Here is a 57,671-nt window from a genome sequence, read left to right on the forward strand (position 1 = left end):
GATTCATCAGCAAAAGGTAGGTGAATATCCTGCTGTACAAAAAAGCCTGAAAGAAGAAGGCCTCATGTAACGTGTTTGCATCATGCAGGATAAAAGCAGTAGATAAAAAAAGGGGCAACGTGAGGCCCCTTTTTTTAACAACCTAGGCAGTAGTACATGGATTATTTAAAGAAATACCCAGTTTCTGGTGAGCTTGCAGCAGCGTAAGGCTTTCTCGCCATACGTCCTGCCAGATAAGCCTCACGGCCTGCTTCCACAGCTTTTTTCATGGCAGAAGCCATCAGCACAGGCTGCTGGGCAGCGGCAATCGCAGTATTCATCAGCACCCCGGCACAACCCAGTTCCATGGCAATGGCGGCATCGCTGGCAGTACCAACACCGGCATCCACAATAATCGGTACCTGATTTTTACTTTGGGCGGCATTTTCCAGAATCAGGCGAATATTATGCGGATTAGTTAAGCCCAGACCGGAACCAATCAGGCTACCTAAAGGCATCACGGCAACACAGCCCATGTCTGCAAGTTCCTGGGCAATGATTGGGTCATCTGAGGTATACACCATCACCTCAAAACCGTCATCAATCAGGGTGCGTGCCGCCTTTAGCGTATGTACCACATTGGGATACAGGGTTTTCTGGTCACCCAGCACTTCCAGTTTGACCAGATTGTGCCCATCCAGTAATTCACGCGCCAGCATGCAGGTACGAATGGCACTATCTGCATCAAAACAGCCTGCCGTATTGGGCAAAATGGTATATTTTTCTGGTGAAATCACTGACAACAGATTTGGCTGATCCGGGTTTTGCCCAATATTCACCCGGCGAATGGCAACTGTGACAATTTCTGCACCACTGGTTTCAATTGCAGCACCGGTTTCAGCCAGATCCCTGTATTTGCCAGTACCCACCAGCAAGCGGGAATTAAACTGACGCGAACCAATAGTCAGGCTTTCGCTTATGGCAGGCCGTTCTGGCATGGTTTGATCAGAAGAAAGACCATTGTTGCTAAGCTGTGACATCATTAACCTCCACCAACAGCCTGAATAATTTCAATTTTTGCGCCATCATGTAGCACAGTTTCAGCATGTTTGCTCTTGGGCACCAGCATTTCATCCAGCTCGACAGCAAGGCGTTTATCTTGCAGGCCAAGCTCGGCAATCAGGGCTGCCAGTATTACTGATTTCACCTGTCTGGCTTCACCATTAATGTGTACGTGAATAGCGTCGTTCATGTTGTTACTCATGCTTGTACCCGAACCATAATCCATGCAAGACCCAGCCAGCCTGCGATCATGGCTAACCCGCCAATAGGGGTAATCGCGCCAAACCAGCGCGGTGCACCCAGCGCCATCAAATATAGTGAACCACAGAAAATAATAATACCCAGTTGTAGCAATACAGCCGGTAATTTAAAGGACAGTTCAGGCAGGATTTTTGTCAAAATACCCAGCGCCAGCAAGCCAAGGGCATGATAAAAAAAATACTCGGTTGCAGTATGCCACCAGCCCAGTTGTTCAACGGATGCACGGCTTTTTAAACCATGCGCACCAAATGCGCCAAGCACCACGGCAATTGCCAAATTAATGGCAGCAATAGCAATCCACATCAAGATTATTCCTCATTGTGCAGGCCGCTAGTTTACCCAAAACTAGCTTAAATAACCATGAAAGCCAGCGGTAGAGCCGCTTTATTCAAATAAAACACCCAGCTAAGCCAAAATAAAAGAGCCATAAAACATGAATTTTATGACTCTCATCTTTCAGTATTTCTAGGACTAAAAATTAGTTCAAAGGGATGATCAAAAGCAGCTTTAGCCAGCCATCATGGCAGTCTTGATTTTTTCCATGGCATTTTTTTCAAGTTGGCGAATGCGCTCGGCAGATACATTGTACTCGGCAGCAAGTTCATGCAGGGTAGACTTGTCATCATCCAGCCAGCGCCGTTGCAGGATGGTACGCGAACGGTCATCCAGCATGCCCATGGCACTATGTAGTGCATTGTTATTGTGCGCTTCCCAATCCGCATCTTCAACTTCACGAGCCGGATCATAGCGACTGTCTTCCAGATAAATAACCGGCGCTACACGGCCTTCATCGTCATCATCGGCCTGTGCCTCAAACGATGCATCATAAGCAGTCAGGCGGCCTTCCATTTCCAGAACCTGCTCAGCAGTAACATTCAAGTCCTGTGCAATAGCAGCAGCTTCGTCCAGCGTTAACTTGCGGCTGGCTTTTTTCAGGCTACGCAAATTAAAGAACAACTTACGCTGTGCCTTGGTAGTCGCTACTTTAACAATTCGCCAGTTACGGATAACAAACTCATGAATTTCTGCTTTAATCCAGTGTACGGCAAACGACACCAGACGCACGCCCATGGTCGGGTCAAAGCGCTTAACGGCTTTCATCAGGCCCAGATTACCTTCCTGAATCAGGTCAGCCTGCGGCAAACCATAACCGGCATAACTTCTTGCAATATGAACCACAAAGCGCAGGTGAGACATAACAAGCATTTTGGCCGCATCAACATCCTGATCGTAGAAATAACGATCAGCAAGTTCTTTTTCCTGCTCAGCCGTTAAAATTGGAATCTGGTTAACGGTGCTGATATAGGCGCCCAAGTTTACGCCTGGAGCGGTTAAAGACAAGGGCATCAGCTGGTTAGTGCTGTCGCTCATGAAAACTCCTTGATTAGGGCTTTTAAAGGCTGGCCCTGTTGCTTTAATTTTGAATTATAAGGGTTATAGCACAATTACTTATGCAAGATTTAAGTTTAGTTGTGTAAAGTTACAACAATCGGTGTCATCTGGTAAATGTATCACAAACTATGAATTTTTCTTGCTGATTAAAAATTCAAGACGCTGATTTTCTTGATGAATAATTTTAAAATCATGACCAGCAATTTCACAATACCGTTTAATGTCAGTCAGGCTATTTGCATCGCTAGCTATTAGATGTATGGCCTCACCCTCAGCCATACCATGCAGGGCCTGTTTAAGTTTAAGAAGGGGAAGTGGGCAGGCCAGACCTGTGGCATCAATCTTTTTTTGGGGGGCATCAGTAGAAGTCATGGCATAGCCTGCATTAAATAGCTGGTTTATTATAAAATGCTTTGCACGTTTACTGACGATAAAATAACGATAAAAAACTGTTACATGATAAAAAAGGCTAAAAATCAAACATTTTTAAGTAAATGTGACAGAAACCCCATCTTATTTACAAACATTATCTTTTCTAGCTTTGCACCTTGGAAAGTTCATGTTAAGCTCAAATGATACTGGTGTTAAGTATTACATTTAATACGGTATTGGATTTGATCTGGAATTGTTGAATGATATACAGAATGACTACGACAACAAGAAATAAGTTTTTTGATGGTCTGTGTTTCTCTGCTGTTGCAACACCGGACAGTCCTTCTTTTGTTTTATATGAGGATTGACATATGTCAGCGCGCGAGCAAGGTGTTGTAAAGTGGTTTAATGATACTAAAGGTTTTGGTTTTATTCAGCGCAATGGCGGTGACGACGTATTCGTTCACTTCCGTGCGATTCAAGGCGACGGTCACCGCACTCTGCGTGATGGTCAGCGCGTTGAATTCACTGTTGTAAAAGGCCAAAAAGGTTTTCAAGCTGAAGAAGTTCAGCCTTTAGACTAATTTTGCTGAAAAAGCACTAATGCACAGACTAGTATACGACAGCATCCTAATGTTGTGTTACTGGTCTGGCGTTAACTAGCGGATTTATTGCTTACATGTTTTCATGTCCATTAAATGCCGCTAGAATGTACGTCCCATGCATTAGTGCTGGGACGTATTTTTTTGGGTGAAAACAAGGTCATGACATGATTGACCCACTATTTTATTTTATGAAAGAAAGGTTCGTATGAGTTCAAGCTTCGACGCGGTTAATTTGCATCCTTCCTTGCGTCGTGCCATTGATGATCTTGGCTATGATCACATGACTCCGATTCAGCAAAAGATTTTACGTTATACGCTGGCAGGACATGATGCCATTGGGCGCGCCCAGACAGGGACTGGAAAAACCGCAGCCTTTTTAATTAGCGTACTGAATGATTTGCTGAATCATCCGATTGAAGAGCAGCGTTACCGTGGTGAGCCGCGTGCATTGATTATGGCACCGACCCGTGAACTGGCCCTGCAAATTGAAAGTGATGCCAAGGCACTGTGCAAGCATACCAACCTTAGTATTGTGACATTGCTGGGCGGTGTGGATTATGATCTGCAACGTAAGGGACTGGACAGAAGTTTTGTGGATATTCTGGTTGCTACACCGGGCCGCCTAATGGATTTTATGGACCAGAAGGAAGTCTGGCTAGATCGTCTGGAATTTGTAGTGATTGATGAAGCTGACCGTCTGCTGGACATGGGTTTCATTCCGTCAGTCAAGCGCATCCTGCGTCAGGCACCTCCTAAGGAAAACCGTCAGACCTTATTGTTCTCGGCCACATTTAGCTATGATGTACTCAATCTGGCACAGCAGTGGTTATTTGAACCGATTACCGTTGAAATTGAACCAGAACAAAAAACCAGCGAACGGGTAGAGCAGCGGGTTTATATTGTCGGTAATCAGGAAAAAGAACGCCTGTTAAAAGAGCTTTTGGCACAGGAACCGATTGATAAGGTCATGATTTTTGCCAATCGCCGTGATCAGGTACGCAAGCTGTATGATCGTTTAAAAAAGCAGAACTATAGTGTAGGCATCTTGTCGGGCGAAATTGCCCAGGATAAACGCATCAAGACATTAGATCAGTTCAAGCAGGGCAAAATCCAGATTCTGATTGCAACCGATGTAGCAGGCCGTGGTATCCATGTGGATGGGGTAAGCCATGTGGTCAATTATACTCTGCCTGAGCACGCCGAAGACTATGTACACCGGATTGGCCGTACAGGCCGTGCCGGTGAAAATGGCATTAGTATCAGTTTTGCCAGTGAAGATGATTCGTTTTTACTGGCTGATCTGGAAAAAGCCATTGGTCAGAAGCTTCCTTTGCAACGCCTGGATGGTTATCGCTAAACATTGGATAGCATGCTTTAGCCTGAATGCTGGTTGAGGCTAAAGCAAAAAGTCAGCTGATAAGGCTGACTTTTTTTATAGGTGTACTTTTACGACTTAATATTAAAAACAGGATTATCTTTTGCAGTAAAAGGTTAACTTGGCTTCGTAATCATCATCTCGGCTAATGGAGTTACTGCCTGAGCCACTCAATACCCCAATTACACTGGCAGCTTGTTCGATAAGGCGTCCGGTTTGTTCACTGACTACCCCGTTGTATTTAATTTCTTCATTAACCACGATTGGGGTGCTACTGCGGCAGGTTTTATTGGCGGCACTGGCTGCGTTATTCATGGCAATAGTCTTGGACTTGCCAAGGCCAGTTACTTCAAACTGGTTATTTTCGCGCTGAATGGCGGTGGTTGCATTGGGAGTGCTGGCACAACCGGAAAGAATTAGTCCTGTCAGGGCTAGTGCTGCTAGTGGGGTAAGCTGCTTGATCATTACTTGGCTCCAAGATGTATTTCAAAAGAATGTATCTTTAATTTTAGAAGAATTATGAACATACAGCGCTTGGGGGTCGATGACAGTTCGTTTGCCAAACTGTGTGCTTTGGGTTAAATCCATCCTTTTTTAGGATGCTATTTTAGGGCTTGCGGATATTTCATTTTTATTGAAAATTGGCCATGATCATTCGCCCAAAGGATGGAAATTTGCTAATCTACAGGTGCTTACCGCTCTAGTGCATCACGAGATATCACTGCATGGCATTTCATTTTCCACGTTTACCGTTTATTGAATATAGTAAGGCCGCAGTTAAACATTCGGTAGGCCGCCGCTTTTCTCGCCACCGCTATTTATTACAAAACAAAAGTACCCGACAGCAATTACTGCGAGAAGGCCTGTTTTCTGTTCATTATTATCCACCTTTGAAGGAAGACCGGGTTCAGGTGGAAGGTGATACTGTTGCTGTTGCGCAAAAACGCTATGCCATTCCAGTGCTGCTAGTGCCTCCGCTGGGTGTATATGGCTGGGTATTTGACCTGATGACTGAGCGATCGCTGGTACGCTACTTTCTGGCACATGGTTTTGCGGTCTATATGATTGACTGGGGTCGGCCCAGCAACAGTGAAAATTATTTATCGCTGGAAACCTATACCTTAAACTGGTTTCCCAAGGCAGTGGCAGCTATTCGCCAGCATAGTGGGCAGGCGCAGGTCAGTATTGTGGGCTATTGCATGGGTGGTTTGTTGTCACTCATCTATACCGCTGCTGAAGGAAAAAATCAGGTTAAAAATCTGGTCACTATTGCTTCACCGGTAAACATGCACCAGATGAGCAGTGCAATTGGCAAGGCTTACCAGCTCTTTTCAGTCCCAGCCAGCCTGCTGCGCCGCGTAACTGGTTTTGACCTCAATGACTTTGATTCCAGTCTGTTTCATGTCAATGGCAAATTGCTTTCCATTGGTTTTCAACTGACTCAGCCCACTGCCATGCTAAGCAGTTATATTGATCTGGTCCGCAATATTGGCAATCAGGATTATGTCAGCCGCTATACCACCATGAATGAATGGTTTACCAACATGCCGGATTATCCCGGTGCAACCATGCGCGAGATGATTGAAAAATTCGGCTTGGCCAACCGTATGAATCATGGGCATTTTCATATTGGTGGACGGCAGATCAGCTTTAAAAATATTAAATGCGCTTTACTGGCCATTGCAGGGGATAACGATGCCATTACCAGTATTGGTGCTGCCAGCGCTGTGATCACAGTCGTAGGTTCGCTGGATAAAAGCTTTGAAGTTGTGCCCGGTGGTCATGCTGGCCTGTTTACCGGAACTCAGGCCGTAAAAACCACTTGGGTCATTGTGACAGACTGGCTAAAGCGCCGTTCAGGTGAACCAGTATTTGCGCGGAATGCTGAAGCTAATGATGTAAAAGATACCGGTGAACAGCCCGTGAACACGATGCAAAATAAGCATGAGGAATAAACAATATGACGCAGTCCATTGCGCCAGACCAGTTACTGGCTTTTATTGAAAGCCGGCAGTCCGTTGGTCAGCTGGTTGAACCAGCGCCAACACAGGCACAGCTTGAGCAGGCATTGCAGGCTGCTTTAAGTGCGCCAGACCATCACCGTTTGCGTCCGTGGCAGTTTTTGCAGGTACGTGATAAAGGCCGGCATGCACTGGGTCGGATTTTTTTGCAATGTGTGAAGGAAGCTGGCGTAACTGAATCGGCCCAGCTTGAACGCGCACTGGCACAACCCCTGCGTGCCCCATTGATTCTGGTGGCAATTGTCGATACACAGCAACACCCTAAAGTGCCCAAGGTGGAGCAGGTACTCAGTATGGGTGCCGCCATTGAAAACTTTTTGCTTATGCTGAATGCACAAGGCTACGCGGCGATGTGGCGTACCGGCACCATGGCTGAGTCAGGCGTATTTAAGCAAAAGATGGGATTAAAAGCCGAGGATGAAGTTGCCGGATTTATTTATATCGGGACGGCGGCTCGTCAGTTGGCCCCACGGGAGCGCTTGTCAGTAAATGAGTTTTTAACTGACTGGCCGGCCAACTTATTGTAGAACGCTGGCGAGCATGTTGCAGCAGTCACATTGCAGATGCAGGTGCTGGCAACAAATATCAGTGGCGATTTGCTGGATTGAACCTTACTATCATTGAATTTGAATTAACATTGACTTAACTAGGCTCTGGACTAGTAGAACTTATTATGATGAATGACTTTAATTTTTCGGCCTTAATTACGCCACGTGAAAAACCAGCAACCCCATTACGGGTAGCGGTACTGGGTGGTGGCAGCTTTGGTACGGCCATGGCTAACCTTGCAGCACGCAATGGTTGCGAAACCTGCATGTGGATTCGTGATGAAAACGCTGCAAAAGACATGCAGCAAACCAAGCGTAACATGCGTTATTTGCCGGATTTTCAACTGGAAGACAGCCTGCAATTTAGCAGCCGGCTGGAAGATGTAGTGCCTAACCGCGATATTATTCTGGTAGCGATTCCCAGCCACTCCTATCGGGATGTGCTTAAGCAGATTGCTCCAATGATTAGCGGGCAGGCCATTGTGTCACTTACCAAAGGCATTGAGGCAGAAACCTTTTGCCTGATGAGCGACATTATTCAGCAGGAATTGCCGGAAGTGCCTTTTGGTGTATTATCCGGGCCAAATCTGGCCAAGGAAATTGTCGCCAATATGCCTGCAGGCACAGTGATTGCCAGCAGTAGCGAAGCCTTGCGTAATGCCGTGCAAACAGCGCTGCACAGTGCCCTGTTTCGGGTTTTTGCCAGTTCAGATGTACATGGGGTTGAACTGGGCGGTGCGCTGAAAAATATTTATGCAATTGCCATGGGCATGGGTGCAGCTTATAACGTGGGTGAAAACACCCGCAGTATGTTGCTCACCCGTGCGCTGGCGGAAATGAGCCGTTTTGCCGTGACTCTGGGTGCAAATCCTTTAACCTTTTTGGGTTTGTCGGGCGTAGGGGACTTATTTGCCACCTGTAGTAGCCCGCTCAGCCGTAATTACCAGATTGGCTATGCACTGGGCCAGGGTAAAAATCTTGAGGAAGCGGTGGCCGCGCTTGGACAGACCGCAGAAGGTATTAACACCATTCGTCAGGTCAGTGCCCAGTCCAAATTGCTGGATGTGTACATGCCAATTACCAATGCCTTGTATGAAGTAATTTTTGAAGGAAAACCACCTTTAGGCATTGCCCTGTCACTGATGCAAAATGGGCACCGCAGTGATGTGGAGTTTGTCCTGCCGCATGAGCAGGTTTAAGGCCGTAGATAATACCTATACTTATTAAAGTGATTTACTGGAAATAATAGGCAATGCAACTGATTTTAATGCGGCATGGCGAAGCTGAAAGCCCGATTGATAGCAGCATGCACAGTGATGCCCGTCGCCGCCTGACCTTACGCGGCCAACAGCAGGCAGCATCAACTGCCCAACAGCTTATCCAGCGCTACCAACCGGATTTATTTGTGGTAAGTCCATTATTGCGTGCCCAGCAGACCCGGCAGGCTTTTGCCAACTTGTGTCCGCAGGTTCCAGTTGTTACCTATGACCATATTAAGCCGGAAGATAAGGCTGTACCAGCACTGGCATGGTTATCGCAACTGGAAGCCCAGTGTATTGTGGTGGTGTGTCACATGAATATTGTGGCCTACATGGGCGGTTTGCTGGTGGGTGAGCCACCCCGTAGTTTTGAGCTGGCAGAAGCACGCGTATATGAGCAAACGGTAATTGCCAATGGGCTGTCGGTTGAGCAGATACGCATTGTGCCGCAATTGGTCAGGTAAACGCTGTACTGATGACTTGAGCCATAAACTTTTATGCTGGCATAGATTTATAGATCATGTTTTTATATGATGGCGGCAAGAAGTTGTCACGATGAACTGACACAACAACTGCGATATTAAAATCAGGGAAAAATAACCCATGCTGTATTTATGGATGCCAGAAGGTGATGCTGCCTGGCGCTGGCGTGTCAATGCCACTGATGTCTGGCAAACTGCAGCCAACTGGGATGAATTGCTTCAGGCAACAGCTACTGAAAATCAGAAGGAAGCTATTGTCTTTTTTCCAACCAGCAGCACGCAGATTTTACGCCAGCCCTTGACCCGCCAGCAATTGCGCCAGATTGGGCCAAGTGGTGTCCGGTACTTGCTGGAAGAATATGCGCTGTTGCCTGTAGATCAACTGGCTGTACATTATCAATTAGATAAAGGCCAGGTGGATAAAAGTCTGGTTGATGAGAGTGAACACGTTAATATCATGGCATTACCAGCCAGTCTGGTGAGCCAGTACCAGAATATTATGGCGCTGGGTGCATGGCGCATTCAGGCTTTGCTACCGGATTTTTTGCTGGTTCCAGCACCCACTATACTCAATGAAGCCCAACTGATTATTCACCAGCAGCAACGCATTTTGCGGGTGAGTGATTATGTGGCTTATTGCGCTGATGATCTGACCATTTTGCTGGATTACATGCCTGAGCTAACCCAGCTTAATATCTGGGGCCAGCCCGGCGAGCAGGATCAGCTGGCCATTGAAGGCATTGCAGGTCTGGCCGTTAGCCTCTATGCCTGGGAAAGTACACCAGCGCCATTCACAGATGCCCAGTATATTCGCCATCCGTTTAATGTTCTGCCAAAGGCCAAAGCCCAGTTATCAGGGTACTGGCCAGCCATTGCTGCCGTGCTGGTCGCAACCTTGCTGGTGCAAATGGTTTATGACGGGGTGCGGACATGGCGTTATCACAAGATTGCCGAACAAACCCATGCCATGGCAGTGCAGCAGTTCCAGAGCTGGTTTCCAGAAGAACGCCGGATTGTTAACCTGAGAAGGCAGTTTGAAGGCCACTTGCAGGGTAATAGCAATATGGATCTGACCGCATTATCGCTGATCAGCCGGGTAGGGCCATTGTTGCAGCAGGCCAACTTGCCAGCCACTCAGGTGCAATACCGGGACAACGTGCTGGAACTGACTATTATTGCCAGTGGCTTGCCTGCACTGGAATCCTTGCGTTCCCAGCTTAGTGATCAGGGCTTGAATGCCGAGCTGGGTTCGGTTAATCCTGCCAGTGGACAGGTATCAGGTTTAATTCGGGTGCAATTATGAGTTTGGCCACTAGTTTTAACCAGTATACAGCGCAGCTACAGCAACGTCTGGACCGGCTTTCACCACGTGACCGCTTTGCCCTGATTGTCATGACTATATTTTTGGTTGTGGTGACAGTGGGCTACAGCATCTGGGCACTCCACAAAGCGGCTGACAAGGCACAGGCGCAAGCCACAGAAGAACGCGAATTATTATTGTGGATGCGTTCGCAGGCGCCTAATATTCGGCAGTCACAAGGCGACCAGATGCCATTGAACATGATTATTCAGACTACAGCACAAAATCAGGGCTTAACTGTTTCACAAATGCCGGCTGGTGAGCAGGTTCAGGTCAGTGTGGTACATCAAAGCTTTGCAGTGCTGGGTACATGGTTATCACGTCTGGCCGAACAGGGTGTCAGTATCCAGCAACTGGATATTAGCCAGAATCCCTCAGGGGAATTGCAGCTTAAGGCGTCCTTGGGTCAGGGCTAAGGTATTCTTAAACTGATAACAGGATATTTGCCTGCGTGCGTAAGCTAATTGCAGGCTTGTGGTGGCAAATTCCTAAAATAGACTGGTTTTTGCCAAGTGTTTAAGAGCAACTGGTAGCAACTGGGCGGCGAGACAGCTATAATTACGCTTTATTGCATTGAGCCTGTTTTGTCCATGCTATATCAGTTTACACGTCCAGCCCTGTTTGCCTTAGATCCTGAACGTGCACATAACGCGACATTAACCTCGCTCAAGCTGGCCGGAAAAACCGGACTGCTGTCCCGACTGTATCCAAAAATTAACCAGCCTGTTACCTGCATGGGAATTACCTTTGATAATCCTGTAGGGCTTGCTGCTGGTCTGGATAAAAATGGCGACTATATTGATGGTCTGGCCGCACTGGGTTTTGGTTTTATTGAAATAGGCACCATTACCCCACGGCCGCAGTCTGGCAATGCGTATCCGCGTTTGTTCCGTTTACCACAGGCGCAGGCCATTATTAACCGTATGGGTTTTAATAATGATGGCGTGGACAAGCTGGTTGAAAATGTCAAGGCTGCAAAATATAAAGGCGTACTGGGCATTAATATTGGCAAAAATGCCGATACGCCAGTCGAAAAGGCAGTAGATGACTACCTGATTTGTCTGGACAAGGTTTATCCCTATGCTTCCTATGTCACCGTTAATATTTCTTCACCTAATACCAAGGGCTTGCGTAGCCTGCAAAGTGGGGATGCATTAACCGATCTGTTACAGCAATTAAAACAACGACAGCTTTATCTGGCTGCCCAGCACCGCCATTATGTACCACTGGTACTCAAGGTTGCACCTGATTTAAGCCCGGAAGACATTGCCTTTATCAGTGCGCAGTTAATCCGTTTTGAAATAGATGGCCTGATTACTACCAATACCACCTTATCTCGCGATGGTGTTGCTGAACTGCAACATGGAGATGAAGCAGGTGGTTTGTCAGGTGCCCCGGTTTTTGACCGCAGTACCGAATGTTTAACAGCATTTGCAGCGCATTTGCAGGGACGTATCCCCTTGATTGGGGTAGGCGGAATTTTAAATGGTGATCAGGCCAAGACCAAGATGGATGCTGGCGCATCTCTGGTGCAGTTGTATAGCGGCTTGATTTATCAAGGTCCAGACCTTATTAATGATTGTGTCAACGCAGTGCGCTAACACATTATGAATTATCTGGATATCGCCAGTGTGGTGATCATCATGTGGGCAACATGGACAGGGCTACAGCGTGGCCTGATTCGCTCCCTAACCAGCCTGATTGGATGGCTGCTGGCATTGGTGCTGGGCAGTCGTTTTGCACAGACACTGGCACCCAGTTTTTCAGTATTAACCCAAGACCCGGTAGTGCAGAAAATTGCTGCATTTGCCACCATTGCTGTGCTGGTACTGTTTGTGTCGGCCCTGATTGGTAATGTCCTGCGCCGTTTGCTTAAGGCCCTGCGTTTAGGTCTGACCGAACAGGTTGCAGGTGGACTTTTTGGAGCAGCCAAAGGTTCACTGATTTTAATGATTGCCATTCAGTTGATAGGCCCATGGGTCGCTGAATCACCCTACTGGCAAAAATCCAGAATGGTGTCGCTGTTATCACCGTATGCGCCAATGGCCGTTGAAATGTCGGAACATGTGGCAGGACATGTGTGGGATGAAGTAAAATCCCGCGAAACTGGTGATGAGCCAGAACTGTCACCTGAGCCGGTTGACCAGTATGAGCGTAGTGTAGGTAGTCGTGATGCTGCTGATACTGTGCCCAATCCGTTTTCCTGATGTATATCTTGTTTATTTAACTGGGTTATTCAACCAGTTTATTTACCTAGCCTGTCTGCGAGGTCGCTATGTGTGGAGTCGTTGGTGTTGCTGGTTTAGCGCCTGTCAACCAAACGTTATATGATGCCTTAACCATGTTACAGCATCGCGGACAGGATGCCGCTGGAATTGTTACCTGTCAGGACGGCCGCCTGTTTTTGCGCAAGGAAAACGGCATGGTGCGTGATGTATTCCATACACGCCACATGATGCGTCTGGCAGGTAACTTTGGTATTGGCCATGTGCGTTACCCAACTGCCGGTTCGTCCAGCAGTGCAGAGGCGCAGCCATTTTATGTCAACTCTCCTTATGGCATTACACTGGCGCACAATGGCAACCTGACCAATGCCATTGATATCAGCCGTGACCTGTTCAAGACAGATTTACGCCACATTAATACTGACTCCGATTCCGAAGTATTGCTGAATGTATTTGCTCATGAGCTACAGGCTCTTGGCAAGGAAATTCCGGGCGAAAATGATATTTTTGAAGCGGTCTCCCGGGTGCATCAGCGCTGTGAAGGGGCTTATGCTGTCGTAGCGATGATTACCGGGCATGGCCTGCTGGGTTTTCGTGACCCTAACGGCATTCGTCCATTAACCTACGGCATGCGCTTAAATGAAGCTGGCGGTGTGGAATACATGATTGCCTCTGAATCAGTGGCGCTAACCTCGCTTGGCTTTAAGGTCATTCGTGATGTGGCGCCGGGCGAGGCGATTTTCATTAATTCGGACAACCAGATTTTTACCAAGCAATGTGCAAAAGAATCCCGTTACGCGCCGTGTATTTTTGAGTTTGTATACTTTGCCCGTCCGGATTCCATTATTGATGGTATTTCTGTTTATAAGTCACGTTTGCGCATGGGTGAAAAACTGGCCCAGAAAATTCTGCGTGAATGGGGTGAAAACCATGACATTGATGTGGTCATTCCAATTCCTGATACCAGCCGTACAGCGGCACTGGAACTGGCAAATCATCTGGGTGTGAAGTTCCGTGAAGGCTTTATGAAAAACCGCTACATTGGCCGAACGTTTATTATGCCCGGCCAGCAGCAGCGCAAAAAATCAGTACGCCAGAAGTTAAATCCGGTTGACCTTGAGTTTAAGGGCAAGAATGTATTGCTGGTGGATGATTCCATTGTACGTGGCACCACCTGCCATGAAATTATCCAGATGGCCCGTGAATCCGGTGCTACCAAAGTATTCTTTGCATCTGCCGCGCCGCCGGTTAAGTTTCCCAACGTTTATGGCATTGATATGCCTGCCAAGAGCGAGCTGATTGCATCAGGCCATAGTGTTGAAGAAGTGCGCACTATTATTGGTGCAGACCGCCTGATTTTTCAGGATCTGGAAGACCTGATTGAAGCCACCAAGAGCCGCAAGTCACCAGTACAGGAATTTGACTGTTCGGTATTTAACGGTGTATATGTGACCAAGGGCATTGATGAAGGTTACTTAAATCGCCTTGAGGCACGCCGTAATGACAAGGCCAAGATTGCAGTGAAAAGTGCCGTGATTGATGTGTCTTCTGAAAATACCCCAGTGGACATGACCGGCATTAAAGAAGAAGTGTGATTTAAAGTAACGCGTAAACGTGTGATTGAAAAGCGCAGGGGCAAGCTTTGCTCAACAGATTAAAATGTTGCCAAAGCCTGATAAAGCCCCTGCGCTTTTTTATGCTTGCTTTTTGGCTGGGCTGCTCAGTCTTCATAGGGTTTTTAACTGAATAAGGATTAAAACTGGCCAATGCGTGGATTATATTTAATTACCAATGACGATGCGTTTGATGTGCTGTATCAAAAACTGCATGTGGCACTGCAAAGTGGCCCTATATCTTTAATCCAGTACCGTAGAAAAAAAGTGACTCCTGTGCAGCAGCTTGAGGAAATTGAAAGGCTACTTTCACTGTGCCAGCAATATCAGGTGCCTCTAATCATTAATGATAATCTGGCACTGGCCCAGCAGTTTGGTTGCGGCTTGCATTTAGGACAAGGCGACGGATCACTCATTCAGGCAAGAAAACAACTGGGGCCACAGGCCATTATTGGCCGAACCTGCCATAACTCACTGGAACTTGCCAGTCAGGCCGCAGCAGAAGGCGTTAGTTATCTGGCATTTGGTGCGGTATTTCCTTCTGCAACCAAGCCCAATGCCCAGCGCGTTAGTTTAGTGACCTTGCAGCAGGCCAAAGCGCAGTTTGAATTGCCTATCTGTGTAATTGGTGGTTTGACGGTTGAAAACAGTCAGCCACTGGTAGAACTGGGCATCGATTTATTTGCCGTGGTCGGCGATATATTAAATCTCGAAATTGCGCACGTAGCACAACGTTGCAAAGCTTGGCAAGTATTATTAAGAAATTAACGGCTTGGTTACATTGTTTAACAGAAACCTACACAAAAAAAGAAATCTGTGAACAGGCGTTATTGGGTAGGCTGAGTAGCTTGTTGATGTAATGAGTGGTTAATGGATATGAAGAAGCAGTGGACTGCGGCTTTAGTCTTTCTGGCTTTTATGGTCTGGCAGATTATAAATCCTTACTACACGGTTTATCAGATAAAACAAGCGGTTGAGCAAAAAAGTAGCCATGAGCTGGCACAGCATATTGATTTTGCCCTGCTAAAGCGAAACCTTAAAGCCCAGCTTCAGGATAAACTGGAGCAAAAACTGTCCGTGCGTCAAAATGGCAGTTTCTTTGGTAGCCTAACGTACAATATTGCCAGTCAGGCGATTGATGGTATGCTTAATCGCGCAGTGACACCAAGCTCCATTATTATGCTGGTTAGCAATATTCGCAGCTTTGAAAATGACCTTAAGCGCATTGAAGGCTGGACCGGTACTGAAGACAGCATGAGCGGTGACCATAGTACAAATTATCAAACCGTTCAGGCTACCAACAAACCTGTTTCAGGTTCCAGAGAAATGGCAACTTATCCAGTTAATACCCTGCAACCTTTGCAAACCCTGCATTCACATGCACAATGGCAATACCATTTTGACAGCATTAACCAGTTTAGTATTGTCCAGCAGCACCCGGAACGCCAGCCTGTGCGTTATGTATTGACCCGATCAGGATTGGGCTGGAAACTTAGTAATATCATCTTGCCCTAGTTTTATTCCTCCCTGATTTTATGTTGCGTTAACTTTATTCAATTAAATATTTCACAACGCTTGCGTCATGTTTTCACGTTAAACTGACGCTTTCGTATCGCACATCTTATAAGCATTCATTTTATAGGTCATCGCATTTTAAAAAGCCTGACCATGGATCTGATGTGCGTATTTTTTTGGTGACTTGCCTTGTGGTGAATGTATGACCCAGCCTTTATCAACGACTTCTAATGCTGAACTTTTTGCAGCAGCAAACCAGCATATTCCTGGCGGTGTAAACTCGCCCGTGCGTGCATTTAAAGGTGTAGGGGGTACGCCAGTTTTTATTACCAAGGCCCAAGGTGCTTATTTGTGGGATGCGGAAGGAAAGCAGTATATTGATTATGTCGGGTCTTGGGGGCCAATGATTCTGGGCCACGCGCATCCGGATATCGTCACTGCCGTACAGCAGGCCGCAGCGGATGGCTTGAGTTTTGGTGCGCCCACGCCCACAGAAACCACTGTGGCTGATTTAATTTGTGACATCATGCCTTCTATCGAAATGGTACGTATGACCAGCTCAGGCACCGAAGCCTGCATGAGTGCCATTCGGCTAGCGCGCGGTTATACCGGACGCGACAAGATCGTTAAATTTGAAGGCTGCTACCATGGCCACGCTGACTCCCTACTGGTGAAATCCGGTTCTGGCATGCTCACGCTGGGTGTACCTACCTCACTGGGCGTACCCGAAGATTTTGCCAAGCACACGATTATTTTGCCATATAACGATATTGAAGCCGTGCAGCGCTGTTTTGCCGAGTTTGGATCAGAGATTGCAGGCATTATTGTTGAGCCTGTGGCCGGTAATATGAATCTGGTCATTCCTGTAGATGGCTTTTTGCAATGCCTGCGTGATGAGTGCGACAAAGCTGGTAGCGTCTTAATTATTGATGAAGTAATGACCGGCTTTCGGGTGGCATTAGGCGGGGCACAGCAGCGTTATGGCGTGCAGGCTGACATTACCACACTGGGCAAGATCATTGGCGCAGGGCTACCCGTAGGCGCATTTGGTGGCAAAAAAGAAATCATGCAATGTATTGCGCCCTTAGGCGGGGTTTATCAAGCGGGCACACTATCTGGTAATCCACTGGCCATGCGGGCAGGACTTGCCATGTTCAAGCACCTGACCCAGCCCGGTTTTTATGACCAGCTTGAAGCACAACTGGCCAAGTTGCTGGTGGGTTTACAACAGGCTGCTGATGACGCAGGCGTAGCGTTTAAAACCCAGCAAGTGGGTGGCATGTTTGGCCTGTATTTTACTGATTCGGATGACCTGTCCAGTTTTGAAGCCATGACCCATTGCAATATTGAAGCGTTTAAGCAGTTTTTTCATGGCATGCTCAAGCGCGGTGTTTATCTGGCGCCATCAGCCTTTGAAGCCGGATTTATTTCCAGTGTGCATAGCGATGCTGATATTGCACAAACCATTGCTACTGCGACAGAAGTATTTGCCGAGATGGCGGTTTAGAGTTTTTAGTGCGTCAATGACTTAATTCTATTCAGAGATGCTATTGTAAAGGCAATGGCATCTGATATGATTATCAAATAACTCTTAATAATAATGAGGATTTAAATAATGTCCCAATCTCTATCTTTTCAGGATGTCTTAATTGGCATAGCAATTTTTGCAGTTGAATTTTTAAAAGTAGCTGCGCTACGATTTGCATTTATTATCTATGTCATGTTCATTTCTTTATTATTTTTTCCTTTGATGGCTGGTTGGATAATCAATTTACTGATATTGACGATACCGATAAGCTATTTCCTTTTTGGCGTACCAGCATTAATGCTTGGTTTTAGTGTCTCGCTGTTTATGATTATGTCTAGATCATATATTCAAAAGAGCGGTTTTGCACATGTAGTACTTGGAGTAATGTTCGCACCATTAATGATATGGTTGTTCTATAATTGGTCAGATCCAGATTCATTCGCTAGATATGTAGCAGATTTTATAAATAATCCTCTGTCTTTTAATCCAGGGAATTATGAAGGGCACTCACTGTGGTTTATAAATATATATTTCTTGTTTGGAGCTATATTTGCTGGTGGCGTAATAGGAGGACTGTCACAAACAAAAATTTCAAAAAAATTGTTGGCACCGCCTACTTCTGTCAGATACCAATTAATGATGTTTAAGAAAAAATACAATTTTTAAGATTCCCATAGATATGCTGACAATTTGATATAATTATATATTCCTGATTAACATGCTGTTGTGAGCTTTCTACTTGTCATCTCAAAATTTTTTACAGCAAACCCTCATTCACCGGGATGAACACTTTATTGTCATTAACAAACCTGCCGGATTGCTCAGTGTTCCCGGCAAAGGGGATTTGACCGATTGTGTGATTAACCGCTTGCTGGCCGAAGAACCCAATACCTTACTCATTCATCGGCTGGATCGTGATACCTCGGGCATTCTGGTGTTTGCATTAAACAAAGCCGCGCAAAGTCATATTTCAAAGCAGTTTCAAAATCGTCAGACCGACAAGCAGTATCACGCACTGGTAAGTGGTATTTTAACCGGTGAGGGTAGTGTCGATGTGCCGGTTAATTATGATCCAGCGCGACCACCATTACACATTGCTGATCCCACCTATCATAAACCTGCCCTGACTCACTGGCAGGCAGTGGAGCAGTTTGAAATCCACAATCAGCCAGTAACACGAGTTAAACTCACGCCAATCACTGGGCGTTCACATCAGCTTCGGGTACACATGCAATATCTAGGGCATGCCATTGTGGGTGATGAACTGTATGCCAGTGAAGCGGATTGCAAGCTGATGCCACGCTTGTGCTTACACGCCGAACAGTTGTCTTTTTTTCATCCGGTTACAGGTGATACGTTGAATTTTTTCTGTCCAGCACCATTTTAATCAACTGGCCTGTTGCTTTTGTCAGTCTTTACAACCGGGAAGGTTGAGTAAAACAGGTTTACTGGTGAGTTTTATACAAAAACTCAAGCAAAATACACAGTAGATATGAGAGAATGCGCGCCGCACGATTTGGGCTTCAAATTATTGGGCAATAAATACGTGCGCTGTAATAATTGCAAAAGATAAGGTGAATGAATTGCAAGATTTTGCCATTGGACAACGTTGGTTATCAGACACAGAGTCAGAACTTGGTTTAGGTGTTTTGGTCGATGTCGATGAACGTACCATTAGCATTTTATTCCCTAAGAGCGATGAAACGCGCGTGTATGCCCGGGCCAATGCGCCGCTGTCCCGTATCCTGTTTAAACAGGGTGACTGGTTTACCGATCAGGAAGGGCAGGAGTGGCAGGTAGAAAACGCTGAAAATGTGCATGGCGTGATGCGCTATAACGTGGTTTGCCCTAATGGGGAACAACGTAAAAGCATGAATGAAACCCGGCTGGGCGCCAATATCCAGTTGGCACGCCCGCTAGACCGCCTGCTGGCCAGCCAGATTGAATCCAAAGAATGGTATGACCTGCGCATTGAAGCCTTGCTGATGCAAAGCCGCATGGCCATTAGTCCGTTACGTGGCCTGCTTGGCCCGCGGGTTGGACTGATTCCACACCAGTTATACATTGCGCATGAAGTGGGCCGCCGTCTGGCGCCGCGTGTGCTGCTGGCCGATGAAGTTGGCCTTGGCAAAACCATTGAAGCTGGCCTGATTATTCACCAGCAGCTACAAACTGGCCGTAGTGAACGTATCTTAATTCTGGTGCCGGATTCCTTGCAGTACCAGTGGATGATTGAAATGCGTCGCCGTTTCAATCTGCAATTCTCCCTGTTTGACCTGACGCGTACTGCATCGATCAAAGAACATGACGAAGACACCAATCCGTTTTTAACCGAACAATGCATTATTGCCAGCATTGACTTGCTACTGGATCACGACGACCTGAAACAACAGGCCTTGGACGCTGGCTTTGACTTGCTGGTGATTGATGAAGCGCATCACTTAACCTGGCATGAAGACCCCGAAACTGGTGAGGGTGTTGGCAATGACCGCTATGACTTGGTTGCAGAATTTGCAGCCCAGACTCCTGGCGTATTGTTACTGACTGCAACGCCTGAGCAACTGGGCGTAGATAGTCATTTTGCCCGCCTGCGCTTGCTGGACCCACAACGGTTTGACACGCTGGATCATTTTCTGGACGAAGAAGCCCAGTACAGCCAGACTGCCCAAATTGCTGAAGTGCTGATGTCTGATGAGCCACTCACTGAACAGCATCAGGAAATACTGGTTGAGCTGCTGGGCCATGAAGTCGAGCAGGACGGTGAAGCGCGCTATCGTGCCATCAATGAATTGCTGGATCGTCATGGCACGGGACGGATTTTATTCCGCAATACCCGTGAAGCCATTTCCGGTTTTCCCGGCCGTGACTGTATTCCTGCCGCGTTGCCAGCGCCAGCGCATTGGCCTTTAACCGGTAAATTGCGTGAACAGATGTGGTTTGAAGAAACCCAGCTAGATGGCGCATGGATGGAACATGATGCACGCCTGCCGTGGCTGATGGACATTCTGCGCAAGGATTTAAAACACAAAAAAGTTTTGCTGATTGCCCGCAGTGGCCCGGTGGTTGAATCACTGGAAACTGCATTGCGCATTCATGGTGGCATTCGCACTGCCATGTTCCATGAAGGCATGAGCCTGCTGGAACGTGATCAGGCCGCGGCTTATTTTGCCGAAGAAGGCTATGGCGCACAAATTCTGCTGTGTTCGGAAATTGGCTCAGAAGGCCGTAATTTTCAGTTTGCCAGTGATCTGATTTTGTTTGACCTGCCTGCCAACCCCGATGTGCTGGAGCAGCGCATTGGTCGTCTGGACCGTATCGGCCAGCAAAACCGCATTCAGATTCATGTGCCATATTTTGTGGGCACTGCGCAGGAACGCATGTTCCGCTGGTACAACGAAGCCTTGAATATTTTTAGCAATATTTCGCCCACTGCACAAACCTTGCAGGAAAACCATATTGTGGCGCTGAAAGATTGCCTGCTGAATGATCCTTCTCAAGAAGGTCAGGGTGAGGCATTTGAAGCTTTGCTAGAGCAAGTTAACGCTGAGCGCATGGCGCTGGAAGATGAATTGCAGGCGGGGCGTGACCGTCTGCTGGAATTTAATTCCTGTCGGCCAAAAGTAGCTGCACGCATCGTTAAGGCACTGGAAGATCAGGATGAGCAAAATCCTCTGCCAGACTTTATGACGCGCTTTCTGGCGGCCACCAACATTGATTTTGAAGAGCAGAGTGATGGCACATTAATTGTGCGTCCTTCCGACCAGATGCAGGTAGAAGGCCTGTTGCTGGATGAAGAAGGCATGACGGCAACGTTCTCACGCGAGCAGGCGCAGCAGCGTGAAGATGCCCAGTACATTACGCTGGAGCATCCGTTTACCAATAGCATTTTTGAAATGATACATACCCAGTCGTTTGGCAATACCAGTGTGGCAGTGCTAAAAAGCGCGGCAATTCCACAGGGTAGCCTGATGATGGAAATGTGGTTTAGGGTCGAAGTCATTGCGCCGAAAGTGCTCAATCTGGCGGCCAGTTTGCCACAGCAACTGATTCGGGTACTGCTAAATGAAAATGGGCAGGATTTATCGGCCAAGATTAATTCTGCCATGCTGCATCCGTATGTGCATCGTCTGGATATGAGCAATGCGCGACAGGTAGTCAAGCTGCGCCGCGAAGTCATTGAAGAGCGCTACAAGCAGGCCGAACAACTGGCCAAGGCGCAAGTGCAAAGCTTTAGTGAAACCGCACGCAAGCGTTATAATGATCGGTTGCAACAGGAAATTGACCGCCTGACTTACTTGAAAGAACACAACCCCAGCATTCGTGAGGATGAGCTGGAGCGCCTGAAAGAACAGCAGGCACAAGGTGTGCAGTTACTGGAGCAACTGTCAATGGTGCCGGATTCTATTCGGGTAATGGTCGCAATGAAATAAGTTATAAAAAGAACTTAAGAAAAAAGCTTGCTGATGCAGGCTTTTTTTATACTTAATCTATTTTGAGAAATATGCAGAGCTTAAAAGAGATTAGATTGAAAAAGATTGTAAACGTAAGCACTTACTCCTAAAGTTAAATCATCCATGGGACTTGTTTTATGAAAGTATGGTTAAGTAGTGAGTCAAGTAAAGAAGTCTTAAATGAAGATCAATTGTCTCAATTAAGGTTGGCTAGAAATTATGTTGAAACCATACTTAAAGGTGAGTTAGAAAGTAAATCCTATAATATCCCTTTGGATAGCTGGGATTGTATAACAATAATGATGGGGGAAAATAGCTTTGATGAGCGAATCATATATTCGGTTAAAAAGCGTAATATGGACTTTCGCTTAAAGATTAATTATGTTGCGTTCAACACAACGGATGACTTAGGGCGTCAACAACTTATTTTTTCAATGTTAATGAGAAGTCTGGATTTACTTAAGGAAAAATTCAAAAAGGTCAAGCCGAAGCTAAGCGTAGAAGTTTATAATGAATTAGAGCGGATGAGAGCAGATACTCTTAAAGTTGCTAAGACTAATAATTGGGTTTAATGGTTTTGCATTTCATGCAAGAAATAGTTTTATAAGTCACAAAATGCAATAACATTTACATAAACCCGTCTTACTGTCGCAATTCTTGTCTTATCACTTATTTATAAACATATTAGTTTAGACCTATCTTAAAATTTCGGAGTAGGTCAATGACGAATACAAATCAAACGAATTCAACCACTAAAAACCAGCAGTCAGAACACGATGCCAAGCAGGATATTCGGCAGGAGGCTGCTGGTAAGGACTGTGGATTAACGGATACGCCGCCTGAATTTACGGTCAATAACCGCGATAATTCTGAATCAAGTAATGCAGATCGTGGTGCAAACAGTAATGCTGCCCCAGATTCAACTGATGCCGGTTATGATGAAACCGTCGCCAATGATCCGGTTGGCGGGCTGGAAGAAATGGATATTGATGACCTGATTGACACCCCAGCAGAAGAACTGGAGGAAATTACTGGTCTGGAAACAGCAACGCCGAGTCCTACAGCACGTGAGGATGAAGACCCTTCTGCCTTACCGGAATCTAATATTGCGGGTGAAGCGCCGACGCAGAATCAGTAACTAAAACCTGCCATAAAAAAGCCGCTCAGCTTAATTAAGTGAGCGGCTTTTTTAGGTTCAACGAATTACAAGCCCGCTGCTTTTTTCAGCAAATCGGCTTTGTCAGTTTTTTCCCAGGTAAATGCAGTATCAGAACCATGGCGACCAAAGTGCCCAAAACTAGCCGTTTTCTGATACATCGGCTGAATCAGGTTAAGCATCCGGGTGATGCCATACGGGCGCAGGTCAAAATGTTCACGAATCAGGGCAATAATTTGCTCATCGTCAATTTTGCCGCTACCAAAGGTATTAATGGAAATTGAGGTTGGCTCGGCCACGCCAATCGCATAACTTACCTGAATTTCACATTTGTCAGCAAGGCCAGCAGCCACGATGTTCTTGGCCACATAACGGCCAGCATAGGCAGCCGAGCGGTCAACCTTGGATGGGTCTTTACCGGAAAATGCGCCACCACCGTGACGTGCCATGCCGCCGTAGGTATCCACAATGATTTTGCGGCCTGTTAAGCCACAGTCACCCACTGGCCCGCCAATGACAAACTTGCCGGTTGGGTTAATGTGAAACTTGGTGGCGGCATGCAGCATTTCAGCCGGTATGACGGCCTTGACGATTTCTTCAATCACTGCTTCTTTTAAGTCAGCCTGGCTAATGGAGGGGTCATGCTGGGTAGACAATACAATGGCATCAACACGCGCGGGCTTGCCATCTTCATAATGAAAGGTAATCTGGCTCTTGGCATCGGGGCGCAACCATTTCAATGTGCCATTACGACGCAGTTCGGATTGTTTTTCAACCAGACGGTGCGCATAGCAAATCGGGGCTGGCATTAACACATCAGTTTCATGGCTGGCATAGCCAAACATCAGGCCTTGATCACCAGCGCCCTGATCTTCCGGCTTCTGGCGATCAACACCTTGGGCAATCTCGGGGGATTGCTTGCCCAGCATGTTAATTACCGCACAGGTTGAACCGTCAAAGCCCAGGTCACTGTGGTTATAGCCAATATCATTCACGGTATCACGCACGATTTTTTCAAAATCAACATTGGCCGTAGTGGTAATTTCACCTGCCAGTACCACAGCACCGGTTTTGACCAGTGTTTCACAGGCAACACGGGCATATTGGTCTTGTTGTAAAATTGCATCAAGAATAGCATCACTGATTTGGTCTGCCATCTTATCTGGGTGGCCTTCACTGACCGATTCTGACGTAAAGACAGCGTATTCGCGCATGAATGTTCCAGAAAATAAGAAATTAAAGATGGCGGCTATGTTAACGCGACTTAAAGCTTTGGACTAGCACATCTTGCATGAAAAATGCTTGATTTTATCGCAATAAAAATTCAGCCTGATGTCAGCACAATATGCAACGATAATAAAAAAAGCATTCTTTACTTTACCCTGCACCTGATTTTTAGGACAATATGGCATCTTTTTTCGGTAATACGGTTATTGACCTGTTTTATTAAACGGGTTGTGGATAATCTGCCGAAGCTTGCTTGTTCAGGTTTTACTCAAGTCTTTTATTTAGTTATTCGGGAAACTGGCTCATGACAACACCACTCAATGAACGCCGCCTTGCCAATGCAATCCGTGTGCTGGCTGTAGACGCTGTTCAGCAGGCAAATTCCGGTCATCCGGGCGCGCCGATGGGCATGGCAGAAATTGCTGAAGTGTTGTGGCGTCAATTCTTGCGCCATAATCCAGCTAATCCAAACTGGCCAAACCGTGACCGTTTTGTGTTGTCAAATGGCCATGGTTCCATGCTGCAATATGCCTTGCTGCACCTGTCTGGCTATGATGTTTCCGTGGATGACCTTAAACAGTTTCGCCAGCTTCACAGCAAAACACCGGGTCACCCGGAGTATGGTTATACGGCTGGTGTAGAAACCACCACCGGGCCACTGGGTCAGGGCATTGCCAATGCAGTGGGTTTTGCCATTGCTGAAAAAACACTGGCTGCGCAGTTTAACCGTGATGAACTGAATGTGGTGGATCACTTTACCTATTGCTTTATGGGTGATGGCTGCCTGATGGAAGGAATTTCGCATGAAGTTTGTTCGCTGGCCGGCACACTGCAACTGGGCAAGCTGATTGCCTACTATGATGACAACGGTATTTCCATTGATGGTGAGGTGGAAGGCTGGTTTAGCGACGACACGCAAAAACGCTTTGAAGCCTACGGCTGGCACGTAGTAAAAGTGGATGGTCATGACACTGAAGCGCTGCATGCAGCCACAGTGGCAGCACAGGCAGACACCAAACGCCCGAGCCTGATTATCTGTAAAACCGTAATTGGCCTGGGTTCGCCCAACAAGCAGGGCAAGGAAGAATGCCACGGTGCACCGCTGGGTGTTCCTGAAATTGAACTGGTACGTGATACCCTGACCTGGACAGATGAGCCTTTTGTAGTTCCTGCTGATGTATATGAGGCCTGGGATGCACGTCCACGGGGCATCATTCAGGAAAAGGAATGGAACACACTGTTTGAACAGTATAAGGCTCAGTATCCAGAGCTGGCCAGTGAGCTGCAACGTCGTTTAAACGGTGACCTGCCTGCTGATTTTGCGGCCAGGGCTGACCAGTATATCCGTGATGTAAACACCAAGGCAGAAACCATTGCCAGCCGTAAGGCCAGCCAGAATGCTCTGCAAATGTTTGGCCCGCAGTTACCTGAATTACTGGGCGGTTCTGCTGACCTTGCTGGTTCCAACCTGACTATCTGGAAAGGATGTGAAGGTATTCAGGACAATCCGGCAGGTAATTATATTCATTATGGCGTGCGCGAATTTGGCATGACAGCCATTGCCAATGGTATTGCATTGCATGGTGGATTTATTCCCTATGTGGCCACTTTCCTGATCTTTATGGAATATGCACGCAATGCGGTTCGCATGGGTGCATTGATGAAACAGCGCGTGATTCATGTTTACACCCATGATTCTATTGGTCTGGGCGAAGACGGCCCAACCCACCAGCCAATTGAACAACTGGCATCATTACGTGGCACACCAAACCTGAATACCTGGCGCCCGGCGGATACCGTTGAATCGGCCATTGCCTGGAAGTCGGCACTGGAACGTAAGGATGGCCCAACAGCACTGGTGTTCTCTCGCCAGAACCTGCCGCATCTGGTGCGTACTGATGCGCAAATTGCGGATGCTGCCAAAGGTGGCTATGTACTGGCAGCAGAGCAGGGTGAACTTAAGGCCATTATTATTGCAACTGGCTCGGAAGTTGACTTGGCCATGCAGGCATATAGCCAGTTGTCTGGTGTTCGTGTGGTGTCCATGCCATGTGCTGAGGAATTTATGCGTCAGGATGCAGCTTACCGTGAAGCGGTATTGCCAGCCAGTATCCGTGCACGTGTTGCGGTTGAGGCATCGCATGTGGATTACTGGTGGAAATTTGTGGGCCTGGATGGCAAGGTCATCGGGATGAGTACTTTTGGCGAATCAGCGCCAGCCAAGGAGCTGTTCAAATACTTTGGTATTACCACTGAAGCAGTGGTTGCCGCTGTAGAAGAGCTGGTTGCCCGATAAGCCATTGCTGACTTCATAAACTGTTTCCATAAAAAATGCCTCCTAAAGTGGAGGCATTTTTTTATGGTATTGGTCAATCAATGCCATGCTTAACTAACATTTTCAGTCCGGCTTAGTCGTTAAGTTCAACGCGCTTGGCAGTTTTAGGTCGCGCCAATGCACTGCGCGCTTCACCAAAGGATGCAGTCTGGCGATAGGTCATCAAGGCTGCAATTTCCTGCCGTGATGCTGCACCATTACGCACCCGTTCTGCCAGTGCCTTCATTTCATCACGGCGTTTTTCAAGGGCAATGCGGCGTGCACTTTTGGCCTGTTCTTCCAGTTTATTTTCCTGTTCACTGAGTTTCTTGGCTTCTTCCTCATTGATAAATGAACTGACTTTACCTGAGGCCAGCATGCCGGATTGTGCAGCAGGTTTAGCTTGCTCAGTATTGCCCGCTGGTGGCACAGGGGTAGATGAGCCTAGCATTTTAGGCGTGCTGGTACTGGCTGCAGGCGTCGCTGCTTCTGTCTGGGCATTTGGATTCATTGCTGCGATAGCTGCTGCAGGATAACCAGCATGTGGCTTAAGCTGCAGCTTGTTTTTTTCAACTGTTGCATCCACGGCACGGGCTGGAAAATCAACCTTGGTGGTCACGCCTTTTTGTAGGTCAATAACCTTGACTGCATCAGAACCCAGTTCTTCATCGGGTGGAATGCCGCCATAGTTGGTCAGTGATTCCTGCTCATCTGTCCATGTGTAAATGGTATCTTCCGCATAAGTGGCCTGAAGGGAGAGCGCCTGAAAAGACAGCGCCAAAGTAGAAAATGCAAAAACTTTAAAGAGCTTAGCCATAATTTGTAGAGTCAGAAGTCACGTCCTTGATAATTAAAAGTATAGACGTAGTCGACATAATTGTTAAGTGAATGTACAAAAAATCCCCGTTTTTTTAGGAAAAATATTTAAAAAATAAGTTGGTAATCGGTTGAATCGATTCAAATCACGTTTTTTTTGCCTAAAAAGTGTCAGAAACTTCTTTTGCAAGGGATATGCGCTAAACTACATCGCCTGTTTTGCCATGCTGAGCCTGTGCTGTGAGTCATTCTTCTGCCTTAAATATTGCCATTAATGGTTTTGGACGCATTGGCCGTAATGTGCTGCGTGCCTGGATTGAAGAAGCGCTGTGGCCACAGGTGAATATTGTAGCCATTAATGATATTGCTGAACCCGAAATGCTGGCACACCTGCTGCGTTTTGACAGTACCCATGGCCGCTTTAATGCACAGGTAGAGATCATCACTGAGCATGGAGCCAGTTTTTTGCAGGTCAGCAGCAATGGCACGAGCCGTAACATCAAAATTCTTAAAATGGCTGAACCCGCGCAATTGCCGTGGCAGGCGCTTGAGATAGATATTGTGCTGGAGTGTACTGGGCTGTTTCGTTCCCGTGCCGGGGCATCCGGACATTTGCAAGCCGGGGCAGGGCGAGTCATTATTGGTGCCGCACCATTTGATACGGTTGATGCAGCCGTTGTTTTTGGCATTAATGAGCAGGATATTTTGCCGACCGACCGGATGATTTCCAGTGTGTCCTGTACCACGCAGGCGCTGGTGCCACTGGTCAAGTTGCTGGATGATGCCTTTGGTATTGAGTCCGCATTAATGACGGAAATCCATGCGGTAACGACTGATCAGTCTGTACTGGATCATGCCCATCGTGATCCGCGCCGGGCACGTGCTTCGGGATACAACATCATTCCGACCACTTCCAGTGCGCTAGGTGCCCTAAAGCGGGTATTGCCGCACATGGAAAACCGTATTGATGGCTATTCGATTCGGGTGCCAACTATTAATGTGGCGGCTATTGATTTGTCTTTTATTATGAAAAATCCGGCAGATGCGCATGCCATCAATCAATTGTTTATTGAAGCCGCCAAAAACCAGTATGCCAAAATTATGGATGTGACCGACCAGCCGCTGGTATCCAGTGATTTTAACCATCAGCCATATTCCTTAGTGGTAGATAGCCTGCAAACCATTGTGGTGGGCAGGCAGGCCAAGGTGCTGGCGTGGTATGACAATGAATGGGGCTATGCCAACCGCTTGCTGGATTTGTGTGTGGCGTTAAGCAGCAATCCGGTTCGATACTGATTTGACAGATCAAAGGCCGGTTTTTGCGTCATTTGAGCATTTTTCTGCTGCTTTGCCCGGCAGACAGGCGTGCAACCATTTTTGCTTCGTGCTAGACTTGCCGACGTCGGGAAATAGCCCGATTTTTTTTCGTGTGGGATGCCACTTTTTGGCATTAGCCCAACTATCAAATAGGTTTTACCATGCCAGTTTCAGAAACTTGGTTATTGCCTGACGGGGTGGCCGATGTGCTGCCGGAACAGGCGCAAGTGATTGAACAGCTTCGTCGTCGTTTACTTGAATCTCTGGCCAGTCGTGGCTATGAACTGGTTTATACACCTTTTATCGAGTACGTCGAATCCCTATCCCTGCTAAACCGCAATACCAGTGACCTGGACTTGGTCACCTTCAAGCTGATTGACCAGATTTCTGGCCGCCTGCTGGGTGTGCGTGCTGACATTACCCCACAGGTTGCCCGTATTGACGCGCATGTTAGGCCAGTTGAGGGTATTGCCCGTTATTGCTATGCCGCGACAGTATTGCATACCCGGCCACAGGGCCTGTCTGCATCGCGCGCGCCACTACAGCTTGGGGCAGAACTGTTTGGCTGTAAAGGGCCGGAAGCTGATCTGGAAATGGCAGACTTAATGCTAAGCCTGTTAAAACAGGCTGGTTTTGAGCATCAATTGCATCTGGATCTGGGTCATGTGGGCATATTTAGAAACCTTGCCCGCATTGCTGGCTTAACCGATAGTCAGGAAGCTGAACTCACCGATCTGTATCAGCGCAAGGCAATTCCCGAGCTGGCTGAATATACCCAAACGCTAAATCTGGGTCAGGACTTTTATGTGCTGGGTCGCTATGGCAATGATTTAAGCACCTTAAAGCAGCAATTGTCTGCTCAGGTACTGGCTGACCCAACCCTGCAACAGGCATTGAATGTACTGGAGCAGGCGCAAGCGCATATTCAGCAGTACTGGCCAGCGATTAATGTGGGTGTTGATGCCGCAGAGCTGCGGGGTTATCACTACCATACAGGCCTGATGTTTGCGGTTTATGGCCCAAACCGTGCTGTGCCACTGGCACAGGGTGGACGTTATGATGGCATTGGTATCGCCTTTGGCCGTGAGCGTGCGGCAACCGGTTTTAGCTGTGATTTGTATGTACTGGCACAGGCTAATCCAGCCAGTGATACACCAGTAATGCTGGCTCCACTGGGCAAGGAACCTGACTTGCAGGCTGCCATTGAGCAGGCGCGTCAGGATGGTTTTGTGGTGATTCAGGCATTGAATGAACAGGACCAGCAAAGTCGTGCCAGTCAGCGTTTGGTACATAATGGGACGGCATGGCAGCGCCAGTCAGTTTAAGTATTAATATTTAAGTTAATTTTAGTATTAGGCCTGCTGCGTGTTTATGCAGCCTGAGCAACAGTTTTATATAGGTAATGAGGCGGATATGGGCAAGAATGTCGTTGTGCTTGGTACACAGTGGGGCGATGAGGGCAAGGGCAAAATCGTTGATTTGCTAACCGATCAGGCCGCAGCCGTCGTACGCTATCAGGGCGGGCACAATGCAGGCCATACCCTTGTCGTAGGTGGTGAAAAAACGGTTTTGCATTTAATTCCTTCAGGAATTTTGCGTGCCAATGTACTCAACCTGATTGGCAATGGTGTGGTGCTGGCACCAGATGCATTGCTAAAAGAAATGGCAACACTGGAAGCCAAGGGTGTACCAGTGCGAGAGCGCCTGCGTATTTCCCCGAACTGCCCACTGATTTTGCCTTATCACATTGCGCTGGATCAGGCACGTGAAATCAAGCGGGGCAATGCCAAGATTGGTACCACAGGGCGTGGTATTGGCCCGGCGTATGAAGACAAGGTTGCCCGCCGTGGCCTGCGTCTGGCTGACATGATTCGTGGTGGCGATGAGTTCGCTGTCCGTCTTAAGGAAGTGATTGAATATCATAATTTCCGCCTGACCCAGTATTATGGTGTTGAAGCGGTAAATTTTGATACTGTGTTGCAGCAATGCACCGATTGGGCTGCCCAGTTAAAACCGCTTATTGCTGATGTAACGGCCATTTTGCATGATTACCGGGTGCAGGGTAAGCCGCTGATGTTTGAAGGCGCGCAAGGCTCCTTACTGGACATTGATCATGGGACTTATCCGTATGTGACCAGCAGTAACACTACGGCTGGCGGTGTCAGCACCGGTACAGGCGTTGGGCCGTTATTTCTGGATTATGTGCTGGGCATTACCAAAGCCTATACCACCCGTGTGGGTGCAGGCCCGTTCCCAACCGAGCTGGTATGGGACGCCAAAACCGATGTGGGTGATGCCATTGGCAAGCATCTGGGCGTGGTTGGGAATGAAATCGGTGCCTCTACGGGCCGTCAGCGTCGTTGTGGCTGGTTTGATGCAGTCGTGGTACGCCGTGCAGTCGAAGTCAATTCCTTAAGTGGAATTTGCCTGACCAAACTGGATGTACTGGACGGGCTGGAAGAGGTGAAAATCTGTACCAGCTATGAAGCAACTGATTGCGGTTGTGCGGGTTCCAGTGATGCAGTTTCTTTTGAAAATATGAAGCCTGTATATGAAACTATGCCGGGCTGGACAGAAACAACTGTAGGTGCCACTCAAGTAGACCAACTGCCAGCCAATGCGCAAGCCTATATCAAGCGGATTGAAGAACTGGTTGGCTGTCCAATTGATATTATTTCTACTGGTCCGGATCGTGCAGAAACCATTATTTTGCGTCATCCATTTGGCTGATTTAATACAATAATTTTAAAAAGCCCTGAGATATTCAGGGCTTTTTTTATATTCCTGTTTTCATGCAACTCAATCTATAACAGCCTTAAAATTTTTTATTGAAATTACTATTTTCCTTATTTATTACATTGTACAAACCACACTAAAAAATAAATTTATAAACGCGAATTGAATAAGAATAAACATTCGTATTATGGTATATCTAAGCTCAGCAGGAATTAAACCATGCAAACACAACAATTGCCGTTACATTATCCAGCGCGGGTAAAACCGTTTGAACATCTACCGCATAAACAATGGTGGCTTAAGCTGCTGGAAGGCGTTACGCAGACCCATATTCAGCCACAGGCTAAGGATTATCAGAACATGATGCAGGCATTATGGCAGGGTGATGCCTTAATGGATGAAGTGGTACAGTGGATATTGCAGGACAACGTACCAGCGCGGCGTAAACTTTTTATGCAGGCGCTGGAACAAGGCACTGCAACGATTGAAAACTGTCCGGCAGTGCTTGAGCAGTTTTTTCAGCAGGTAGAAGCCGTGCCACACTGGGTGGATGAAACTTTACTGGAAGAAGCAGTGCGCTTTATTCAGGCCACTGGTGAAAATGCCCAGATTGTATTGCGGGATGCGGCCTTGATGGGTGGCTATTTACTGGCTGCATTTAATCAGGTGCTGATTAAAACCGGGGCACTTAATAAGGGTGCTGCACAGCGGCTGGCCGAAACCACGCGCTGGTGGATGGACTGTACTGCGCAGCAAGGCTGGAAAAGGCAGGCGGCAGGCTGGAAGTCCACACTGCATGTCCGTTTTATTCATGCGATGGTCAGGCACTATTTGTCCAAACGGGAGGACTGGAACAATGAGGATATGGGCCTGCCCATTTGCCAGCTGGACATGGCTGCAACCAACTTGGCTTTTAGTGCATTATTTTTAACCGGGCTGCGTAGCCTTGGGATTTTTGCCACTGCACAGGAAGCAAAGGCCGTTATGCATTTATGGAAATATATGGGCTGGCTGATGGGGATTGATGAAGCGTGGCTTTACGACACTGAAAAACAGGGATTGATTGCGTTGTACCAGATGCAGTTTATGCATCCTGAGCCGGATTGGACCTGTCAGGAACTGGGTAAGGCACTATCGCTGGAACCGCTGGAGCGTCAGTATCGCTACTTTGGGGAATGGCAACAAAAAATGGATTATTTTAAGCATTTAAGCTATAGCCGCTACTTTTTACTGGCCAGTGGAAAAAAATCCATGCGGCAACTGGGCCTGCCGGATAATATTCCCGCGCTTTATCCGCTACTAAGTTTGCCTTATAACCTGATTTATTTTAATACCCGCTGGTTAACCAACAAAAAGCTAAGCCCACAGCAAATTGTACGGGGGCGGCGTGCCCAGCACAATGCATTGGCACGCTATGGTGAACATGGCAAGACACTCCTTAAAGCCACTAGCGCACACCCAGCCAATCGCATGGCTTAAACTCTCATATTGATGACATTATTAATTTCTAAAGGTATAAAAAAAGGGCGCTGCATTTTCAGAACCCTTATTTTCTAAACACTTTTGAGATCAGTAGGGTTAGACCCATGGATTTGATCTAACCCTATATTGGTTTTTACATCAGTTTTGCTGGATACCAGCCACCAGCCATTCGTTACCATTTAATGGCTTAACAAAGTGCCAGGTTTCGCTAAACGGAACAGCTTGGGCATTTAAGGTTTCACTCACCGTTCCGCTAAACTGCACACTGGCAAAATACTGGCCATTTTCGGTACCACTGTCGACAACCTGCGCATTTAATTGTGGAAATTCAGCCAGATCATCGTTGGACAGAATTTCATTGCGTACCGCAGCGTACATCTCAGGGGTAAAGTAGCGACGCACTTCTTCTACATTGCTGCTGCTGTTCATAGACTGCAAGTGCAGGAACTTGGCACGGGCCTGACGCAAAAATGCCGCCGGTTCAGTTCCATCCGGCAGTTGCTGTCCACTGGAGCTATAGGCACCGCCTGCTGCTGTACCCACGCTTTGCCCAAAAATATTGGTACTGTCACCACCACTGGAAAATGGTCGTGGTGCAGGAGCCGGGCTGGCATTGCTACGGCCAAAAGGCCCGGCACTATTGGGCGCAAATGGGTTGTTACTGTTGCGGGCCGCCGCTTTTCTGGCAGACAAACGTCTAAACAGGAAAAATGCACCAATGGCCAGAATCGCTATCCACAACCAGTTAAAACTGCTTTTTTGCTCAGCCTGTGCTGTCTGGGCATTCTGCTGTTGCGCTGTTGCTGCATCAGCAGAGGTGGTTGGATCATTGTTATTTGCCATCGCATTGGCCGCAACAGCCCCTACCGCTGCACCCGCCACACCCGCAGCAACCATTGTACCTACACCGGGGCCAGAACGCTGTGGCTGGGCAGTACCTTGTTGAACAGGGGCAGCATTCTGACGATTCTGGTTATAGCTTTGGCTGCTGGACGATGAATTGCTGCGGCTCATGCCATAACTCTTACCACCGCCCACGCGTTTTGCTTCAGCAAGCGGTGATAAAAACAAGGTTGTCATCATCAATGCTGCCACGACACCATGCTTATTGATTTGCATCTGCAATTTCCTGCTTTATTAAATCATCAAGTGATAAACCGTTAATGAGTGTCTGCTGTTAAATTTCAAGTAAACACCATGGCTGGAATTGTTGTTGAAATGCATTAAGCCAGCCTTAAAAGTAATGAAATATCACGCAATTAAGCACCGTCTAAATACTGGCTCAAGTCTTGTAAACAATGGATTGGGAGGAATGTAACAGCGGATTTAACTGTCCAGTTGCAAGGCGGCATCCAGTGCTTCATGCAGGCGGCCAACAGCAATGACATTGAGGCCTTTAACCACTTGTTGCGGCATGTTGGCACGCGGCACAATAGCCGTTTTAAAGCCATGCTTGACCGCTTCACGCAGGCGTTCCTGTCCATTGGGAACCGGACGGATTTCACCGGACAAGCCCACTTCGCCAAAAACTGCCAGATGCTGGGGCAGGGCCTTGCCACGCAGGCTTGAAGCCACGGCCAGCAATACGGCAAGGTCAGAACCGGTTTCCATGACCTTAACACCACCCACCACGTTGACAAATACATCCTGTCCCGTAGTTTGCACGCCACCGTGCCGATGCATCACAGCCAGCAACATGGCCAAGCGGTTTTGGTCAAGCCCTAGTGCTACCCGGCGTGGCTGGCCATGCGCATCATCCACCAAGGCCTGTACTTCTACCAGTAACGGGCGCGTACCTTCACGGCTGACCATCACAATACTGCCGGGAATGGCTTCATCATAACGGCTTAAAAAAATAGCCGATGGATTGGGCACTTCACGCAGGCCACGATCAGTCATAGCAAATACGCCCAGCTCATTGACCGCACCAAAACGGTTTTTAACCGCGCGAATCATGCGAAAGCGCGAATCAGACTCTCCTTCAAAATACAGCACGCAATCCACCATGTGCTCCAGCACGCGTGGCCCCGCCAATGCACCTTCCTTGGTCACGTGGCCCACCAGAAACAGGGCCGTCCCGGAATTTTTGGCATAACGGGTGAGCAGGGCTGCCGATTCACGGATTTGTGCCACGCCACCCGGTGCTGATTGCAGGCTTTCGGTATACAGCGTTTGAATGGAATCCAGTACGGCAACTGCCGGTTTTTCCTGTGCCAGCGTGGCGCAAATGGTTTCTACGCAGGTTTCGGCCATCACGCTTAAATGATGGGTAGGCAAATCCAGACGCTGTGCGCGCAAGGCCACCTGTGACAGCGATTCTTCACCTGTCACGTACAGGGCACGTGTAATGCTTTCAGTGTCTTTGCCTGCCTGTTCTGCCATATGGGTCATGGTTTGCAACAAAATGGTGGACTTGCCAATGCCCGGGTCACCCCCAATCAGCACCACAGAGCCTGTGACCAGCCCGCCACCCAGTACCCGGTCAAACTCACTGATGCCAGTGCTCAGGCGGGTTTCACGGGCCATGCTGATTTTATTAAGCTTGGTCACGCTACTGGCTTGTCCTGCATAGCCGCCCGCCACGATGCCTGCTTTGGCACGATGGGTTGAGGCTGGTTCTGACTTGCTTTCAACCAGACAGTTCCATTCGCCGCAATCGCTGCACTGACCAGACCATTTGGGATGTGTGGTGCCACATTGCTGGCAAGCGTACTGGGTTTTGACTTTGCTCATTGTGTCCGTTGTTTTAATAAATGAGGCTTATTTTAGCGGGTTTTAGTCTGCAAAAATGGATTTTAATGCAAAATGCGTCGTGATCTGACGTTTTAACCCCGCGATAAAATTGATCAATGTGTCGTATGGCAGGTTGTATCGCCGGGCACTTCATTGTTAAATGGGCAGGCTTATTTTTGTCTTACAACCATCAGGGATCTGCAAGCGCCAGCATTATAGTGGTGATAACAAACCATGTGCTGTTTTTTCAGCAGGCTGTCATTCAGGAATATATTTTGCTTGGGTAAGACACAACAAAATTAGGGAAATTTTTCATGATGTCGAACGATGATGCCGTTGGCCAGTCATCGCCAGACCATTTGCAGCGTAAATTACAGAACCGTCATTTACAGCTTATTGCAATTGGTGGCGCGATTGGTACCGGCCTGTTTATGGGTTCCGGCAAGACCATTAGCCTTGCTGGCCCGTCCATTATTTTTATTTATATGATTATTGGCCTGATGGTGTTCTTCGTGATGAGGGCACTGGGCGAGTTGTTACTGTCCAATCTGCAATACAAGTCGTTTGTGGATATGGCCTATGACCTGCTGGGGCCGTGGGCCGGGTTTTTTACCGGCTGGACATACTGGCTGTGCTGGGTGTCCATTTGTATTGCCGACCTGACAGCCATTGTCAATTACCTGACCTTCTGGCTGCCTGATGGTACGCAGTTTACCCCATTGGGTGGCGCGGCAATCAGTGCAGGCTGTGTGCTGTTTTTAATGGGCCTTAATCTACTTACCGTCAAGCTGTTTGGCGAGGTTGAGTTCTGGTTTGCCCTAATCAAGATTGTTGCCATTGTCGCGCTGATTTGTGCCGGGCTTTATATGGTACTGACAGCATTTACATCGCCCGGTGGATCGGTAGCTTCCTTAAGTAACCTGTGGACAGATGACGGCATGTTTCCCAATGGTTTAAAAGGTTTCCTGGCGGGATTCCAGATTGCCATTTTTGCTTTTGTGGGCATTGAGCTGGTGGGAACGACTGCGGCAGAAACCAAAGATCCAGAGCGTAATTTACCAAAAGCCATTAACTCCATTCCCATTCGCGTGATTCTGTTTTATGTATTGTCGCTGGTAGTGGTTATGTCGGTAACGCCTTGGCGCTCAGTCGTGCCGGACAAAAGCCCGTTTGTAGAACTGTTCCTGCTGGCAGGTATTCCAGTGGCAGCTATTGTCATGAATCTGGTGGTACTGTCGTCGGTGATGTCATCCATGAATAGCGGTATTTTTTCCACCAGCCGCATGCTGTTTGGTTTGGCCAAAGACAAGCAGGCGCCCAGCTTTTTTGAGCGTTTGTCCCGTGTTGCCGTGCCTGCCAATGGCCTGGTATTTTCCTGCGTACTGATTATGTTTGGTGCTTTGCTTCAGTATTTTGTGCCCAATACCATTACAGCATTTACACTGGTCACCACGCTGTCCACCATTTTGTTTATCTGCGTATGGATTATTGTGCTGCTGTCGTATATCAAGTACCGCAAGACCCGCCCGCAGTTGCATGAAGCGTCCAAGTTCAAGATGCCTGGCGGGATTGCCATGTGCTATACCGTGATTGCCTTCTTTATCTTTACCGTATTCATCCTGATTCTGGAGCCGGACACCCGTCAGTCACTGATTGTTAGCCCAATCTGGCTGATCATTCTAGCGATTGGTTATCTGGTAATGAAAAGAAAGCAGGCCTAAAACGCATGTCCTAAACCTGTAAATTACATAACTAGGTAGTGTGAAGCTAAAAGCCAGCGTGATGCTGGCTTTTTTACTGGGCTAAAAATGGTTCAGTTATTTTTGCTGCACTTGTAGGAAAAGACCTTGGGCAAAGTACCAAAGCTGTAAACTGCAAAAGATATTGGCAAAACAAATATTTGACTTCAATGGTCAATTAATCTAATTAACACAGTGATATAAAACTCAATTTAAATGAGAAAAACCATGCAGCAGCCTGAAGAAATCCGGCATCCTTTGCCGCCCTTTAGCTTTGACACAGCAATCCAGAAAGTACGTATGGCAGAAGATGGCTGGAATAGCCGCGATGCTGCCAAAGTCGCGCTGGCTTATAGTTTAGATACCCAGTGGCGTAACCGGGCTGAGTTTATTCATAACCGTGAAGATGCACGCCAGTTTCTGCAACGCAAGTGGGCCAAGGAACTGGAATACCGCCTGATCAAGGAGTTGTGGGCCTTTAACGACCATCGGATTGCTGTGCGTTATGCTTATGAGTGGCATGATGACTCGGGTAACTGGTTTCGCTCTTATGGCAATGAAAACTGGGAATTTGATGAAAATGGCTTGATGACAAAGCGCTACGCCAGCATCAATGATGTGCCAATTAACAACAATGAACGCAAGTTTCACTGGCCGCTGGGACGACGCCCTGATGACCACCCAGGTTTGTCAGCGCTGGGGCTATAAGTTCAACGTAATTTTTAAATAAAATAAAGCCAGCTTCCTGTTGGCTTTTGAATAGCTGTGATTGAAAACCAGTTACCGGATGCTGACTAAAACCATGCTTTGCCCAGAATCGGCATGACCACAGGTTCACAGCCAGCAGCGCGGATTTCCGCAATCATGCCCGGCATATCAACTTGTGGCAGCAAGTCCGGTGTGTCATGAATGGGGGTCATCATGCTGTCCCAGTGGCAGGGAATAATCCATTTGGGTTGCAGCAAACGCACCACGTCTTTCACATAATTGGGCCGGTAATGGCGACCAATTGCACACAGGCATACGATATCTGCCTGCATACCTGCCAGTTCTTCTTCAATAAAATCGGCAGAGTCAATATGCATCACCTTAAGGTTGCCCGTATCCACCAGCCAGTTTAAAACCAGTCCATGCTTGAGGTGGTAAAAGCGTGGCGGCCATGGCGGTGGCGCTGTCATGTCGCCTGGCAATGGAATGCGGCCAAACGCTGCCTTGCCATGTACCGATGGCAACCCGCGTACTTGCCAGCTTCCACAGTCAATAGTTTCACGGCCTTGGGTTTCAACCAGTTGCTCTTCTGGTAAACCTGCCGCGCGGCCAACCATTACAGTAGCCGTAGAACCAATCAGGCGCGCACCAGTCGCGTGACAAAGCTGCGGCGCATCCAGAATATGGTCATAATGCGCGTGGCCAATCAGCACATCGTTTGCTTCGGGAATAAGCTGTTCAATCAGGGCAGTATTTGGCTCTAAAGGCTGGGTGAGGGTAGTCCATAGTGAGGGGCGGCTAATATACGGATCAAGTGCAATAGTCCGATTGTGGCTTTTCAGCACAAAACCTGCTGTACCCAGATACAGGATTTCAAGTGTGCTTTTTGACGACTTTGCCACTGGTGTATACCAGCTGGAATCCGGCTGGTTGAGTAACCGACTTAAGGTGGTTTTTTTCTTGCTGGTGCTGCCGGACCGGCTTTTGGCTAACCTGTTTTTAATAGACATTACAATCCCTGTTGTACTTCATCTGATAATCTAAAATGGATATCAGCGCATGGCCTGTTATAGCATAGTTCACTGTCAATTCAGCATTCATGATTTTTCAAATATAAAAAAGCCAGCACAAGATCGGCTGGCTTGGGTGTAAGGATGTTAATTGAGTTAGGCAGTGTATTTAAAAAACCTTTAAGCCTCTTTTAAAAGTCTGGTTTTGCCATGTTGGACAAGCTCATCAAATGAAGCTTATCAAAGGAAGCTCAACCAGCGTAGCCTCCATTCATTAAGCGTATCAAGATGGCTGGAGGCTACGTAATTGTGAAAAAAAACCATGGTAAAAGCTTGCTTGGTCAAATAAAACCTACTCAATCGGCGCAAGGTCGCTATTGGCTGGTCCTTGAATCAGCTTGCCACAGGCATTAAAGCGCGAGCCATGCACCGGGCAGTCCCAGGTTTTTTCAGCTTCATTCCAGCGCACCACGCCTTTCCAGTGGGTACAAATGGCACTGCACTGATGCACCTGTCCCTCGTCATCCTTATAGACGGCAATCTTGCGCAGGCCATCCTGAATTACCGCTGCCTGTCCATTGGACAGTTCATCGGCAGACTTAACAGCACCCGGGCGCAAATAATCGCCATATTGCAGGTTGGCATTTAAGCCTTCTTCCATCATGGATGCCAGCGATTGCGGATGCATATTGTGGCGGGAAGGGTCGTACAGTTCAGTCCATGGATTTTCACGGCCCAGAATCAAGTCGGTAATCAGCATGCCGCCAATGGTAGCGTGGGTCATACCATGACCAGAATCAGCAGTAATCATGTATACCGATTTTTGCCGTGGGGTTAAACCAATGTAGGCCAGCGCATCCATGGGTTCAATCACTTCGCCAGACCATTTGTAGACAGTTTCTTCAATAAAGGGAAAGTGTTGCTTGGCCCATTGTTGCAGGTTACTAAAGTGTTGGCTTGCCTGTGAATCCTGTCCAACTTTATGATCTTCACCCCCAATGATTAGAATATCGTCCTTACCTTGCGGGCTTGAGGCACAGCGAATGTAATGGTATTCACGCGCTGTATCCCAGTACAAGGCAGGAGTATAGCTGTTGGGTGGAATACGGATGCCAATGGCATAGGACATGTACTGGGCCTGTTTTAGCGAAAATTCCCGGCTATGCATGGGACTGTTGGTTGCCACCACAATGTGTCTGGCCTTGATCGTGGTGCCGTGCGCAGTTTCTACATAAGGCTGGCTGTCGTCATCCTGAATGGTGGTTACGTGTGTGCTGTCATACAACAATCCGCCTTTAGCCTGAATGGATTTGGCCAGCCCAGCCACATAAGCCAGCGGCTGAAATTGACCCTGACGCGGAAAGCACAAGGCTGGCCCAAGTTGTGGTTGCTGGGGTGGATACTCTACTTTCTTGACATCCATCATGCCTGCGCGCAGGGCTGCATCCAGTTCCTTGTCCAGCTCATGGCTGTCTTTGGTATCATGCGAAAACAAATAGCCATCGACGCGCTTAAATTCACAGTCAATATTTTCATGCAGGACAATTTCTTCAATTTTATCAATTGCACGGGTATGGCTTTCGGCAGCAAGCTGGCTGCCGGTTTCACCAAACAGGCGCTCAAGCTTGTAAAAACGGTCATCCAGCGCACTAAACAGGTGAGCCGTGGTGCGCGAGGTCATAGTGCCGCCAATCGGGTCATCATCCAATACCACCACTTTTTTGCCCGCCTGACTCAGCATATAGGCTACAGACAGGCCGCTAATGCCAGCGCCCACAATACAGACATCAACGGTCATATCCGGAGCCTGTTGTCCATTTGCCGGGATTTTCGCCTGAACATCCTGCCAGAGTGACGTTGTTGCGCCATTTGAATCATGCATCGTGATACTCCTGTACCTGGGTTTGGCTTGCCTGTCCTAAAGGAGTTGGCAAAGCGGATACCTGGGCATTATCGGGTTAGGGTTTAAACTAATGGTGGTCACGCTGATCCAGTAAAATGCTGCTTTCAAACCAGACCTTAATTTGATTAAATTCGGGACGTTGCCAATTTCATAAGTGATATAGTTTTAAAAGAACTGGCCCGGTTTTTCAGTCAACAAAATGCGCTTTCCCTGTCAAACTCTGTAAGTTTGGTTATTTTATGAAAGCAAGTATTTTGTTAGGCATGGCCACAAGGCTATGGTTTGAATCGCCCTTTATTTATAAAGGTTGTGTCCAAGGCAGGGCAATCTAGTCTGCTGGCGTTGCAATAAACTGCTTTGCTGAAAAACCCGTATTTATGCATTTTGCTTGGGTTATACTAATGCGCAATTTTAGAATTATTTTAAGGAATAACCATGCGCATAGGCTTTCCCGTTGCCTTGCTTTGCCTGACAGCTTTTGGGCTGGCCGCCTGTGGGCAAAAAGGCCCTTTGATCCTGCCTTCTGATCATGCTGCCAAAGACAGTAAAGCCATTTATTTGATTAAGCCCAAAAAGGCCAATGGCGAAGTGCCTCCCAACCCGCAAACTGATTTTTCAGATGAGCCGGGCACCACAGTCACCAATTAATCCCGTAGTTTTAACCGGTTTTAAAGTATTTATTCATTTGGTTTTTTAGAAAAAAATAGGTAACCCATGAGTTTTGAGCGTATTGCAGGTGTATTGCATGCCGAGCAGGTATCACTGGCAGAAATTGCAAAAGCCCACGGCACCCCGTTATATGTTTATTCACGGGCCGCCCTCGAGCAGCACTATAAGGCCTTTGATGAGGCATTTGCTTTTATTGACCATCAGGTATGTTTTGCGGTTAAGGCCAACTCCAATATTGGCGTACTGAATGTGCTGGCGCGTTTGGGAGCAGGGTTTGATATTGTGAGTGGCGGTGAGCTGGCACGGGTGCTGGCTGCGGGTGGTGATCCGGCCAAGGTGGTTTTTTCCGGGCTGGGCAAAACTGAAAATGAAATTGAACAGGCGCTTAAGGTGGGCATTGCCTGCTTTAATGTGGAATCCTATGCCGAACTGGCACGCATTGACCGCGTGGCACAGCGTCTGGGCCTAAAAGCCCCGGTATCCTTACGGGTTAACCCCGATGTGGATGCACAAACCCATCCGTATATTTCCACTGGCCTCAAAGAAAACAAGTTTGGCGTGCCCAGCGATACGGTGTATGACACCTACCAATATGCTGCCAGCCTGCAAGGGCTTGAGGTGGTTGGCATTGATTGCCATATTGGTTCACAGCTCACCACCACCCAGCCTTTTGTGGATGCGCTGGACAAAGTGGTGCAAATGATTGAACAGTTGAAAAAACTGGGTATTGACCTTAAGCATGTGGATATTGGGGGCGGACTTGGCGTGCGCTATAACGATGAAACCCCGCCAAGCCCTGCTGAGTATGCCAAAAGCCTGCAACCCGCCTTAAGCAAACTGGGCTTAAAAGTTTATATGGAGCCGGGCCGGGCGATTAGTGCCAATGCAGGCGTGTTGCTCACCACCGTTGATTTGCTCAAGCCTACGGCACACCGTAATTTTGCTGTGATTGATGCTGCCATGAATGACCTGATTCGTCCGTCGCTGTATCAGGCCTGGATGAACATTGTGCCGGTTGCCGCCCCGCGCGAGCAAGATAGCCAGCAATGGGATCTGGTGGGTTCGATTTGTGAAACCGGGGATTTTTTAGGCAAGGAACGTGAGTTGTCCTTGCAAGAAGGTGATGTACTGGCCGTAATGGGCGCCGGGGCGTATGGTTTTGTGATGAGTAGCAACTACAATACCCGCCCGCGTGCTGCTGAAATCATGGTCGATGGCGGTGATGTGCATGTGGTACGCCAGCGTGAAACCCTGCAAGACTTGTGGCAACTGGAAAGCTGCCTGCCTGAATAACAGCTTTTTAAAGAATGAATGCGGCAATACCAAACGGAGAACACAATGCGGATTCAATTTAGCAAGATGCATGGTCTGGGCAATGACTTTATGGTGATCGATCTGGTCACCCAGCGCATGCCGCTGCATCCTGAGCTAATTCGCCGGTTGGCACACCGCAATTTTGGCATCGGCTTTGACCAGTTGCTGATTGTGGAAGCCCCGGAGCGGCCCGATGTGGATTTCAAATACCGCATTTTTAATGCCGATGGTTCGGAAGTGGAGCAGTGTGGCAATGGCGTGCGCTGTTTTGCCCGCTTTGTGCATGAACGTCATTTAACCAAAAAAGCCAAAATCCGGGTAGAAACCAACAGCGGTGTGGTAGAGCCGGAGATCAATAGCAATGCGTGGGTACGCGTCAATATGGGCGAGCCGCGTTTTCTGCCAGACGATATTCCGTTTAAGGCTGAAATGTTGCCAAACAAGCCATTGCCGGATACCTATCCGGTCGAGGTGCTGGGTCAGACAGTAGCGCTCGATGTCGTCAATATGGGCAATCCGCATGCCGTGCTGCTGGTGGATGATGTCCTTAAAGCACCGGTTGAAAAGCTTGGCCCCGCACTGGAATCGCATGAACGTTTTCCGCAACGGGTGAATGTTGGCTTTATGCAGATTGTCAACCGGGGCGAGGTGCGCCTGCGGGTGTTTGAGCGTGGCGTGGGTGAAACACTGGCCTGTGGTACGGGTGCCTGTGCAGCAGCGGTCAGTGGTATTCGCCGGGGCCTGCTTGACCCGGAAGTTCGTGTTTATCTGGCGGGTGGGCCTTTATTAATTCAGTGGCAACCCAATGAAGTAGTCTGGATGACTGGGCCGACAGCAACTACCTTTGAAGGCACTTTCAATCCCTACGATTTTTATGTTCCCGAGCAGCATGAGGAACAATAAACCATTTGCATAAAGGATGAATGCGTGACTCAGCAAGCCTTGGGTTTTTCTGATTTATCTGTATCGGAGCTGGTACAGCAATGGCTACAGGCGTTAATCCGCATGAACCTGTCCTTTCATACCCGAAAGGCCTATCAGCGCGACCTGTTGCAATTTACAGTATTTTTGTCCTGTAAATCCGTTGCCTTACAGCAAGTCACGCATCATACCTTGCGCCAGTTTGCTGCCCAGCGCATTGAAGTCGACCGTATTTCCAGCAGTAGCCTGCAACGTGAGCTATCGGCGGTGCGCAGTTTTGCCGACTGGCTGGTTGAGCAGGAAATTATTGCGCAAAATTTTGCTCTCGATTTTGCCATTCAGCGGCCTAACCGGCCGTTGCCCGGCATGCTGGATGCCGAGATCATGCCGCAAATTCTGGATCAGGCTGCCCCGGACAAAGAACGTGATGCCCAGCTGTGGTGTCGTGATAAAGCCATTCTGGAGCTGTTTTATAGCAGCGGCTTGCGTTTGTCGGAGCTAGCAAAGCTGACCTTATCGCAACTGGATTTGGCGCGTGGTCTGGTGTCTGTGACAGGTAAGGGCAATAAAACCCGCGTGGTTCCGGTGGGTAGCAAGGCCATTGAAGCATTGCAAGCCTGGCTGCAATTGCGTCATAGCTGGGTGTCAGTGGATGAGGCTGCCATTTTTGTCAGCGAGCGTTCCGGCAAAATGCTGAGTACCCGCCAAATTGAACGCCGGGTAAGCTTGCAGGCCGAACGGGCAGGTATTAGCCAGCATTTGCATCCGCATTTGTTACGGCATTGCTTTGCATCGCACTTGCTGGCCAGTAGTGGTGATTTGCGTGCGGTGCAGGAGTTGCTAGGCCATGCCGACATTAGCACCACACAAATTTATACCCATCTGGATTTTGCGCATTTGGCCAAGGTGTATGACAGGGCGCATCCACGGGCACGCAAGAAAACAAACTAAATAATAGGTATTAAAAACTTATTAATAATACTGGAGTAACACATGGCATCACCCTTTTATGTTTGGGATCCCAGAACCCATGATGGCTTTCCGGCCAGTTTAGAACAGGCAGAATATTCAGCAATTCATGCGCCCCGGGAATCAGACCTTAGCCCAGCAGTTGAGTCATGGATTGAGGCAGTTAAAACCTTTACGCTGTCAGATGCCAATAAGCCATACATGTCAGACCATGTGATTGGTGATGTCAAGGCCATGCAGCCTCGTACTGTGCTTGAGCTGGAACAGATGCATATCGAAGGGGGCGAGTATTTTTACAAGTTTCTGGTAGAAAGTATCCAGTCCTATGGGCTTGCCGCCTACGACAGTTATCGAGGGATCTTTATTTGTAGTGAATATCTGCTGCCGCCACAAGCCAGCCAGCAATTAGCCCAGCAGTTTGCACACGTGGTGCATCCAGCACAGGATGTGATTGACATAGACCGTTTGCCAACCAGTCAAAAACAATTTGAAGCATTGGTGTATGGCTGGGTTGAGCAGCAACAGTTTAAGGCAGGACGGTTTGAGTTAAAGGAGGTTGAAATAGAAGGCATTGGTACATGGCCACGTCTAGTGCGTGAGAATGATTTATTTATTGAAATTTGTGGCTTGTCTTTAAGCTATCGCGGTGAACCACAAATACATAGCTTTAATCATGAAATTAAAATAAAGCCATTGATTGGCATAGCAAGACTGGATGGCATTAGAATTTGTCCAGAAAGTGTTAAGTTTAAACAGGAAAAGGTGTGTAATTATAGAAGATATCTGGATAATCCAGCCTTATTAAAAGCATTTTTGCAGCAAATCAAAAGCTATTTTGATTTAATGGATCCGCATTTAACCAGTTTGACTCATTTAAATCTTTTACTTAACCATAATGATGACTTTAATTTTAAGAATGATTATTTTAGTTATGGAAAAAAGCCAGGCCGTGTGCCAACTTTATTAGCTCTAGCTAAACTGTGCAATGATCCAGCCTACTCTGCCTTATATGAACAGTGGGCAGCCAATGTAGAGGTAGATAAAGGTAAGGCGGTATTTAAAGATGAAGAACTTGAGAATGCCTTCTTATCCCAGCTTCAGCCGGTAGAAAATATTTAGTATGACTGTGTGGTAAGTAGTTTTAAGATAAATGAATATTACTAATAGCTTGATGGAGTGTTTAACATTAAAGCCCAATATTAATATGCTAAAGCCCGATTATCTGTATCACGGTTCACCCAAAAAGCTTGAAATATTAAAGCCCTCTCAGGCAATCGGCTTTAGCGGGGCAGGCGACAATGAAAATGCAGTCTATGCAGTTGCACGTTATGAGCTGGCTGTTGCCTTTGCGCTTAGCTTAACTGCTCAATCTGCTTCTGCCATATTTTCGGTAGACACTTTAGCGCAATCCACCAATTATTCGCTTAAAAGACACGGTAATTGACTGGCAGAAAACCGGTTATATTTACAAGTTACCTTCAAGCGCGTTTCAGTTAATTGCTCAAGACCAATGGGTATCTTACAAGGCAGTAATACCTATAGAAATCTTTAAAATTAATCCGATGGATTATAAAAGCTGGATTACTTTATTATGACTATAAAAGACCATCCAAGTTTTGCGGCACAGTTTCAGCGCTGGTTTATTCGGGCATGGCTAATAGATGTGGGTTTGTTTGCAGGGGGTTTATATAGCCTTAAACACAACGATATAATACTGGGTTGGACGCTTGCATTTGGCTTTGTAGGGTTTACCTTATTTATTTTGGCTTATGGTTATTACCAGCTTTTCCACGTAGCCTGCCCGGACTGTAGCGGCCAGACCACAACACAAAAAAGTAATTCCCGGCAAGTCTGGATAGCGGTATGCACACATTGCAAGGTCACATGGAACTTAAAAATAGGCACTCAAGCAGTTGATTAAAATATGTTTAATTTATCCAAAGTGGCTTTTAGGCCAGTGATGAAAAACCATGAAAATTCGTGACGTTCAGCCTGATGATGCACAGGCTTTATATACTTTGTTTTATGAATCTGTGCATCAGGTTGCCAGTAGGGATTATAACTTTGAACAGCGAAAGGCATGGGCACCAATTGACTATGACCAACAGGCATGGGTTGAGCGTCTGGCTAAAAATAAGCCTTATGTGGTAGAGCAGCAAGGCCAGCCAGTCGCATTTGCTGATTTGCAGGCCAATGGATATATCGACCAGTTTTTTGTGTCCGCACACATGCCACGCCAAGGCATTGGCACTTATTTAATGCAGCACTTACTACAACAGGCCAAACTGCATCACATGCCGCTATTATTTTCAAATCTCAGTATTAGCGCGCAACCATTTTTCCAGCATTTTGACTTTGTTATTGTGCAGCAGCAAATGCCAGTGGTACGTGGCGTCGCCCTGTCCAATGCCTTGATGCATAAAGTTTTGCTTTAGAAAAATAAATAATTCAATAAGGTTAATGGCTATTTAATCAATCCAGCCCTGTTGGCGCGCATGGATTAAATCTTCAGGCGTATCAATATCAAAGGCAAGCTGAGCGGCTGGCACTTTTATTATTTTATCAGGTTGCTGCATCAGCAGTTTTTTTAAACCCGAATCACCGCTTAAGTCATGGGTTTGCTGAAGAAGTTCTGGCTGTACAATAGCTGGAATACCGATAGTTTGTGCATAGTGGCTGACTATATTCATGTCCGGTTGCTGGATGCTGTACTGAATCAGTTGCTGCAAATAAGCTGCATCCAGCATGGGCTGGTCAACGCCTGTAATGAGTACAGGCCCATGATGATGTTTTAAACATTCCGCCCCTGTTTTCAATGAACTTGCCATACCAGTGTAGGCTTGCTGATTTTCCACCAGTTGTAAGGGTAAATCTTTCAGGCAGGAAGAAATCTCACTCATGTTATTGGCAATGACCACAATGCATTGTGGATTTAAGCCAACTGCAAGTTCGGCAATATGACGAATCAGTGGCTTTTTATTTTTAAGTAATAATTGCTTGGGTTGACCTAATCGGCGGCTTAATCCGGCTGCCAGTATTAAAACAGCCAAATTTGGTAAAATATCTCTGGCAGCAGGGCTGGAAAATTGATTATTCGGCATGAATGGATAAGTCGCGCTGCTTGAGCATTTTGCCACTGCGCTGGTTCAGGGTGGCCGTAATTTCCGCCATGATTGCCAGTGCAATGGCTTCTGGTGTATCTCCACCAATATCCAGTCCAATGGGGTAGTGCAGGGCTTCCAGACCTTGCTCAATATGCATGGGGTCAGTCAGGCTGTGCTGAATTTCAGCAATCAGGCGTTCTGTGCGATAGCGTGGCCCAAGCTGGCCAATATAGCGTGGCGGATTGAGCAACATGTGTTTTAACCAATGACGATCCTGCGCCAGACTGTGGCTCATAATGGCTACTGCGGCACCATTGGTCAGGTTGGGTAGTTCTGCTAGTGCAGAAGTGTCTGTTAGATCGATACAGCCAACATAATCAGCATCAGGGAAGCGTGCTTTACGGGCAAAATGCGGCCTGCTGTCAATCACACTCACATGCCAGCCCTGCATTTTTGCCATGCTCACCAGTGGCTGCGCATCGTGACCTGCTCCAAAAATCACCAGCCGGTTGGGCGGGGCCACGTATTCCAGAAATACCTGAATACTACCCTGTGCCGTTTGATAGGTCTGATGCAGGCTTTTTTGCCGGGTGAGGGTAAAAATCACATCATTATGCATGGCTTGATGTAGGCTGCTATCAACCCGGCTATTGGCTTGGGTAAACCAGCTCAACTCATGTTGCAGCGGATCAAGCAACAAGCGGTCACCCAGTTGCAGGCTAATTTCTGATTGATTATTTTGATTGGCTTTATTTTTTGTGTCATGGGTTTGTTTACGGTGACTTTTCTGATTGCTAATGACAGTGGCGATTACACCGGCACGCTGGCTGGTCTGTACATGGCGCAATAGCTGACTAACCGCAAGCATGGCCGGGCTATTCAGGCGTTCAAACAATACACTGACGGTGCCATTACAGCCCAGGCCAAATGTCAACGCCTCATCCTCATCAGCTTCAATATCATTGGTATAAACACTGCCAATATCCTGAGCCTGAGCTTGGGCATAAGCATCAGGATCAGTGTAAAAATCGGCGTGACCGGTACTATACCGCTGTAAGGCTGGCTGGCCATGTCGGGTCAGCCACTGGGCTTTTTTGCAGGCTTCATTTTCCAGACAGCCGCCGCTAATGGTTCCGACCGGCTGGCCGTGTGACCAGACCAGCATGCGGGCACCCGGCCGACGGTAGGCTGAGCCTTCAACCTGAACCACAGTTGCCATCACGGCATCATCCTGCTGGGCTTGTGCCTGATCAATGGCTTGTAGCAGGGCAGTCAACTGACTCATGGCATTAGTCCTGTCGCCAGCAATGAATAAGCCATTTAGAGTGCTGGAAGCTGGTCAAGCAGCTTATCCAGTGTCAGCGGATAGTCATAAATGCGGATACCGGTTGCGTTATAAATAGCATTGGCAATGGCAGCACCTGCACCTGAAATCCCTAGCTCACCCAAGCCCTTGGCATGCAATGGATTGGCATACGGGTCGCGCTCTGGCAAAAACACCACATCAATGGGTGGAATATCCGCATTGACCGGAACGTGATATTCAGCAAGGTCATGATTCAGCAGACGGCCATTGTGCGGGTCATGCAGGAGTTCTTCCATGAGGGCCGCGCCAATTCCAAAGATCATGCCGCCATAACATTGTGAGCGCGCTGTTTTTTCGTTCAGGATTCGTCCAGCGGCAAATACACCCAGCATGCGGCGTATGCGTGTTTCACCTGTTACCACATTAACGGCCACTTCAGCGAAATGCGCCCCATAACTGGCCTGGGTATATTGCTTGGTCGTCTTGCCGGGTTCGATCTGGCCCATGGCCACGACATTTTCCTGAATCAGCTCAGAAATTGTCTTGCACATGCCATTACCACTGGCTTGTCCGGCTTGCAGGGTCAAATTATCTTCTTCAACGCCCAGCGCTTTTGCCAAAGTTTCACGCACTTTTTTACAAGCCATATAAACCGAGCTGCCTGAACTACAGGCCCCAACGCTACCACCAGAACCCGCAGCCGGGGGGAAATCAGTATCGCCCAGACGTACTTCTACTTGTGATACAGGCAGGCCCAGCATGTCAGCGGCAATCTGGGTTAATACGGTATAAGTGCCAGTGCCAATATCGGTCATGTCGGTTTCAACAATTGCATGGGCATCTGGCGTCAGGGTTACACGCGCAGCCGATGCCTTAAGCTGGTTATTGCGTGTGGCAGAAGCCATACCCATGCCAATCAGCCAGTCGCCTTCACGCTGGCTGGCTGGTGTTTTATGTCGGTTTTCCCAGCCAAAATGCTTGGCCCCATAGTCCAGTGTATCGGTGAGTTTGCGGGTAGAAAACGGAATACCCTTACTGGGGTCGATGGCTGGGTCATTGAGCTTGCGCAATTCAATTGGGTCCATGTCTAGTTTTTCGGCCAGTTCATCCATGGCACATTCCAGCGCCAGCATGCCCACCGCTTCACCCGGTGCGCGCATGGAACCCGCCAGTACCTGATTCATGCGTACCATTTCATATTTTACCTCACGGTTTTGTCCGCTATAGGCAAAATGGGTTGAAATGGCGGCAGGCTCAAAAAATGACTCACCCGGCAGGTTGGTACAAATGGTGTTGTGAATAATGGTATGAATGCGGCCATCACGGTCTGCACCCAATGCCACCCGCTGGCGGGTATTGGTGCGCCGAACAGTACTTTCAAACACCTGAATGCGGTGCATGACCACTTTAACCGGGCGCTGGAGTTGTTTGGCAGCAATGGCAGCCGCAATCGATTCTGGGGAGATTCCCAGCTTGGAGCCAAAACCACCCCCCACATAACGTGAGATCAAGCGGACATTATCCGGTTTTAACGCCAGCGCATCGCAAATCTGCTGCTTGCAGGATGACAGCATTTGCATGGAACAGTGCAGGGTAAGCTGATCACCATCCCATTCGGCAATGGTGGCATGTGGTTCCATGGCGGCGCTGTTCTGGCTAGGCGTTATATAAATGGAATCTACTTTAACCGCAGCATTGGCCAGCCCTTCATCCGGATTGTTTTTATGAACTGGTTTGTCATTACCCGAGGTCATCGGTTCACGCTTGCCCAGCTCTGCAATAAAGTCAAATGCACCCTGTTCCTGTGTATATTCTACCTTAAGCGCTGCTGCACCTTCACGCGCAGCCTCAAATGAGGTGGCAACCACCAGTGCAATCGGCTGGCCAAAGTAGGACACTTCCTGAACGCCCTGTGTTGGTGCTTTTTTCTCGCCACCCTGCTGCGAATTGCGAATAAATGCCTTAAAGTCAGTAACCACCGCCACCACGCCATCAATTGATGTTGCGCTGCTTTCATCAATGGATTCAACCGTCCCCTTGGCAATGCTGGCGCTCACCAGATAACCATGCAACGCTTCCCCATCAAAAGTATATTCAGCCGCGTATGTTGCCATGCCACTGACTTTCAGCGGACCTTCCACGCGGCTTAGTTCTTCGCCCACGCAAGGGTTTGGTACACGATCAAGCAATGATTCTACCGCCTGATCCATTACCAGTTGTGAAGTTGCACTCATTGCAGTTCTCCCTTGCAGGCATCAGTTAGTACAGACAGCAAAACCCGACGGGTTAAGGCAATTTTAAAATTATTGTCACCCGAACCCCTGGCGTCTTTAAGCAGCAGCTCTGCCGCTTGATTAAACAGTTGCGGGCTTGCAGGCTGGCTGCACAGCAATTGTTCGACCTCGCGGTTGCGCCATGGCATTACACCAATACCCCCAAATGCCAGCCTTGCACTATTAATCTGGCCTGCCGTGGCATCAATAACAGCAGCAACTGAAACCAGTGCAAAGGCATAAGAAGCGCGGTCACGTACCTTGCGGTAGGCATGCTGTCCGGCAGGCACAGGTGGCAAAATCACATGGGTAATCAGCTCACCCACTTCCAGTACATTTTCACGTTCAGGATGATCTTCGGGCAGCAAATAAAAGTCAGCCAGTGTAATACGGCGGCTACTGCCGTCAATACGGCGGGTTTCCACACTGGCGTCCAGTGCCTGCATGGCAACCGCCATATCGGATGGATGCTGCGCAATGCAGTGCTCACTAATTCCCAAAATTGCATGCATGCGGTTGCGGCCTTCGCGTGCAGGACAACCTGAACCGGGAATCCGTTTATTGCAGGGACTGGTAGGTGAATAAAAATAATAGCAGCGGGTTCGTTGTAGCAGGTTGCCGCCAGTGCTGGCCTTGTTACGAAGCTGGCCGGAAGCTCCGGCTAACAGGGCACGCGATAAAACCGCATAACGCTCACGAACTAATGGATGCGCTGCAAGGTCACTGTTAGTCACCATGGCACCAATTTTTAGGCCACCCTCTGCTGTTTCTTCGACATCAGTGAGGGGCAGGCGCGAAATATCAACAAGGGCAATCGGGGTTTCTATCTGGAGTTTCATCAAGTCCAGCAGGTTGGTGCCACCCGCAATATATTTTCCGCCCTGACTAGCATTAGCCTGCTGCCCATCCAAATAATCCGGGCTGGCATGACTGGCCAGCAGGTGAGGCGCTTGATCTGCCGTTTCAGCGCGAAAGTAAGCAAAGGTTTTCATGCTTTTTCCTCTCTCAGCGCACTGCTGGCAACACGTTTAATTGCCCTGACAATATTCGGGTAGGCTGCACAGCGACAAATATTGCCACTCATGCGCTCAGCGATTTCTTCATCAGTGAGTGATGGCTGGCTGTTAAGATGCGGGGTAACATGACTTGGCCAGCCCTGTCTTAATTCTTCAATCATGCCCACTGCCGAGCAAATCTGCCCTACAGTACAGTAGCCACACTGGTAGGCATCTTCTTCTACAAAAGCTTCCTGCATGGGAATCAGCGCACCCGGTGCCCCCATACCCTCAATGGTGGTGATTTCATCATCCTCATGCATGACAGCCAAGGTCAGGCAGCTATTAATTCTTCGGCCATTGACAAGCATGGTACAAGCGCCGCACTGGCCATGATCACAACCTTTTTTTGGGCCAGTCAAATCCAGATGTTCACGACACAAATCCAGCAGGGTAGTACGTATATCGACTTCAACTTCATAGTCAGTTCTATTGATATTAATTTTCATGACAAACCTCTGTGGCTAACTTTTGGTTAAAAAGTAGTTTGTGTGGCTAAAAGACAGTTTGTGGGGTGGGCTTCATTCCATTGAAAATTATTGTTAATCAGTGGCAGGCCTAAGTTTTAAAAAACAATAACTGGATAAAAAGAAATTGGCATTAAATTTTATAAAACAGCTACATAAACGTGTTAAAGGGTTACTGAGCAGTAACGATATTGTTGAATAACAGGTAATGATCTTTACGTAATAACCCGCTAAAAGTGATCAATATCCATTCAGAATGATGCAGGCTGAGGCAATGACGGCCTGCTTGGCAAATGGCAGGGAACGCAGCATGAAGCTAATCACCATTTTAAGTATGAAAAAAGGAATTCAACATGAAGCGTTGCAGGGTGTGGCATTTCATGTAAAAGCAGCCGCAATGATGTTATGCAGTACCCTGATGCTGACAGCTTGTGGCGGCGGTGGTGATTCAGGCTCCAATCACAGTGGCTCGGACAATACCAACACCCCAACGCCTGATAATCCAGACCCTACACCAGATACCACAACGGGCAGTACCACCTTATCGTTATGTGGTAACAGCACAACCGAGCAGCAACTGGTTGACAGAATTAACGCCGTCAGACGACAAGGGCGTAGCTGTGGCAGCACATTTTATCCGGCTGTTGGCGCCCTTACATGGAATACCCGGCTTGCCAATGCAGCGCAAGGTCACTCAAATGATATGGCCAACAATAATTACTTTGCCCATGAAGGCTTAAATGGCAGTACCATTGGCACGCGTGCAACAGCAGCGGGCTATAATTTTAGTGTAGTGGGTGAAAATATTGCAGCAGGGTATAACAGCATTGATGAGGTCATGGCCGGCTGGATTAATAGTCCCGGACATTGCGCCAACATGATGAATGCCAGCTTTAAGGAGTATGGCATGGCCTGTGCCAGCAATCCGAATTCAACCTATAAAACTTACTGGACGCAGGAATTTGGAGCCAGAAATTAAATTAAAAAACATGAGCCAAATAAAAAGCCTGATTAAATAAAGTAATCAGGCTTTTTTATTTAATGACTTCTTTTATAACCCCCTTGAGTTCTCCCTCACAAAATGGGAATTTAAAGGAGTAAAAACTAATTATGAAAGAAGTTTAATCATTAAAAAGGGCATTTAATGAATGGCAGTGCTTGCCACTTCTTTATTAATTGGTTCACCGAATAATTGCTCACGCCACTGGGCAGTTATCTGCGTACTGTCATGCTGGTTGGGATGGAAGTTATCCTGATAGTAATCCAGATAGGCAGGTGCTAGCGCCGTGAACACCTCTTTCAACTGCTTAAAGGCAGTAATATGTTGTCGCCACTGTTTGCGGCCAACCGGATCGTTAAGCAATAACTTAAAGGTCAGATAGCTAATGCGGGACAAAAATGTGGTAGTAATAATGCGCATAATTCGCTTGCGGGTTGCCTGATCCGCAAAGATTTCCTGATACACATCAAATGCTACGGCCTTGTGTTCGGTTTCTTCCAATGCATGCCACATCCATAGCTTGGCAACCCGTGGATTAAGCTGCCGGTGAAAATCCGGATGCTCCAGCAGGTACTGCGCAATAATGGCCGTAAAATGCTCTAGCGCGCAGGTGACTGCCAGTTGCTGCTTTTGATTCAGCTTGGTTTTGGCATATTCAATTTTTTCATATTCGCTTTGCAAAATGGGCTGGATATCAATGCCCAGACCTTCAACAAAACTATTAAAGTCCTCATGCGCATGGCTATGCATGGCCTCCTGACCAATAAAGGCTGACACTTCTTTTTGCAGGTTATCATCCTTAATCTGGTTACGTACATTACGCACGCTATGCACAAAAAAACGCTCACCATGTGGGAAGGTGAGTGACAGTGCAGTGAGTAAATAGGACAGTAATGGGTTGTTATTAAAATAATATTTTGGTGTTGTAGCAAAATCAAAAGACTGACGGCGCACCTGAATGCTTGAGGCGCGTCGTGTTCTGGATGGTACAGTAGTGCTGGTCATGGTGGCATTCCTCGTTTTATAGGTAGAATGAGGTCAATATGCAGTATTAAATGTAAACTAAATTAGACAATCAACATTGTCAATAAACTTCTGCTGCAATTTGTACAAGTTCAGCCACTCATGTTAAGTTCAGACCTAAAGCAGGCATGGACGCAAAATTTGTGTGATTTTATGCAAAAAACTCTTTTAATTGCTGGTTTTTTTTAGTCTATCGGGTTTTCTGACTTGACCTGTTTACGCTCACATAGCAAGATAACGCACCATTCCACATCGGGGTGTTTTGACACTTCCGTTTCATTGATTAGCTAAAAAGCCGAGGATTCCATGAAGGCTCTTGTTGCTGTTAAACGCGTTGTCGATGCCAACGTCAAAGTTCGCGTAAAAGCGGACAAGACTGGTGTTGATCTAACCAACGTCAAAATGTCTATTAACCCATTTTGTGAAATTGCTGTTGAAGAAGCAGTACGTTTAAAAGAAAAGGGTGCGGTTACTGAGATTATTGTTGTTTCTGTAGGCCCACAAGCTGCTCAAGAACAAATTCGCTCAGCACTGGCGCTGGGTGCTGACCGTGGCATTCTGGTTCAGACTGATGATGAAGTTGGTGCTCTGGAAGTTGCCAAGATCCTTAAAGGTATTGTTGATCAGGAAAAGCCGGAAGTTATCCTGCTGGGTAAGCAAGCCATTGATGACGACAGCAATCAGGTAGGCCAGATGCTGGCTGCACTGATGGGTGCGGGTCAGGGTACATTTGCCTCTGAAGTTAAGGTTGACGGTGGCAAGGTACAGGTTACCCGTGAAGTTGACGGCGGCCTGCAAACTGTTGAACTGGCATTGCCAGCCATCATCACTACCGACCTGCGCTTAAACGAGCCACGTTATGCTGCACTGCCTAACATCATGAAAGCTCGTAAAAAGCCGCTGGATACCAAATCTCCAAGCGACTATGGCGTAGCAACTGGTACCAAGCTGAAAACCATTCTGGTTGAATCTCCTGCTGACCGTAAAGCCGGTGTTCAGGTTAAGTCCGTTGATGAGCTTGTAGAAAAGCTTAAAAACGAAGCTAAAGTAATTTAATTTTCGGTAAGGAATTCAAACGATGAGTATTCTGGTTTACGCCGAACACGACAACAATTCTATTCTGTCTGCAACTTTAAATACTGTGACTGCTGCGCAAAAGATTGGCGGCGACATTCATGTATTGGTTGCGGGTCAAAACGCTCAGGCTGCTGCCGATGCTGCTGCCAAGATTGCTGGTGTAAGCAAAGTATTGCTGGCCGACAACGCTGCCTATGGTCACCAGCTGGCTGAAAACGTTGCCAAGCTGATTGCTGACCTTGGCAAGAACTACAGCCACATTCTGGCACCTGCAACCACTACTGGCAAAAACGTTCTGCCACGTGTTGCTGCGCTGCTGGACGTGAGCATGGTTTCTGAAATTATTGCTGTAGATAGTGCTGATACTTTCAAGCGCCCAATCTATGCTGGTAATGCCATTGCAACAGTTCAGTCTTCCGAGTCTGTTAAAGTCATCACTGTACGTGGTACTGGTTTTGATGCTGCTGCAAGCGAAGGCGGTTCTGCTGCCGTTGAAGCTGTTGGCACTGTTGAAGATGCTGGCGTTTCCAGCTTTGTTGGCGAAGAGCTGGCCAAGTCTGACCGTCCTGAACTGACCTCTGCCAAGATTGTTGTATCTGGTGGCCGTGGTGTTGGTTCGGGTGAGAACTACTACAAAATCCTGGAGCCTCTGGCTGACAAGCTGGGTGCTGCGCTGGGTGCTTCCCGTGCGGCGGTTGACGCTGGGTTTGTACCAAACGACCTGCAAGTAGGCCAAACGGGTAAAATCGTTGCGCCAAGCCTGTATCTGGCTGTTGGTATCTCTGGTGCCATCCAGCATTTGGCTGGTATGAAAGATTCTAAAGTTATTGTTGCCATCAACAAGGACGAAGAAGCGCCAATCAATGCGATTGCTGATTACTGGTTAGTGGGTGACTTGAACACTGTTATTCCAGAACTGGTTAGCAAGCTGTAATTTTGGGATTTAACTGACTCAAAAAAAGCGCCCGTACGGGCGCTTTTTTTATGTAAAAACATATTGAAAAACTTATGAGTATAATTGCATGACATGGATAAAAGGAATAGGCAACGATCCATTATTTATTCGAATATTTGCTTTTATATCAGGGCTGTATCCATTAGCGCTAGGAGGCATAATATTTACTATGGCTATTATGAAACCTGATGGGGGATTTTGGGCTATAGTGAGTATATTATTCACAGTTTTGTTTGTCTATATGGGGATAAAGCTGCTGATCTTGTCATTTGCAAGAGCATCGGCGATTGAAGAAAAGCTTAATAAATGGTTGGATGTTGGCGGACTAGACATTTTTGGGTTTATATTA

General features: G+C 47.6%; 57 protein-coding genes (2 of these 57 cut by a window edge). 39 read left to right on the plus strand and 18 right to left on the minus strand.

The window, feature by feature from the left end; genetic code table 11:
* Nucleotides 1-70, plus strand: partial view of a glutathione transferase GstA gene (gene gstA / locus BKE30_RS02155; RefSeq protein ID WP_076877029.1) — the end only. It extends 533 nt beyond the left edge of the window; 70 of the gene's 603 nt are visible here — the last part of the coding sequence; its start codon lies off the left edge, out of view; its stop codon occupies nt 68-70.
* Between the two features lie 91 nt (nt 71-161).
* Here gstA and BKE30_RS02160 read toward each other — a convergent pair whose 3' ends face one another.
* From BKE30_RS02160 to BKE30_RS02180, 5 genes are all read right to left on the minus strand, one after another.
* Nucleotides 162-977: a thiazole synthase gene (locus BKE30_RS02160; RefSeq protein ID WP_076877088.1), complete on the minus strand. Its 816-nt coding sequence runs from the start codon at nt 975-977 to the stop codon at nt 162-164.
* A gap of 44 nt (nt 978-1,021) precedes the next feature.
* The gene (thiS, locus tag BKE30_RS02165; RefSeq protein ID WP_198938033.1) at nt 1,022-1,231 is read right to left on the minus strand and encodes a sulfur carrier protein ThiS; all 210 of its coding nucleotides are present in this window, start codon (nt 1,229-1,231) and stop codon (nt 1,022-1,024) included.
* Between the two features lie 8 nt (nt 1,232-1,239).
* Nucleotides 1,240-1,605 carry a DUF423 domain-containing protein gene (locus tag BKE30_RS02170; RefSeq protein WP_076877030.1) on the minus strand — a complete coding sequence of 122 codons (366 nt, stop codon included), beginning with the start codon at nt 1,603-1,605 and terminating at the stop codon, nt 1,240-1,242.
* Nucleotides 1,606-1,809: 204 nt separating this feature from the next.
* Nucleotides 1,810-2,673 carry an RNA polymerase sigma factor RpoH gene (gene rpoH / locus BKE30_RS02175; RefSeq protein ID WP_076877031.1) on the minus strand — a complete coding sequence of 288 codons (864 nt, stop codon included), beginning with the start codon at nt 2,671-2,673 and terminating at the stop codon, nt 1,810-1,812.
* A gap of 147 nt (nt 2,674-2,820) precedes the next feature.
* The gene (locus BKE30_RS02180; protein WP_076877090.1) at nt 2,821-3,066 is read right to left on the minus strand and encodes a sulfurtransferase TusA family protein; all 246 of its coding nucleotides are present in this window, start codon (nt 3,064-3,066) and stop codon (nt 2,821-2,823) included.
* A 371-nt stretch (nt 3,067-3,437) separates the two neighbouring features.
* On the opposite strand from BKE30_RS02180, the gene BKE30_RS02185 reads away from it, so the two are divergent.
* Together BKE30_RS02185 and rhlB are read left to right on the plus strand one after the other, a co-directional pair.
* Complete coding sequence (locus tag BKE30_RS02185) at nt 3,438-3,650, plus strand: cold-shock protein (protein ID WP_026470832.1); 213 nt, start codon at nt 3,438-3,440, stop codon at nt 3,648-3,650.
* 226 nt (nt 3,651-3,876) lie between these two features.
* Complete coding sequence (gene rhlB, locus BKE30_RS02190; RefSeq protein WP_076877032.1) at nt 3,877-5,028, plus strand: ATP-dependent RNA helicase RhlB; 1,152 nt, start codon at nt 3,877-3,879, stop codon at nt 5,026-5,028.
* A gap of 114 nt (nt 5,029-5,142) precedes the next feature.
* Here rhlB and BKE30_RS02195 read toward each other — a convergent pair whose 3' ends face one another.
* Nucleotides 5,143-5,511: a hypothetical protein gene (locus BKE30_RS02195; protein ID WP_076877033.1), complete on the minus strand. Its 369-nt coding sequence runs from the start codon at nt 5,509-5,511 to the stop codon at nt 5,143-5,145.
* Between the two features lie 260 nt (nt 5,512-5,771).
* Here BKE30_RS02195 and BKE30_RS02200 point away from each other — a divergent pair, with 260 nt between their 5' ends.
* From BKE30_RS02200 to BKE30_RS02280, 17 genes are all read left to right on the plus strand, one after another.
* Nucleotides 5,772-7,001 (plus strand): alpha/beta fold hydrolase, encoded by a 1,230-nt coding sequence (locus tag BKE30_RS02200; RefSeq protein WP_076877034.1) that lies wholly within the window; start codon nt 5,772-5,774, stop codon nt 6,999-7,001.
* A gap of 5 nt (nt 7,002-7,006) precedes the next feature.
* Entirely contained in the window at nt 7,007-7,594 is a 588-nt protein-coding gene (locus BKE30_RS02205) for a nitroreductase family protein (RefSeq protein ID WP_076877035.1), read from the plus strand.
* A 149-nt stretch (nt 7,595-7,743) separates the two neighbouring features.
* The gene (locus BKE30_RS02210; protein WP_076877036.1) at nt 7,744-8,814 is read left to right on the plus strand and encodes an NAD(P)H-dependent glycerol-3-phosphate dehydrogenase; all 1,071 of its coding nucleotides are present in this window, start codon (nt 7,744-7,746) and stop codon (nt 8,812-8,814) included.
* A gap of 53 nt (nt 8,815-8,867) precedes the next feature.
* Nucleotides 8,868-9,338, plus strand: coding sequence for a SixA phosphatase family protein (locus BKE30_RS02215; RefSeq protein WP_076877037.1), 471 nt, complete (start codon nt 8,868-8,870; stop codon nt 9,336-9,338).
* A gap of 139 nt (nt 9,339-9,477) precedes the next feature.
* Entirely contained in the window at nt 9,478-10,659 is a 1,182-nt protein-coding gene (gspL, locus tag BKE30_RS02220) for a type II secretion system protein GspL (RefSeq protein WP_076877038.1), read from the plus strand.
* A complete protein-coding gene (gspM, locus tag BKE30_RS02225; protein ID WP_076877039.1) occupies nt 10,656-11,132 on the plus strand; it encodes a type II secretion system protein GspM in 477 nt (158 codons plus the stop codon). Before gspL ends, gspM begins: the two co-directional genes overlap by 4 nt.
* Nucleotides 11,133-11,306: 174 nt before the next feature.
* Nucleotides 11,307-12,317, plus strand: coding sequence for a quinone-dependent dihydroorotate dehydrogenase (locus BKE30_RS02230; protein ID WP_076877040.1), 1,011 nt, complete (start codon nt 11,307-11,309; stop codon nt 12,315-12,317).
* Nucleotides 12,318-12,323: 6 nt separating this feature from the next.
* Nucleotides 12,324-12,923, plus strand: a complete 600-nt coding sequence (locus BKE30_RS02235; protein ID WP_076877041.1) for a CvpA family protein — start codon at nt 12,324-12,326, stop codon at nt 12,921-12,923.
* 68 nt (nt 12,924-12,991) lie between these two features.
* Nucleotides 12,992-14,536, plus strand: a complete 1,545-nt coding sequence (gene purF / locus BKE30_RS02240; protein ID WP_076877042.1) for an amidophosphoribosyltransferase — start codon at nt 12,992-12,994, stop codon at nt 14,534-14,536.
* A 171-nt stretch (nt 14,537-14,707) separates the two neighbouring features.
* A complete protein-coding gene (gene thiE / locus BKE30_RS02245; RefSeq protein ID WP_076877043.1) occupies nt 14,708-15,322 on the plus strand; it encodes a thiamine phosphate synthase in 615 nt (204 codons plus the stop codon).
* A gap of 102 nt (nt 15,323-15,424) precedes the next feature.
* Entirely contained in the window at nt 15,425-16,069 is a 645-nt protein-coding gene (locus BKE30_RS02250) for a DUF2939 domain-containing protein (protein ID WP_076877044.1), read from the plus strand.
* A 202-nt stretch (nt 16,070-16,271) separates the two neighbouring features.
* Nucleotides 16,272-17,576: a glutamate-1-semialdehyde 2,1-aminomutase gene (gene hemL, locus BKE30_RS02255; protein WP_076877045.1), complete on the plus strand. Its 1,305-nt coding sequence runs from the start codon at nt 16,272-16,274 to the stop codon at nt 17,574-17,576.
* 108 nt (nt 17,577-17,684) lie between these two features.
* The gene (locus BKE30_RS02260; protein ID WP_076877046.1) at nt 17,685-18,263 is read left to right on the plus strand and encodes a hypothetical protein; all 579 of its coding nucleotides are present in this window, start codon (nt 17,685-17,687) and stop codon (nt 18,261-18,263) included.
* 73 nt (nt 18,264-18,336) lie between these two features.
* A complete protein-coding gene (locus BKE30_RS02265) occupies nt 18,337-18,984 on the plus strand; it encodes an RluA family pseudouridine synthase (RefSeq protein ID WP_076877047.1) in 648 nt (215 codons plus the stop codon).
* A 187-nt stretch (nt 18,985-19,171) separates the two neighbouring features.
* A complete protein-coding gene (gene rapA, locus BKE30_RS02270; protein ID WP_076877048.1) occupies nt 19,172-22,027 on the plus strand; it encodes an RNA polymerase-associated protein RapA in 2,856 nt (951 codons plus the stop codon).
* Between the two features lie 158 nt (nt 22,028-22,185).
* Nucleotides 22,186-22,620, plus strand: coding sequence for an Imm44 family immunity protein (locus tag BKE30_RS02275; RefSeq protein WP_076877049.1), 435 nt, complete (start codon nt 22,186-22,188; stop codon nt 22,618-22,620).
* A gap of 149 nt (nt 22,621-22,769) precedes the next feature.
* The gene (locus BKE30_RS02280; protein WP_076877050.1) at nt 22,770-23,186 is read left to right on the plus strand and encodes a hypothetical protein; all 417 of its coding nucleotides are present in this window, start codon (nt 22,770-22,772) and stop codon (nt 23,184-23,186) included.
* A 65-nt stretch (nt 23,187-23,251) separates the two neighbouring features.
* Here the strand turns inward: BKE30_RS02280 and metK are convergent, their stop codons facing one another.
* A complete protein-coding gene (gene metK / locus BKE30_RS02285) occupies nt 23,252-24,418 on the minus strand; it encodes a methionine adenosyltransferase (protein ID WP_076877051.1) in 1,167 nt (388 codons plus the stop codon).
* Nucleotides 24,419-24,735: 317 nt separating this feature from the next.
* Here metK and tkt point away from each other — a divergent pair, with 317 nt between their 5' ends.
* A complete protein-coding gene (gene tkt / locus BKE30_RS02295) occupies nt 24,736-26,727 on the plus strand; it encodes a transketolase (protein ID WP_076877053.1) in 1,992 nt (663 codons plus the stop codon).
* A 112-nt stretch (nt 26,728-26,839) separates the two neighbouring features.
* Here the strand turns inward: tkt and BKE30_RS02300 are convergent, their stop codons facing one another.
* Nucleotides 26,840-27,562: a hypothetical protein gene (locus BKE30_RS02300; RefSeq protein ID WP_076877054.1), complete on the minus strand. Its 723-nt coding sequence runs from the start codon at nt 27,560-27,562 to the stop codon at nt 26,840-26,842.
* Between the two features lie 239 nt (nt 27,563-27,801).
* Between BKE30_RS02300 and BKE30_RS02305 the strand changes: the two genes are divergently transcribed.
* The 4 genes from BKE30_RS02305 (at nt 27,802) to BKE30_RS02320 (ending at nt 33,093) form a co-directional block, all read left to right on the plus strand.
* Nucleotides 27,802-28,857, plus strand: coding sequence for a type I glyceraldehyde-3-phosphate dehydrogenase (locus tag BKE30_RS02305; RefSeq protein ID WP_227518295.1), 1,056 nt, complete (start codon nt 27,802-27,804; stop codon nt 28,855-28,857).
* A gap of 182 nt (nt 28,858-29,039) precedes the next feature.
* Complete coding sequence (locus tag BKE30_RS02310; RefSeq protein WP_076877055.1) at nt 29,040-30,203, plus strand: ATP phosphoribosyltransferase regulatory subunit; 1,164 nt, start codon at nt 29,040-29,042, stop codon at nt 30,201-30,203.
* Nucleotides 30,204-30,291: 88 nt separating this feature from the next.
* On the plus strand, nt 30,292-31,608 hold the full coding sequence (locus tag BKE30_RS02315; protein WP_076877092.1) for an adenylosuccinate synthase: 1,317 nt from the start codon (nt 30,292-30,294) through the stop codon (nt 31,606-31,608).
* Between the two features lie 225 nt (nt 31,609-31,833).
* Nucleotides 31,834-33,093, plus strand: a complete 1,260-nt coding sequence (locus BKE30_RS02320) for an oxygenase MpaB family protein (RefSeq protein WP_076877056.1) — start codon at nt 31,834-31,836, stop codon at nt 33,091-33,093.
* A gap of 141 nt (nt 33,094-33,234) precedes the next feature.
* Here the strand turns inward: BKE30_RS02320 and BKE30_RS02325 are convergent, their stop codons facing one another.
* Together BKE30_RS02325 and radA are read right to left on the minus strand one after the other, a co-directional pair.
* A complete protein-coding gene (locus BKE30_RS02325; protein WP_076877057.1) occupies nt 33,235-34,215 on the minus strand; it encodes a Tim44 domain-containing protein in 981 nt (326 codons plus the stop codon).
* 207 nt (nt 34,216-34,422) lie between these two features.
* Complete coding sequence (gene radA / locus BKE30_RS02330; RefSeq protein WP_076877058.1) at nt 34,423-35,829, minus strand: DNA repair protein RadA; 1,407 nt, start codon at nt 35,827-35,829, stop codon at nt 34,423-34,425.
* 314 nt (nt 35,830-36,143) lie between these two features.
* Between radA and cycA the strand changes: the two genes are divergently transcribed.
* Both cycA and BKE30_RS02340 read left to right on the plus strand, forming a co-directional pair.
* Complete coding sequence (gene cycA, locus BKE30_RS02335) at nt 36,144-37,550, plus strand: D-serine/D-alanine/glycine transporter (protein WP_076877059.1); 1,407 nt, start codon at nt 36,144-36,146, stop codon at nt 37,548-37,550.
* Between the two features lie 246 nt (nt 37,551-37,796).
* The gene (locus tag BKE30_RS02340; protein WP_076877060.1) at nt 37,797-38,276 is read left to right on the plus strand and encodes a nuclear transport factor 2 family protein; all 480 of its coding nucleotides are present in this window, start codon (nt 37,797-37,799) and stop codon (nt 38,274-38,276) included.
* An 86-nt stretch (nt 38,277-38,362) separates the two neighbouring features.
* On the opposite strand, the gene BKE30_RS02345 is transcribed toward BKE30_RS02340, so the two are convergent.
* Nucleotides 38,363-39,286, minus strand: coding sequence for an MBL fold metallo-hydrolase (locus BKE30_RS02345; RefSeq protein ID WP_083698395.1), 924 nt, complete (start codon nt 39,284-39,286; stop codon nt 38,363-38,365).
* Between the two features lie 352 nt (nt 39,287-39,638).
* A complete protein-coding gene (locus BKE30_RS02350; protein WP_076877061.1) occupies nt 39,639-41,168 on the minus strand; it encodes an FAD-dependent oxidoreductase in 1,530 nt (509 codons plus the stop codon).
* 456 nt (nt 41,169-41,624) lie between these two features.
* Here BKE30_RS02350 and lptM point away from each other — a divergent pair, with 456 nt between their 5' ends.
* From lptM to BKE30_RS02390, 8 genes are all read left to right on the plus strand, one after another.
* The gene (lptM, locus tag BKE30_RS02355; RefSeq protein ID WP_076877062.1) at nt 41,625-41,837 is read left to right on the plus strand and encodes an LPS translocon maturation chaperone LptM; all 213 of its coding nucleotides are present in this window, start codon (nt 41,625-41,627) and stop codon (nt 41,835-41,837) included.
* A 66-nt stretch (nt 41,838-41,903) separates the two neighbouring features.
* Nucleotides 41,904-43,151 (plus strand): diaminopimelate decarboxylase, encoded by a 1,248-nt coding sequence (lysA, locus tag BKE30_RS02360; protein ID WP_076877063.1) that lies wholly within the window; start codon nt 41,904-41,906, stop codon nt 43,149-43,151.
* A 45-nt stretch (nt 43,152-43,196) separates the two neighbouring features.
* Entirely contained in the window at nt 43,197-44,075 is an 879-nt protein-coding gene (gene dapF, locus BKE30_RS02365) for a diaminopimelate epimerase (RefSeq protein ID WP_076877064.1), read from the plus strand.
* A 24-nt stretch (nt 44,076-44,099) separates the two neighbouring features.
* Nucleotides 44,100-45,044, plus strand: a complete 945-nt coding sequence (locus BKE30_RS02370) for a tyrosine recombinase XerC (RefSeq protein WP_227518296.1) — start codon at nt 44,100-44,102, stop codon at nt 45,042-45,044.
* Between the two features lie 42 nt (nt 45,045-45,086).
* Complete coding sequence (locus BKE30_RS02375) at nt 45,087-46,181, plus strand: hypothetical protein (RefSeq protein WP_076877065.1); 1,095 nt, start codon at nt 45,087-45,089, stop codon at nt 46,179-46,181.
* A 31-nt stretch (nt 46,182-46,212) separates the two neighbouring features.
* Nucleotides 46,213-46,506 (plus strand): hypothetical protein, encoded by a 294-nt coding sequence (locus BKE30_RS02380; RefSeq protein ID WP_076877066.1) that lies wholly within the window; start codon nt 46,213-46,215, stop codon nt 46,504-46,506.
* 147 nt (nt 46,507-46,653) lie between these two features.
* The gene (locus BKE30_RS02385; RefSeq protein ID WP_076877067.1) at nt 46,654-46,983 is read left to right on the plus strand and encodes a hypothetical protein; all 330 of its coding nucleotides are present in this window, start codon (nt 46,654-46,656) and stop codon (nt 46,981-46,983) included.
* Between the two features lie 49 nt (nt 46,984-47,032).
* Nucleotides 47,033-47,497, plus strand: a complete 465-nt coding sequence (locus BKE30_RS02390; RefSeq protein ID WP_076877068.1) for a GNAT family N-acetyltransferase — start codon at nt 47,033-47,035, stop codon at nt 47,495-47,497.
* Nucleotides 47,498-47,530: 33 nt separating this feature from the next.
* Here the strand turns inward: BKE30_RS02390 and BKE30_RS02395 are convergent, their stop codons facing one another.
* The 5 genes from BKE30_RS02395 to BKE30_RS02415 are packed head-to-tail and all read right to left on the minus strand — an operon-like array spanning nt 47,531 to nt 53,249.
* The gene (locus tag BKE30_RS02395) at nt 47,531-48,163 is read right to left on the minus strand and encodes a nucleotidyltransferase family protein (RefSeq protein WP_076877069.1); all 633 of its coding nucleotides are present in this window, start codon (nt 48,161-48,163) and stop codon (nt 47,531-47,533) included.
* Nucleotides 48,153-49,451 carry an XdhC family protein gene (locus BKE30_RS02400; RefSeq protein WP_076877070.1) on the minus strand — a complete coding sequence of 433 codons (1,299 nt, stop codon included), beginning with the start codon at nt 49,449-49,451 and terminating at the stop codon, nt 48,153-48,155. The genes BKE30_RS02395 and BKE30_RS02400 overlap by 11 nt, the downstream gene beginning before the upstream one ends.
* A gap of 35 nt (nt 49,452-49,486) precedes the next feature.
* Nucleotides 49,487-51,706, minus strand: coding sequence for a xanthine dehydrogenase family protein molybdopterin-binding subunit (locus BKE30_RS02405; protein WP_076877071.1), 2,220 nt, complete (start codon nt 51,704-51,706; stop codon nt 49,487-49,489).
* Nucleotides 51,703-52,737 carry an FAD binding domain-containing protein gene (locus tag BKE30_RS02410; RefSeq protein ID WP_076877072.1) on the minus strand — a complete coding sequence of 345 codons (1,035 nt, stop codon included), beginning with the start codon at nt 52,735-52,737 and terminating at the stop codon, nt 51,703-51,705. The genes BKE30_RS02405 and BKE30_RS02410 overlap by 4 nt, the downstream gene beginning before the upstream one ends.
* Complete coding sequence (locus BKE30_RS02415; RefSeq protein ID WP_076877073.1) at nt 52,734-53,249, minus strand: 2Fe-2S iron-sulfur cluster-binding protein; 516 nt, start codon at nt 53,247-53,249, stop codon at nt 52,734-52,736. The genes BKE30_RS02410 and BKE30_RS02415 overlap by 4 nt, the downstream gene beginning before the upstream one ends.
* A gap of 328 nt (nt 53,250-53,577) precedes the next feature.
* On the opposite strand from BKE30_RS02415, the gene BKE30_RS16165 reads away from it, so the two are divergent.
* Nucleotides 53,578-54,246, plus strand: coding sequence for a CAP domain-containing protein (locus tag BKE30_RS16165; RefSeq protein ID WP_198938034.1), 669 nt, complete (start codon nt 53,578-53,580; stop codon nt 54,244-54,246).
* 162 nt (nt 54,247-54,408) lie between these two features.
* On the opposite strand, the gene BKE30_RS02425 is transcribed toward BKE30_RS16165, so the two are convergent.
* Complete coding sequence (locus tag BKE30_RS02425) at nt 54,409-55,272, minus strand: metal-dependent hydrolase (RefSeq protein WP_076877074.1); 864 nt, start codon at nt 55,270-55,272, stop codon at nt 54,409-54,411.
* A 324-nt stretch (nt 55,273-55,596) separates the two neighbouring features.
* Between BKE30_RS02425 and BKE30_RS02430 the strand changes: the two genes are divergently transcribed.
* From BKE30_RS02430 to BKE30_RS02440, 3 genes are all read left to right on the plus strand, one after another.
* On the plus strand, nt 55,597-56,346 hold the full coding sequence (locus BKE30_RS02430; RefSeq protein ID WP_076877075.1) for an electron transfer flavoprotein subunit beta/FixA family protein: 750 nt from the start codon (nt 55,597-55,599) through the stop codon (nt 56,344-56,346).
* Between the two features lie 22 nt (nt 56,347-56,368).
* Entirely contained in the window at nt 56,369-57,301 is a 933-nt protein-coding gene (locus BKE30_RS02435; RefSeq protein WP_076877076.1) for an electron transfer flavoprotein subunit alpha/FixB family protein, read from the plus strand.
* A gap of 88 nt (nt 57,302-57,389) precedes the next feature.
* A protein-coding gene (locus BKE30_RS02440) for a hypothetical protein (RefSeq protein WP_076877077.1) crosses the window boundary here: on the plus strand, nt 57,390-57,671 show its 5' portion. Its footprint extends 117 nt past the window's final position; only the first 282 of its 399 coding nucleotides appear in the window; the start codon lies at nt 57,390-57,392; the stop codon falls past the right edge of the window.

This window comes from Alkanindiges hydrocarboniclasticus (assembly GCF_001982605.1).
GTDB lineage: Bacteria > Pseudomonadota > Gammaproteobacteria > Pseudomonadales > Moraxellaceae > Alkanindiges > Alkanindiges hydrocarboniclasticus.

Bases quoted from the DNA above. Each gene is read 5' to 3' on its own strand.
- dapF (WP_076877064.1), top strand. From the start codon at position 43,197: ATGCGGATTCAATTTAGCAAGATGCATGGTCTGGGCAATGACTTTATG.
- BKE30_RS02210 (WP_076877036.1), top strand. From the start codon at position 7,744: ATGAATGACTTTAATTTTTCGGCCTTAATTACGCCACGTGAAAAACCA.
- BKE30_RS16165 (WP_198938034.1), top strand. From the start codon at position 53,578: ATGAAGCTAATCACCATTTTAAGTATGAAAAAAGGAATTCAACATGAA.
- gspL (WP_076877038.1), top strand. From the start codon at position 9,478: ATGCTGTATTTATGGATGCCAGAAGGTGATGCTGCCTGGCGCTGGCGT.
- BKE30_RS02430 (WP_076877075.1), top strand. From the start codon at position 55,597: ATGAAGGCTCTTGTTGCTGTTAAACGCGTTGTCGATGCCAACGTCAAA.
- BKE30_RS02395 (WP_076877069.1), bottom strand. From the start codon at position 48,163: ATGCCGAATAATCAATTTTCCAGCCCTGCTGCCAGAGATATTTTACCA.
- BKE30_RS02205 (WP_076877035.1), top strand. From the start codon at position 7,007: ATGACGCAGTCCATTGCGCCAGACCAGTTACTGGCTTTTATTGAAAGC.
- hemL (WP_076877045.1), top strand. From the start codon at position 16,272: ATGACCCAGCCTTTATCAACGACTTCTAATGCTGAACTTTTTGCAGCA.
- BKE30_RS02235 (WP_076877041.1), top strand. From the start codon at position 12,324: ATGAATTATCTGGATATCGCCAGTGTGGTGATCATCATGTGGGCAACA.
- BKE30_RS02170 (WP_076877030.1), bottom strand. From the start codon at position 1,605: ATGTGGATTGCTATTGCTGCCATTAATTTGGCAATTGCCGTGGTGCTT.
- BKE30_RS02200 (WP_076877034.1), top strand. From the start codon at position 5,772: ATGGCATTTCATTTTCCACGTTTACCGTTTATTGAATATAGTAAGGCC.
- BKE30_RS02385 (WP_076877067.1), top strand. From the start codon at position 46,654: ATGACTATAAAAGACCATCCAAGTTTTGCGGCACAGTTTCAGCGCTGG.
- BKE30_RS02340 (WP_076877060.1), top strand. From the start codon at position 37,797: ATGCAGCAGCCTGAAGAAATCCGGCATCCTTTGCCGCCCTTTAGCTTT.
- rhlB (WP_076877032.1), top strand. From the start codon at position 3,877: ATGAGTTCAAGCTTCGACGCGGTTAATTTGCATCCTTCCTTGCGTCGT.
- BKE30_RS02300 (WP_076877054.1), bottom strand. From the start codon at position 27,562: ATGGCTAAGCTCTTTAAAGTTTTTGCATTTTCTACTTTGGCGCTGTCT.
- thiE (WP_076877043.1), top strand. From the start codon at position 14,708: ATGCGTGGATTATATTTAATTACCAATGACGATGCGTTTGATGTGCTG.
- BKE30_RS02325 (WP_076877057.1), bottom strand. From the start codon at position 34,215: ATGCAAATCAATAAGCATGGTGTCGTGGCAGCATTGATGATGACAACC.
- BKE30_RS02315 (WP_076877092.1), top strand. From the start codon at position 30,292: ATGGGCAAGAATGTCGTTGTGCTTGGTACACAGTGGGGCGATGAGGGC.
- cycA (WP_076877059.1), top strand. From the start codon at position 36,144: ATGATGTCGAACGATGATGCCGTTGGCCAGTCATCGCCAGACCATTTG.
- tkt (WP_076877053.1), top strand. From the start codon at position 24,736: ATGACAACACCACTCAATGAACGCCGCCTTGCCAATGCAATCCGTGTG.
- BKE30_RS02425 (WP_076877074.1), bottom strand. From the start codon at position 55,272: ATGACCAGCACTACTGTACCATCCAGAACACGACGCGCCTCAAGCATT.
- BKE30_RS02160 (WP_076877088.1), bottom strand. From the start codon at position 977: ATGCCAGAACGGCCTGCCATAAGCGAAAGCCTGACTATTGGTTCGCGT.
- BKE30_RS02375 (WP_076877065.1), top strand. From the start codon at position 45,087: ATGGCATCACCCTTTTATGTTTGGGATCCCAGAACCCATGATGGCTTT.
- BKE30_RS02350 (WP_076877061.1), bottom strand. From the start codon at position 41,168: ATGCATGATTCAAATGGCGCAACAACGTCACTCTGGCAGGATGTTCAG.
- BKE30_RS02380 (WP_076877066.1), top strand. From the start codon at position 46,213: ATGAATATTACTAATAGCTTGATGGAGTGTTTAACATTAAAGCCCAAT.
- thiS (WP_198938033.1), bottom strand. From the start codon at position 1,231: ATGAACGACGCTATTCACGTACACATTAATGGTGAAGCCAGACAGGTG.
- purF (WP_076877042.1), top strand. From the start codon at position 12,992: ATGTGTGGAGTCGTTGGTGTTGCTGGTTTAGCGCCTGTCAACCAAACG.
- BKE30_RS02280 (WP_076877050.1), top strand. From the start codon at position 22,770: ATGACGAATACAAATCAAACGAATTCAACCACTAAAAACCAGCAGTCA.
- BKE30_RS02345 (WP_083698395.1), bottom strand. From the start codon at position 39,286: ATGTCTATTAAAAACAGGTTAGCCAAAAGCCGGTCCGGCAGCACCAGC.
- BKE30_RS02195 (WP_076877033.1), bottom strand. From the start codon at position 5,511: ATGATCAAGCAGCTTACCCCACTAGCAGCACTAGCCCTGACAGGACTA.
- BKE30_RS02260 (WP_076877046.1), top strand. From the start codon at position 17,685: ATGTCCCAATCTCTATCTTTTCAGGATGTCTTAATTGGCATAGCAATT.
- BKE30_RS02230 (WP_076877040.1), top strand. From the start codon at position 11,307: ATGCTATATCAGTTTACACGTCCAGCCCTGTTTGCCTTAGATCCTGAA.
- lptM (WP_076877062.1), top strand. From the start codon at position 41,625: ATGCGCATAGGCTTTCCCGTTGCCTTGCTTTGCCTGACAGCTTTTGGG.
- rpoH (WP_076877031.1), bottom strand. From the start codon at position 2,673: ATGAGCGACAGCACTAACCAGCTGATGCCCTTGTCTTTAACCGCTCCA.
- BKE30_RS02215 (WP_076877037.1), top strand. From the start codon at position 8,868: ATGCAACTGATTTTAATGCGGCATGGCGAAGCTGAAAGCCCGATTGAT.
- BKE30_RS02180 (WP_076877090.1), bottom strand. From the start codon at position 3,066: ATGACTTCTACTGATGCCCCCCAAAAAAAGATTGATGCCACAGGTCTG.
- BKE30_RS02410 (WP_076877072.1), bottom strand. From the start codon at position 52,737: ATGAAAACCTTTGCTTACTTTCGCGCTGAAACGGCAGATCAAGCGCCT.
- metK (WP_076877051.1), bottom strand. From the start codon at position 24,418: ATGCGCGAATACGCTGTCTTTACGTCAGAATCGGTCAGTGAAGGCCAC.
- BKE30_RS02275 (WP_076877049.1), top strand. From the start codon at position 22,186: ATGAAAGTATGGTTAAGTAGTGAGTCAAGTAAAGAAGTCTTAAATGAA.
- radA (WP_076877058.1), bottom strand. From the start codon at position 35,829: ATGAGCAAAGTCAAAACCCAGTACGCTTGCCAGCAATGTGGCACCACA.
- BKE30_RS02435 (WP_076877076.1), top strand. From the start codon at position 56,369: ATGAGTATTCTGGTTTACGCCGAACACGACAACAATTCTATTCTGTCT.
- BKE30_RS02320 (WP_076877056.1), top strand. From the start codon at position 31,834: ATGCAAACACAACAATTGCCGTTACATTATCCAGCGCGGGTAAAACCG.
- BKE30_RS02400 (WP_076877070.1), bottom strand. From the start codon at position 49,451: ATGAGTCAGTTGACTGCCCTGCTACAAGCCATTGATCAGGCACAAGCC.
- gspM (WP_076877039.1), top strand. From the start codon at position 10,656: ATGAGTTTGGCCACTAGTTTTAACCAGTATACAGCGCAGCTACAGCAA.
- BKE30_RS02415 (WP_076877073.1), bottom strand. From the start codon at position 53,249: ATGAAAATTAATATCAATAGAACTGACTATGAAGTTGAAGTCGATATA.
- BKE30_RS02390 (WP_076877068.1), top strand. From the start codon at position 47,033: ATGAAAATTCGTGACGTTCAGCCTGATGATGCACAGGCTTTATATACT.
- BKE30_RS02250 (WP_076877044.1), top strand. From the start codon at position 15,425: ATGGATATGAAGAAGCAGTGGACTGCGGCTTTAGTCTTTCTGGCTTTT.
- BKE30_RS02405 (WP_076877071.1), bottom strand. From the start codon at position 51,706: ATGAGTGCAACTTCACAACTGGTAATGGATCAGGCGGTAGAATCATTG.
- BKE30_RS02310 (WP_076877055.1), top strand. From the start codon at position 29,040: ATGCCAGTTTCAGAAACTTGGTTATTGCCTGACGGGGTGGCCGATGTG.
- lysA (WP_076877063.1), top strand. From the start codon at position 41,904: ATGAGTTTTGAGCGTATTGCAGGTGTATTGCATGCCGAGCAGGTATCA.
- BKE30_RS02185 (WP_026470832.1), top strand. From the start codon at position 3,438: ATGTCAGCGCGCGAGCAAGGTGTTGTAAAGTGGTTTAATGATACTAAA.